Below are 56,005 nucleotides of genomic sequence, written 5' to 3'. Positions count from 1 at the left end.
CGTGCCTGCGGAACCCGGCCGGGGTCCGCGAGAAATGCAGCGGGCTCTCCACGACGCGGATCGTGCCCTCGGTCGGGTGCTCCCGCTCGGTGATCAGCCCGGCTTCCTGGACGTACGGGTCGGCCGGCAGGTCGGCGATGTCGACCACGACCGCGTACGGAACGTCGTGGGCGGTCAGGTACTCCTCCCACTCCGCGGTGGTGCGGCTGGCGGAGTTGGCCAGCACCTTCTCCACCCCCGCGGTGAAAATCTCCCGGTCGATCACCGGGGAGTCCCAGGCCGGATCGGCCGCGGCGTCGTCGAGGCCGGCGCCGATCAGCAGCGTCCGCACGGCGTCGTTGGTGTAGGGCACCGCGGCGATCGCGCCGCCGTCGGCCGTGCGCATGGCCGCGTGCGTGTCGCTGAGCGAAAGCGGGTTGCCGACGTCCCCGGCGGCCGGGACGAAGACGTCGCCAGCCAGGTGCTCGACCAGGTTGACCGCGATCATCGCGTCGGCCATCGCCAGTTCGACCTGCTGGCCCTTGCCGGTGCGCTGCTGGTCGAAGAGCGCGGCGAGCACGCCGTTCAGCAGGTACAGCGCGGCGGTCTTGTCGGCGATGAAGGTCGGGACGAACTGCAGTGTGCCGCCCGCCCGGTCCTGGAGGCTGACCAAACCGGACGTGGCCTGGATGACCTCGTCGTAGGCGGGCCGGTTGGCACGCGACGAGCCGGGCGCGAAGCCCTGCGCGTGGGCGTAGACCAGGCGGGGGAACCGTTCGCGCAACTGCTCGTAGCCGAGGCCGAGCCGGTCGAGCGCGGCGGCGCGCATGTTGGTGACGAGGACGTCGGCGTCGGCGAGCAGGGCGAAGAGGTCCTCGCGGCCGGCGGGGTCCTTGAGGTCGAGTTCGATACTGCGCTTGTTCTGGTTGACCTGCATGTACAGCGGGGCCATCCCGGGCGTGCGGCCGGTGTTGGCCGGTGAATGCCGGGCGACGTCGCGCAGCGGTTCGACCCGGATCACCTCGGCGCCGAAGTCGCCGAGGATCTGCGTGGCGTACGGGCCCATCACCGCGGACGACAGGTCGAGCACCTTAACCCCGGAAAGCGGTCCGGTGGCATCCATCTTCGCGGTCCTCCCGTTGACGATCTTTGGCTTCGTCACTGACGCTAAGCGCTTGCTCACCGGAAGGGAATGACCGACTGCATCAGATCGGTATGACCACCGTGATAACACCGTGGGTACGCTGCTCACCGTGGAGATTCACCACCTGCGGTACTTCCTCGCGGTCGCGCGCGAGCTGAACTTCACCCGTGCGGCGCGGGCGCTGAACATGTCCGTGCCGCCGCTCAGCCAGCGCATTCGCGACCTCGAACGCGAGCTGGGGGAACCGCTGTTCGACCGCTCCACTCACCACACCCGGCTGTCGGAGGCGGGCGAAGCACTGCTGCCGCTCGCCGAATCGGTCGTTTCGGGCTTCGACGCCATTCCGGTCCGCATGCGCACCCGCGACCAGCGCGCCGACGTCCGGCTCGCCATCCCCGACGTGCTCAATCCCGCGCACCGCCGCCAGCTCAGCGAATCGATCCGGGCACTGGAGGGCTCCTACCGGTTCACCCTGCGGCAGATGCCGTCGCTCGGGATGGAATCGGCGCTGCTCAGCAACTCGCTCGACCTCGCCGTGTCGCATCTGGGCACTTCCGACGACCGGCTGTCCACGATCGTCCTTTACCGCGAGCCGCTCGGTGCCGTGGTGGACGCGTCACGGTTCCCCGGCCGGACCTCGCTCACCCTCGCTGACCTGCGCGGATTCCAGTACCTGCAGGGTCCTCGGCACTGGGATCTCGGCTCGCGGCGCGCGGAACAGCTGGCCGCCAAGGGCGTGCTGGTCGATCCGGAAGCACAGTTCTCCGACGTCAGCGGGCTGTTGATCTTCCTGCGCAGCACCAAAAGCTTCACCCTCGCGCCGGTCGAATCCGCCACCGCGCTGGCGCTGGACCCGAACGAATGCGCGGTCCTGCCGATCGACGACCTCGTCGCCACGCTCACCACGTTCCTCATCCGGCGCACCGCCGACACCCGGTTGGACCCGGTGGTCGAGGTGCTGCGGCACGCCCGCGTGTCGTGACCTGGCCGAGCGTCCCGCACTCCCAGAGCAACATCTACGACGCGCCGCACCGGCTGTCGAAGTCCATGCACACGTGCCGCGACGTTCGGCAAACCCGGCGCCGACCTCGATCCCGAAACAGACGAGGACGTGCGGATCTTGACCGCCGTAGTGCACGGGATCCGGGTCGAACTGCTGAAGATCCTGCACGCGGAAGCCGCCGCGAGATCACCGAACGGGAGCGGGAACTGTTCGGCCAGACCCGACGGCACCTCCCGCACGGACCCGCCAGGCGAACGAACTGGTCGAGACCATGACCACCGGCTGGAGCAGGTGCGCACCGCGCCGAAGGTCGCGGTCCGGCTGGTCTGGCAGGTCGCCACCGACCTTCCGCCCGGCACGAAGGCGGCCCGTGATCTCCGGCCGAAGGATCCGGTCCGGCTGACCGCCGCCGATCGGGAATCCCCGCACCAGTTCTTCCGCGACCGGACCGAGGAGGCCAAAGCCGATGACACCGCCACTGGGCGGGAACAGCAACTGGCCAAGGTCTTCGACTACACCGCGTGGCACCGGTTCGCGGTGAAGGTCGACCGGGCCAACGGCGAGGTCCGGCAGCTGCTGACCCGGAAGATGCCCGGCGGCGAGCGGGCCCTCGCGCTTCACGTGGGACGGACACCGACTGCTCTCGACAGACGCGGAATAACCGCTGCCCGCCCACCCCTCACGGACGGCTCCACCTGCGGATTCACCCAGGTGCGGCGACTTTACATTTCAGTGGCTCTTGTCAATCGTGGTGTACATGTCTTACCTTTGTGTAAAGCCAGCCAACGCAGGAGGGCGCGATGAGCGAGATGACCGGCACGGTGCCGCTGGGGTCGACCGAACGCTGGACCGACAAAAAGCGGTACCTGTGGCTGATCGGACTGGTCGTGCCGTCGCTCGCGTTCCTCGCGATCGGCCTGCACGCCGCGACCGGATGGGGCGTCTGGTTCTGGATCGGGCCGATCGTGATCCTGGCGATCGTGCCCGCGATCGACCTGGTGGCCGGCCTCGACCGGAGCAATCCGCCGGACGACGTGATCGAACGGCTCGAACAGGACCGCTACTACCGGTGGATCACCTACCTGTTCCTGCCGATCCAGTACGTCGGGTTCGTCTTCGCGTTCTGGCTCATCGCCCGCGGCGAACTGTCCGTGGTGGACAAGGTCGGGCTCGCGATCTCGATCGGCTGCATCGGCGGGATCGGCATCAACACCGCGCACGAACTGGGCCACAAGAAGGAAAGCCACGAGCGCTGGCTGTCGAAGATCGCGCTGGCGCAAAGCTTCTACGGGCATTTTTACATCGAGCACAACCGCGGCCACCACGTGCGTGTCGCGACTCCGGAGGACCCGGCGTCGAGCCGCGTCGGCGAAAGCTTTTACCGGTTCTGGCCGCGCACTGTGTTCGGTTCGCTGAAGTCCGCGTGGGGACTGGAGCGCAAGCGTTACGCCCGCCGCGACAAGCATCCGTTCCGGATCGGCAATGACGTGCTCAACGCCTGGCTGATGTCCGCGGTGCTGTGGGTGGCGATGGTGGCCTGGCTCGGCTTCGGGATCCTGCCGTACCTGGTGATCCAGGCGGTGATCGGGTTCTCGCTGCTGGAAGTCGTGAACTACATGGAGCACTACGGGATGCTGCGGCAGAAGGTCGGGCCGCCGGAGCGCCGTCGCTACGAGCGCGTGGATCCCAGTCACAGCTGGAATTCCAACAACATCGCGACGAACGTCCTGCTGTATCACCTGCAGCGGCACAGCGATCACCACGCCAACCCGACGCGCCGCTACCAGACCCTGCGCGATTTCGCCGAATCTCCGGTGCTGCCGACCGGGTACGCCGGGATGATCGTGCTCGCGTTGTTCCCGCCGCTGTGGCGGCGCGTGATGGACCAGCGGGTGCTCAACCACTTCGACGGCGACCTCAGCCGGGCGAACATCCAGCCGTCGAAGCGGGATAAAGTCCTTGCCCGGTATGGAACTTCCGCTACCGAAACCGCTGCCGTGCCGGATGACGTGCGCGGGGACGCCAGCGAGGGCGGGATGTGCCCCGGTTGCGGATACGTGTACGACGAGCAGCGCGGCGACCCGCGAGAAGGCTTCCCGGCCGGCACGCCGTGGGCGTCCATTCCGGACAGCTGGTGCTGTCCGGACTGCGGAGTAAGGGAAAAGGTCGACTTCGTTGCTCCCGGAAGGATGAGTGTGTGATGCGGATCGAAGCGGATTTGAACAAGTGTGACGGCCTGGGCATGTGCGAAGCGATGGCTCCGGACTTCTTCGAGGTGGGCGACGAGGGCACGGTCGTCGTGCTCGACGGGAACCCCGGTGAGGAGCACCGGACCGACCTCGCCGCGGCGGTCGACGCCTGCCCGGTGCTCGCGTTGAAGCTGGTGTCATGACGCTCGCGGTGGTCGGCGCGTCGCTGGCGGGACTGCGAGCGGTCGAATCGGCGCGGCGAACCGGATACGACGGCCGGATCGTGCTGATCGGCGCGGAGGACCATCTGCCCTACGACCGGCCGCCGCTGTCGAAAGCCTTTCTCGCGGCGGACGGACCGGTTGCGGTGGAACCGTTTCTCAGCGCGGACGACCTGCGCGAACTCGGCGTCGAACTCCGGCTGGGCACTCCCGCGACCGGGCTCGACCCGATCGCCAGGGAGATCCGCACCGGCGACACGACCGTCCCCTACGACTCGGCCGTCATCGCCACCGGAGCCGCCGCCCGAGTTCTCCCCGGCACCGAAGAGATCTCCGGCATTCACTCGCTGCGCACCGCGGACGACGCGGTCGCCATCCGGTCCGCATTGGACAGTGGCGCTAGGACAGTCGTGATCGGCGCTGGGTTCATCGGCTCGGAAGTCGCTTCAGCCGCGCGCAAACGCGGCCTTCCGGTATCCATTGTGGAATCATTGGACACGCCTCTGGTGCGCGCGATCGGTCCCGAAGTCGGCGAGGTCTGCGCGGACCTGCATCGCGCGGCAGGCACCGATCTCCGGCTGGGCACCAGGGTCACCGGTTTTACGGAGAAAGACGGCGCGGTGACCGGCGTCCAGCTGTCCACCGGCGAAGTCCTCCCAGCCGACCTCGTCGTCGCCGGAATCGGCGCGGCCCCCGCCACCGGATGGCTGCGCGACAGCGGACTCCTGCTGCACGAGCGTGACGGCGGCGTCATCTGCGACGGCACCCTCGCCGCCGCACACGGCGTTTACGCGGCCGGAGACGTCGCGCACGTGGCGAACGCGCTGTTCGACGGCGGGCTGATGCGGCTGGAACACTGGACGAACGCGGCCGAGCAGGGTGCGGCCGCGGCTCGGCACGCGCTGGACCCCGCGAGCGCGCGGGTGTTCAGCGCCGTGCCGTATTTCTGGTCCGATTGGTACTCGCACCGCATCCAGTTCGTCGGGACGCCGCGCGCGGACGAGGTCGTCGTCGCGGTCCCGGCCGAGCACGGCTTCACCGCGCTGTACCGGCGCGGCGACCGGCTCGTCGGCGCGTTCACCGTTGACCGGCCGCGCGACATCATGAAGTACCGCAAGCGGATCGCCGCACGGGCGCCGTGGTCCGAGGCGGTCGCCTTCGCACTGGAAACGGCCGCCTAGAATGACTGCCATGAGCGTGCTTCCGGTGCCCGCGGGCGGCCAGTACCGGCAGCCCATCATCACCGCCGCCATCGAACTCACCGCGAAATCCGGCTGGTCAGCGGTCACCATGGCGCGGCTGGCCGACCTGGTCGGGGTGAGCAGGCAGACCGTCTACAACGAGATCGGCTCGAAAACCGCGCTCGCCGAGGCGATGATCTCGCACGAGCTGCGCCGGTTCCTCGCCGTCGTGAGCACGGCGTTCGACCGGCATCCCGACGACCTGGTCGAGGCGATCTACGACGCCGTCCGCGCGGTGCTCGAACTGGCCGACGACAACATCCTGCTGCGCGCCATCGCCTCCGCGACGCACGGCACCGACAACGAATTCCTGCCGCTGCTGACCACCCGCGCCGGCACTTTGCTGACCGAAGCGAAAGCCGTCCTGCGCGGCCGGGTCCGCGGCTACGCGCCGCCACTCGACGACGGCCAGCTCACCGTGGTCATGGACCTCGTCGTGCGCACCGTGCTCAGCCACGTCATGCAGCCGTCGGGCACACCAGCCGAGACCGCCGACGGCCTGGCCTGGGTCGCCACTCGCGTGCTCGGCACCGCCCCGTCGGCATCGATGCGCACCCGCTCATAAACAAGATGCGCGGCTCTGGGCGCGCGTGTCAGCGTGGCGCGCGTGAACCGTGAACGACTTTCCGCACTCGCCCACACCCAGCACCCCATCGCGGCCCCGATCAGCGACGACGAGGTGCGGCACCTGCTCGACCGCAGCATCCCGCACGAAGACGCTGTTGTCCTAGACCTGGGCTGCGGCGGTGCCGAATGGCTCATCCGCGCCCTCGCCGCGTACCCGAAACTTCGCGCAGTCGGCGTCGACACCTCGGAATTCGCCCTCTCCCGCGCCCGCTCCGCCGCAACCGAACGAGGCGTCGCCGACCGGCTGACCCTCCACCAGCAATCCGCCACCGAATTCCCCGCCGCAGCCGAGTTCGACACCGTCCTGTGCATCGGCTCAACCCACGCCTTCGGCGGTTTGCCAGCCACCCTCGCCGCGCTGCGAGCTCACGTCCGCCCCAGCGGCCGCGCCCTGGTCGGCGACGCCTACTGGGAAGCCGAGCCAACCCCCGCCGCGCTTGAGATCTTCGGCGACCTGCCAGACCTGCCGGAACTCCTCGACCAGGTGACTTCCGCCGGCTGGACGCCGACCCACGGCCACACGAGCACCCGCGGCGAACTGGACGCCTACGAATGGTCGTGGACCGGCAGCCTCACCGAATGGGCCCTGGACCACCCGGAAGACCCCGGCCAAGCCGAAGCCCTCGCCGCCGCGGCCACCCACCGCGACGAGTGGCTCCGCGGCTACCGGAACTCATTCGGCTTCGCGTGCGTCGTGCTGCACTCTTGACAAAACTTCTTGTCAATGCGACGTTCGGGCCTGGCCCCACCCGAGAAAGGGCAGTCCGATGACCGACCTCGTCCCGTTCCTGATGTTCCAGAAGCGCGACGCCGCCGAGGCGATGGCCTTCTACACCTCGCTGTTCCCCGGCGACTCCGTGCTGTCCGAGGAGCGCTACGGCGCCGACGGCCCCGGTCCGGAGGGAACGATCGTGATGGCCGAGTTCACCGTGGCCGGTCAGCGGGTGCGGTGCAGCGACAGCTTCGTCCAGCACGCCTTCGACTTCACGCCGTCCACCTCGCTGTTCGTCACCGTCGATTCGACCGACGAACTCAAGCGGATCTACGAGGCCCTCGGCGAGGGCGGCGGGACGCTGATGCCGCTCGACGATTACGGCTTCGGCCCGTTCGCCTGGGTGAACGACCGATGGGGCGTGTCGTGGCAGTTGAGCGCGAAGGGCTGAGGCACTGAACCACGCGATGGACCCGCGGAGAAGCGAGCCGGTCGCCGCCGCCAGTGCGTGCGTCCGCGAGTTGTTCGCGGACGCACGGGTCGTGGTCGTCGGCGGCAGCGTGCTGACCGACCGCCGCACGCCGACGTCCGATCTCGACCCCGCGACGCCCCGTGCCGGCATTCGTTCAGCTGGGAAAACTGGCCGGCGGAAGCACTGATACACGACGAAGAGACCTTGCGCGCCTATTGCGCCGACAACCTGACCCGCCCCTGGCCCGGAATCCCCCGGCTCATCGCCGAGGGAGTGCTCGTGGCCGATCAGGACGGCCTCGGCACCCGGTTGCAGGACGAAATGCGGCAACGGCTGGCCGCGGGACCCGCCGCCGCGACGGCAAGCGAACTCGACGCGCAGCGTTACGAACTCACCGACCTGCTCGACGACCTGACTGGAGCCGACGACCCGGCCGAGATCGCCTTCATCGCCGCTCGGGTGCTGACCAAGACCGCGCAGCTGGCCCTGCTGGCCGGACACCACTGGCAGGACAGCGGCAAATGGCTGTGGCGCGAGCTGCATGACCATGACCCCCGCCTCGCTGAGCAGCTGGCCACCGCCCTGCCCGAGGCGGCACGGCTCAATGCGGTCGCCTATGCGGTGCTTGACCGCGCTGGCGGACCGCTGCGGGACGGATACCGGGTCACCGACGCCCGCCGTCCCTAAGCCGGACAGATCAGCAGAATATGCGTACGGTTTCTTTTTGCGATCGCGAATCGATGACGGATCTGCAGCTCGACAGCAATTCCCGATGCTATTGACTGAGTGACAGATACTGCGAAAAGGAATGCGGATGGGTGAGCCCCGGACGGGTTAAGCGAGGGCATTCGGACCCCGCTATGGTGGACATTGGGAGGTTGGCAATCAGCCGGAGGGGGGCCGATACCGCATCCCGGGGCCAGCTGCTTGACCTGCAGTAGTCACGCTGAGGCGGGGCTGCTCGGGGCGAGCGGCTGGCCCTTTTCGCCGCACTGCGGAAACAAGAGCCACGAGAGTGCGGGAACCACGGTTTCCGGGGTCGCACCCCGGACCACGGAAGAATCGCCTCAGCGGAATTCGCTCGCCCTAGCCGGCGCGGTTCCGGTACAGCCACCACACGTCGCGCCCGAATGACCAGCTCAGCGTCGCTGCCGCAATCCCCGCCAAGACCGCCGGTGCGGCTCCCGCCACCGCGGCGGTTAGGGCGATTCCCTGCAAAGCCGCCACTGCCTTCCGTGCCCGGCTGGGGCGCAGCGGGGCGCGAAGCCATGGCCACAGCCGGGCTGCGGCGACGAAGGCGTATCGCATCAGGCCGATTGCCAGTACCCACGGACCGGCCGTGGTGGCGACCAGGACGCTCAGCACCAGGATCAGGAAGGCGTCCGCTTCCATGTCGAATCGGGCGCCCAGCGCGGAGACGGTTCCGGTGCGGCGGGCGACGTAGCCGTCGAGTGCGTCCAGGGCCAGGGCGACCGCGGCGACGGGGACGATCAAGGTCAGCGGCGGATGCCCGCCAAGGCGGTCGGCGACCAGGGCGGTCACGGTGCCGATCAGGGCCGCTCGGGCGAGGGTCACCTGGTCGGCCGGGCCCAGCCGGTACCCCCTGATCCGCCAGGCGCCCTGGGTGAGCAGCACTAACAGGCCGAGGAGGTAGGCCACGCCGACTGTCCAGCCAACCAGGCCGAGGCCGGTCGTCACCGTCAGCAGGGTCAGCAGGGCGAGTTGCGCCAGCAGCGCGGGAGCCTGCTGGACGACGGTTGAACCCAGCTCGGCCGGGGTTCGTGTACAGGTGGAGACAGCCATTTCTCCTCGATCCGGCAGCAACGGAGGACAACCTTGACACGGGCGGCGCAGGCCTTCTGGTTCACTTCGGCCGCGGGCGGGGAGCTCCGATCGGCCGAGGTGGCTGCTCCGCAAGCCGGCGAAGTGCTGGTCCGCACGCGATTTTCGGCGTTGAGCCGCGGCACGGAAAGTCTCGTGCTGCGCGGCGGGGTGCCGGAGAGCCAGCACGGAATCATGCGCGCGCCGTATCAGGAGGGCGACTTTCCGTGGCCGGTCAAGTACGGCTACCTGAACGTCGGCGAGGTCCTTTCCGGACCGCCGGAACTGGCCGGGCGCACGGTGTTCTGTCTCTATCCACATCAGACCGAGTACGTCGTGCCCGCGTCGGCGGTCACGGTGGTGCCGGACGACGTCCCCGCGGGGCGTGCGGTGCTCGCCGGGACTGTCGAGACCGCGGTGAACGCGCTCTGGGACGCGGCACCGCTGATCGGCGACCGGATCGCGGTGGTCGGGGCGGGGATGGTCGGCTGCAGCGTCGCGCGGCTGCTGTCCCGGTTTCCCGGCGTGCACGTCCAGCTCGTCGACCCCGATCCGGATCGCGCGGAGGTCGCGAACGCGTTCGGCATTCGTTACGCCACCCCGGAAACCGCGAGCGGCGGCCTCGATCTCGTGGTGCACGCCAGCGCGACCGACGCCGGGCTCGCGCGTTCGCTGGAACTGCTCGGCCACGAGGGCACAGTGGTCGAGTTGAGCTGGTACGGCGACCGTCAGGTGTCGGTTCCGCTCGGCGAGAACTTCCATTCGCGACGACTCACTGTGCGCGGCAGCCAGGTCGGCACCGTTTCGCCAGCCCGCGCGGCGCGGCGCGGTTACGGCGACCGGATGGCGCTGGCGTTGCGGCTGCTCGCGGACCCGGCGTTCGACGCGCTCGTCACCAGCGAATCCACCTTCGCCGAACTGCCGAACGTCGCGGCACGGCTAGCGGAGGGAACTCTGCACGGACTGGCTCACCGGATCACCTACCCGTAAAGGAGAACGCGTTGTTCAGTGTCACCGTGCGCGATCACATCATGGTCGCCCACAGTTTCCGCGGCGAGGTTTTCGGCCCGGCGCAGCGGTTGCACGGCGCGACGTTCGTGGTCGACGCTACGTTTCGGCGGTCCGAATTGGACTCGGACAACATCGTCGTGGACATCGGGCTCGCCACCCAGCGGCTCGGTGCGGTCCTCGCGGACCTGAACTACCGGAACCTGGACGACGAACCCGATTTCGCCGGGATCAACACGTCGACGGAATACCTCGCCAAGGTGATCGCCGACCGGCTCGCGGACCGGATCCACGCCGGGGAACTCGGCGAGAACGCGCGCGGACTGGCCCAGATCTCGGTGACCCTGCACGAATCCCACGCCGCTTCGGCCGGATACGAGCGTTCCTTGTGACCACAGCGGACTCTTCCGGTTACGCGCCGGAATGGCTGCGGCTCAGAGAACCAGCCGACACCGCGGCCAGGGCGGCCGATCTGGTCGCCTTGCTCCCGGCCGTCCCGGCGGTCATCCGGGACCTCGGCTGCGGCACGGGTGCGATGGGACGCTGGCTGTCCGGCCGGCTTCCGAAACCGCAGCGGTGGATTCTGCACGACCAGGACCAGCGGCTGCTCAAGATCGCCGCCCGCAGTCTTCCGCCGGGGATCAGCGTCGTGACCGAACAAGCCGACGTGACTCGGCTGGGTTTCGGCGGCACTTCTCTCGTAACGGCTTCCGCCTTGCTGGATCTCCTTACTGAGGAAGAGATCCAGCGATTAGTGAAGTCCTGTGTGGACGCGCAAAGCCCAGCGCTGTTCACATTGTCCGTGACCGGATCGGCTCGCCTCACGGCAGCGGACGCAGCAGACGAAGCACTCAACACCGCCTTCAACGACCATCAACGCCGAGACGGAAAGCTGGGCCCAGAAGCCGTCGCCGTCACCGCAGCAGAGTTCCAGCGGTACGGTTGGACCGTCCACACCAGACTGTCACCGTGGCAGCTCGGCCCGGAACACCGCGAACTCATCGACGCCTGGTACCGCGGATTCGTTGCCGCAGCACGAGAAGAACAACCAGACCTGACCGTACCCGAGGATCGGCAGATCACCGAGGTCACCGTGCACCACCAGGATTTACTCGCTCTCCCCTGATTCCCGGCGCGCCCGGGCGCGACGCTTGCCCTCGTGCATCGCCGCGACCCGGGCGACCGGGATCATGTGCCCCTCGGCCACGAGATCCGCCGGGAGTTCCTGCGGTTCCGGCAATTCCTCCGCCCACGGATCGGCACTGCCGAGAAGGCCCACGGCGGTCTTCACGGTGAAGTCCGCTGGTTTGACATTGTCCGCGTCCGCCCAGCGGACCGGGAACGACACCGGCGCACCCGGCCGGATCCGCGGGCTGTAAACCGCCGCCACGGTCGCTCCGCCCGCGCGGGTCGAATCGAGAAACACCTTGCCGTGCCGGTCTTCCCGGATGAACGCCGTGGTCGCCAGCCGCGGATCGATCCGTTCCGCCCGCGCGCCGACCGCCCGGGTCGCCGCCGCGACGTCGGCAAAGGACAGCCCGGGAACCAGCGGCACGAACACGTGCACACCCTTGGACCCGCTGGTCTTCAACGCACCGGCGAGCCCGACGTCGGCCAAAGCCTGCCGCACCAGCCGAGCCGCCGCCACCGCGACGCCGAAGTCCGCGCCCTCGGGCGGGTCGAGATCCATGATCAGATCGGTCTGGCCGATCGGTTCCACCCGGGTCAGCGCCGGATGCAGTTCGACCGCACGCTGATTGCCGAACCACAACAGGGTCCGGCGGTCATTGCACAGGCCGTAGGTGACTGTCCGTTGTGAACTCTCCGCCCACAGTTTCGCCCGCGGCACCCACTCCGGCGTGTACTTCGGCAGGTTCTTCTGCATGAACGCGTCCTGCCCGCGCAGCACGCGCACCACCGACAGCGGACGGTCGCGCAGCACCGGCAGCAACCGGTCCGAAACGGCGTCGAAGTAGTCGACGAGGTCGCGCTTGGTCACCCCGGCGTCGACGAACAGCTCCTGGTCGAGGTTGGTCAGGGAAACCCCTTCGCGCACCTCATCCGGTTTGGCCATAGGTCAACCCTTGTCCACCAGCTCATTCCGGTCAACCGCTGAGACGAGGGGTTTTCCTTTACGCAACCGCCGAGCCGATCGAACCAGCGCTGGTCCGCGGCCGAGCACGGCAGCCGCATCCGCTCGCGGTACACCTGCGGCAGGAACCCGATCGTGACGAAGCGATGGAACCGTCCGAAGAGGAACGAGAACGGCCGCGGCAGGAATTCCAGATTCGCGATGGCGGTGAGGTATTCACGGAGCCGGTCGTCGATGTCCACTTGGGCCAGTCCGTCCGCCCAGTACGCCGCGAAGTCCTCCGGACGCATTTGCAGCGTCGTTCCGAGCACCGCGGCCTCGGCGTACCAGGATTCCGGAGCGGGCCGACCAAGAAACACGCGATGCACGTCCTCGACGCCATGAGCCAGGCAGGCGGCGACCCACAGCTGCAGCTCCCGGTCGAAAGCCCGGTACCGCACCGGACTCGAATCAGTCGAAACCACGTGCGCGTGCACCGAATTCACCGCCCGCCGGTACGCCGCCCGATCCGCGTCGGTGCCGAGCACGGCGACCGCGAGGTAGGTGACGGTGGTGCGGGTGCGTTTCAGCGGATGCTTGAACAGATTCCCCGAATCGACCCGGCTTTCCAGCACGCCGTACCCGACCTCGGGCCGGCCCAGCTGCATGATCACGTTCGCGCCGCCCGCGAGCAGGCTGACGCCGAGCACGCCGTCCTGGAGCATCCGTCCAGGGGAACGTCTCGTTGACGTGTTGTCAAGAGCCCTCAGGCGCGCACGACCCGCACGTCCGAGACCTCCATCAGCCCGTCCAGGTGCACCCGCGCCCGCGTTTGCGCCGGATCGACGACCAGACCGTCGCGCCGGACCAGGTCGAGGACGCGTTCCGCCAGCGGCAGCACCATGTGCCGTCCCCAGCAGCGTTCGTTGCTGTGCCCGAACGGGAAGTAACCGGGATGGGTGTCCGGGTCGAGCGAGGCCCAGCGGCTCGGCCGGAACTCGTCCGGCGCGTCCCACAGTTCGGGGTCGCGGTGGCTGAGCAGCGGCAGCAGCAGGACGTCGTCGCCCGGGCCGATCCGGGCGTCCACCTCGGCGAACTCCGGTGAACGCACGCGCAGGATGTTCCACGACGGCGGCAGCAGGCGCAGCGCCTCGTTGAGCACGTATTCGGTGGGCACGTCGTCCTTCAGCGGCGAACTGAGCCACAAAGCGTTCGTGACCAGCGCGGCGACGGTGAAGCAGACCGGTCCGGCCACGCGCCGGTAGAGGTACATCGCGAAGCGGCGCTGTTCGTAGGTGTCGGCCTCCAGCACCATCCGCGCCAAGGTGGACAGTGCGACCTCGGGCGCGGGCCGTCCCCAGAGCGCGGCTCCGGTGGCGACTGCCGCCCAGGTGATCTTCGGCGTCAACTCCAGCCGACGGTCGACAAGGACCCGGAACCGCCGCTGTTCGCGGCCGAACACCAGGTCGCGCAGGTAGTTATGCGGCACGGCGGGCCACGTTCCGGAGAGATCAGCCTCGCCGAGCGGCTTCTTGAGCGCGGCACGCACGTCCGCGCCGACCGCGCGCATCAACGCCGACGATTCCGGCCGCGTGACCACCCGGCCGCGCACCGGCTTGAAGGTGGGCCGCTCCTCGGCGTTCGGCGGCCGGCTGCGCAGCACCGCGTCCATCAACTCGGCCCCGGCGACGCCGACGGTGTCCGGTTCCAGCCGAAAGAAGGATTTCCCCCGATAACGGTCGAACAGTTCTTGAATCCGCGGCGCGAATACCACCTGACGCACTTTGTTCCGTTCAGCGGGAATGGTCACCGCAGTACTCCTCAAGGGCGCGGGGAGGCCGGTTCCGGAATTCTGGAACCGGCCGATCCCTTTCCGGCGAGAGCGATCAGATCCAGCCGTACCAGGCGTAAGACTTGAGACTCTTGCTCGGAAGGGCCTTGCGCACGAGACGAACAAGCTTCACGGAAATACCTCCGGATTATCCCGAACTCCCGACCGCACTCGCGGCCGTCGCCGACAGTACTTCGAATTCTCCGGCCATGCCGCAAGAGGACCTGAACGGACTACGCCGGGCGGGCTTTTCGAGAATTGCGGGCCGAATTCCTTGGCACCGCCGGGGCGGCGTGGGTATGCTCCGCCGCGCGCTAAAGCTCCGACCGGGCGAACTCGATCAGCGCGCGAGCCGCGGGCCCGGCCGGGCCGTCGGACCGCCACGCCAGCGCCAGCTGCCCGCGCAGCTGCGGCCGCAGCCGCAAGGTGTGCAACTCCTCGGCGTAGTAGCGAGCCAGCGACTCCGGGACCATGGCCACGCCGAGACCGCGCATCGCGAGCTTGGCCAGCACGTTCGGGTCGCTCGCCTCGATCGCCACCCGCGCCCGCAGCCCGGCCGCGGCGAACCCGCGCTCCAGCACGCCCCGCATACCGGTGCCCTTCGGCAGGCAGATCAGCGACCGTTCGGCCAGGTCAGCGAGGGTGAGCGAAGCCCGGTCAGCGAACTCGTCACGCAGCGCGGTGACCGCGACCAGTTCCTCGTCGAGCACGATCTGAGTGGTCAGCCCGGCGGGCACGCCGTCGGCCAGGCCGATCACCGCGACATCCAGCCGTCCTTCCCGCAGCGCGTCGGCCATCAGATCGGAATTCGCTTCGCTGAGCGTGATTTCCACTCCCGGGTAGCGCTCCGCGAACCCGGCCAGGAACTCCGGCAGCGCCACGGGTCCGGCGGAGGTCACCATCCCCATCGCCACCTGGCCGCGCACCAGCCCCTCATGCTCCGCGACCGTCTCGCGCACCGCCGCCACCGCCGCGAGCGCGGCCCGGGCGTGCGGCAACGCGGCCTCGCCGACGCCGGTGAGCCGTACTGTGCGCCCGGACCGGTCGAACAGCGCCTGCCCCAGCTCGCGTTCCAGCCGCCGGATCTGCGCGCTGACCCCGGGCTGCGCGATGTGCATCCGGGCCGCCGCGCGCGTGAAGTTGGCTTCCTCAGCGACCGCGACGAAGTATTCGAGCTGATGCAGTTCCATAACCAATAATTCTAACTGGTGGAACTAGTATCTCTTGGACTTATCGTCAAGCAGCCAGCACGCTCAAGACATGCAGACGTTCACCCCAGACCAGCCTGGCTACCGCGAAGAGATCGCCGGGTTCCAGACCGGCATCGCCTCCACCCCGCACCTGGTCGTCGCCGCCGCCAACGCGGACGACGTCGCCGCCGCAGTCCGGCTCGCGGCCGAGCGCGACCTGCCGGTATCCGTGCAGGCGACCGGACACGGGCTGCGCGCACCGGCCGAGGGCGTGCTGATCTCGACGCGCCGGATGACCGGCGTGACCATCGACCCGGACCGCGCCGTGGCACGCGCCGAAGCTGGAACCACCTGGGGCAGCGTCATCACCGCGGCCGCGGAACACGGACTCGCACCGCTGAGCGGTTCGGCCCCGGGAGTCGGCGTGGTCGGCTACACCCTCGGCGGCGGTTTCGGCCTCCTCGGCCGGCACTTCGGCTTGGCCTCGGACCGCGTCCGCTCCGCCGAGATCGTCCGTCCCGGCGGCACGCGCACGACCGGCCCGGTCGACGCCGGGATCGTGACCGCGCTGGAGTTCGAACTGGTGCCGGTGACCACGCTGTACGGCGGCGGGCTGTACTTCGACACCGCCAAGATCCCGGACGTCCTGCGCACCTGGCGCGACTGGACCCTCGACCTGCCCGACACCGTCGGCACCTCGGTCGCGATGGTGCCCTACCCGGACCTGCCGATGGTGCCGGAGCCGTTGCGGGGCAAGCACATCGCGCACGTCCGGGTGGCCTATCTCGGCACCGGCGGCGACCAGCTCGTCGCGCCCCTGCGCGCGCTCGGCCCACTGCAGGAAACGCTGACCACAATGCCGTTCACCGACTCCGGCAAGATCGCCGCGGAACCGCCGAACCCACACTCCTACCTCGGCGACAACCGCGTGCTGCCCGAGCTCCGGGACGACGTGCTGAGCACGGTGCTCGACCACGCCGGCCCGGCCGCCCCGGTGCCGACCGTGCTGATCATCGACCTGCTCGGCGGTGCGTACCAGCGCTCGTCCGCACCGGATTTCACCGCTGATTCGCGCTACACCGTGCGCGCGCTGTCGATGATCGAGCCGGACGCGGCGACCGTGCGGGCCGCGCACGCCAAGCTGTTCGCTCCGCTGGACCCGATGTCTACTGGACGGTTGCGGAGCTTCGTCTACGGACAGCCGCTGGACTGAGTCAGCGCTCGAGAACGAAGACCGGGATCACGCGCTCGGTCTTCTTCTCGTACTCCGCGAAACCCTCCGAGTGCGCGACCATGCCGGCATACAGCCGGTCGCGCTCGGCGCGGTCGGTTACGAGCTTCGCCTTCGCCGGGAACTTGTCGGTGCCGAGCTCGACCGTGACCGACGGGTTCGCGACGAGGTTGTGATACCAGTCCGGGTTGGTGTCCGCGCCGCCCTTGGACGCGACGATCACGATCCGGTCGCCGTCGGTGGTGTACACCAGCGGGCTGACCCGCTGTTTGCCGCTCTTCGCGCCGGTGTGCGTGAGCAGCACCATGTTCTTGCCCTCGAACATGCCGCCGACCTTGCCCGCGTTCGCGCGGAACTCGTCGATGATCTGCTGGTTCCAGTCCGACATCGGAAAACTCCCTGGTTGATGATGTAACAACAAACCTAGGATCGCGCGAATCGGGCTGTCAACACACGCGCAGGTACTGTCGCGGCATGGCCACCGAATCCGGCCCGACCGTCGAGGACGGCGTCCGTGAACTGCTGCTTCTCATGCCCCGTCTCGTCGGGCGCGCGAAGCGGACGCCGCCGCCTCCGGAGCTCGACGACGTCGCGCTCGCGCCGCGGCACTTGTCCCTGCTGGCCTACTTGTTGTTCGACGGCCCGATGACGGTCAACGAACTCGCCGGACGGCTCGAAATCGCGCCCACCACAGCGAGTCTGATGATCGGCGACCTGTCCCGGCAAGGCGTGCTGGAGCGCGCCGAGGACCCGGACGACCGGCGGCGCACCATCGTGAGCATCCACGCGGACAAGCGGCCCGCGGTGGACGCGTGGCTCGCGCGCGGGGCGAAGGCGTGGCAGGCGGCGTTGTCGCCGTTGAGTCCGGGGGAACGGGCGCTGGTGATCAGGACGTTGAGGGCGTACGAGGAGTACAGCTCGTGAGTGTTGATCGCGGTTCTAACCGTGATCAACACTCACGAGGCGACTAGCCACTGCGCCTGCGGGCCCGCGCACTTGCGAGGCCACGCCGCGTCGTGCTGGTACCACCAGGCCTCGCAGGCCCGCCCGTCCGGCAGCGTGTACCGCGGCGGCCCCGGAGCCCGGCGCAGTCCGGCCGCTTCCAGCGAACGGCCGCTCGCGACGTTGCCGACCTCCGCGCCCGCGCGTGCCCGCGAAAGCCCGAGATGCTCGTGCGCCAGGACCAGACCGGCGGCGAACAGGTCACGGCCGAATCCTTGCCCGCGATACCCCGGCGCGAGATAGCCGCCGGTTTCCGGGCCGCCGTCCTCGCCCGCGTGCACGCTCACGAGACCGGCGCAGCGGCCAGCCACGAGATCGATCGCGACGACGTCCACCGAATGCGGGTCCGGCGTGGTCCAGTCCGGTCCGGTGCCGGGAATGACGCGCAGCGCCTCGCCGCGCATCGGCTCTGCCACCACGGACTCGGCCAGCCAGCCGAGCCAGCGCTGCGCGGCCGGATCGCTGCCGCCGGCGACCGCCGCCGCGTACTCCCACGCGGTGGGGGTGCGGAAGAGGAACCGGCCGAGCGCGAAGGCGTGTCCCCGGCGGTCGCAGGTGCGTTTCGCCATCAGCCGTCCGCGGCGGGTCAGCCGGTTCACCAAAGGTGCATTGCTCACAAACGCCATCGCGCCGGAAATGCTACCCCTAGCCGGTTGCTCATCCGACCGGAAGCAGGCGGAGACGGTCCGCGGCCGATGTGCTCGCCGAAACCCGTCTCCGCCGCGGCTGTAGCCGGGTTGGCAACGAACGGCACTGTATGGTGATCGGGTGACGGCCGTACCGGAAGCAGCCGATGCCGACGGCGGGCGTGCGGCCCAGCCCCGGCACCTCATTGTGTCGGTCTACGGCGTGCATCACCAGGCGGGCGGCGAATGGCTTTCGGTCGCCTCGCTGATCGATCTGCTCGCCGCGGTCGGGGTCGACGAGCCCGCCGTGCGGTCGTCGATTTCCCGGCTCAAGCGGCGCGGGGTGCTCGAAGCGGTGCGCCGCGACGGAGCCGCCGGGTACGAATTGTCCGGTACCGCACTGGATTTGCTGCGCGAAGGCGACGAGCGGATCTTCCGCCGGGACCGCGCGAAGCTCGCCGACGGCTGGCTGCTCGCGGTGTTTTCGGTGCCGGAAGCCGAACGGCACAAGCGGCACGTGCTGCGGACGCAGTTGTCGCGACTCGGATTCGGCACCGCGGCCTCAGGCGTCTGGATCGCGCCGGCGCACCTGTACGAGGCCACTGTCGGCACCCTGGACCGCCTCGGGCTCGCCGAGTACGCCGACCTGTTCCGCGCCGAGCACCTCGCCTTCGGCGACCCGCGCGAGAAGGTGCGCGAGTGGTGGGACCTGGATCAGCTGGACGAGCTGTACACGGCGTTCCTCGAAGAGCACGAACCGGCGCTGCGCCGGTGGCAACGCCGCCGCACGACGCCCGCCGACGAAGCGTTCGCCGACTACCTGCGCGTGCTCACCGGCTGGCGGCGGATGCCGTATCTCGACCCGTGCCTGCCCGCGGAATTGCTGCCCGAGGACTGGTCCGGCATCCGCGCCGCCGAGGTGTTCTTCACACTGCACGACCGGCTGGAGGAAGCCGCGCGCACGCACCTGCAGCAGGTGCTCAGCGGTTGACCACCGCGTAGCCCTGCACTTCCACCAGCGCCTCGACATCCCACAGCCGGTGCACGCCGATGCCCGCCATCGCCGGGTAATCCGCTCCCACCAGCCGCTTCCACACGCGGCCGATCTCGCGCGCGTGGGCCTGGTAGTCGTCCATGTCGACGATGTAGACGGTCAGGCCGCACAGGTCCGAGGGTTCGCCGCCGGCCGCGCGCAACGCGGTGAGCAGATTGCCGAGCGCGCGCTCAAACTGCTCCACGACGCCGTCGCCGACGATCCGGTTGTCCGAGTCCAGCGCGGTCTGCCCGGCGAGGAACACCAGCCTGCCCTGCGCCGCCACCGCGTGCGAGAACCCCGACGGCTTGCCCAGCTCGGGGGGATTGATCCGCTCCATGCCGGGAAGCGTAACCCATCTATCGCATTCTTGACGACCGTACTTCAGGCGACATATCCTGGCTTGCGTGCGGATCTCAGTAGTCGGCGGCGGGCCAGCGGGCCTCTACTTCGCCGTGCTCGCGAAACAACTCGGCCCGGACCACGAGATCACGGTCTGGGAGCGCAACGCGCCGGATGACACGTTCGGCTTCGGCGTCGTCTTCTCCGACGAGACACTCGGCGGCATCGAGCACGCCGACTCGGCCGTGCACGAGGCGATGAGCCGGGAGTTCGCGCGCTGGGACGACATCGACGTGCACTACCGCGACACCGTGTCGACCTCGGGCGGGCACGGCTTCGCCGCGATGAGCCGCAAACGGCTGCTCGCGATCTTGCAGCAGCGGTGCCGCGAAATGGGCATTGATGTCCGATTTCGCAGTGTCGCGCCGGAGCCAGCCGAACTGGCTGCTTCCTCGGACCTCGTGGTCGCGGCGGACGGCGTGAACTCCGCGGTGCGCACGGCGTTCGCCGATTCGTTCCGGCCGAGCGTCGAGACCCGCCAGTGCCGCTACATTTGGCTCGGCACCGATCTCGTGTTCGACGCGTTCAAGTTCTACGTGCTCGAAACGCCGCACGGCATCATGCAGGTCCACGGCTATCCGTACGGCCGGGACGGCAGCACGTTCATCCTGGAGATGCACGAGGACGTGTGGCAGCGGGCATTCGGGCCGATCGCCGCCAGCGGACTCGGTCCGGGCGAGAGCGACGAGAAGTCGATCGAGCTGATCCGCGAACTGTGCGGTGACATTTTCGACGGACATCAGTTGCTGGCCAACAACTCCAAGTGGGCCACCTTCGGCACAGTCCGCTGCGACAACTGGGTCCACGACAATGTCGTGCTGCTCGGCGACGCGGCGCACACTGCGCATTTCTCGATCGGATCGGGCACGAAGCTCGCCATGGAGGACGCGCTCGCGCTCGCCGCGTGTCTGCACGAACAGCCGAGCGTTCCGGAAGCCCTTGCGGCGTATGAAAAAGAACGACGTCCGGTGGTCGCGTCCACGCAGCGTGCGGCGCAGGCGAGCCTGGAGTGGTTCGAGAATCTGGCGCAGTACACGCATCAGGAACCGGAGCAGTTCGCGTTCAACCTGCTTACCCGCAGCCGTCGCGTCACCTACGACAACCTGAAGCTGCGGGACAAGGAATTCGCCGCCTCGCTGGATCAGTGGTTCGCCGATTCGCTCGGCACTTCCCTCGCGCCGCCGATGTTCCAGCCGGTGCGGATCGGTTCGCTGGAATTGCCGAACCGGATCGTCGTGTCGCCGATGGACATGTACTCCGCGGTCGACGGCGTTCCCGGCGAGTTCCACTTGGTGCACTTGGGAAGCAAGGCACTCGGCGGGGCCGGCATGGTCATGACCGAGATGATCTGCGTGTCCGCCGAAGGCCGGATCACGCCGGGATGCCCCGGGCTGTACAGCTCCGGGCAGGAAGCCGCGTGGAAGCGGATCGTCGAATTCGTGCACCGCGAAACCCCGGCGAAGATCGGGTTGCAGCTGGGGCATTCCGGCCGCAAGGGCTCCACGAAACTGATGTGGGAAGGCATTGACGACCCGCTGCCGGAGGGCAACTGGGAGGTCTGCGCGCCGTCCGCGCTGCCGTACTCGCCGAACAACCAGACGCCGCGCGAGCTGTCCGTCGACGAGCTGAGCGAGATCCGGGACCAGTTCGTGTCGGCCGCGGAAGCCGCCGCGCGCGCTGGGTTCGACCTCCTGGAGCTGCACTGCGCGCACGGCTATCTGCTGTCGTCTTTCCTGTCCCCGCTGACCAACCATCGCACCGATTCCTACGGCGGCTCTCCGGAAAACCGGCTGCGGTTCCCCTTGGAAGTCTTCGACGCGGTCCGCGCGGTGTGGCCAGCCGATCGTCCGCTCACCGTCCGGATCTCCGCCACCGACTGGTTCGAGGGCGGCAACGACGCCGACGAAGCCGTCGCCATCGCGCAGGCGTTCGCCGAGCACGGCGCGGCCGCGATCGACGTGTCGACCGGCCAGGTGGTCAGCGAGGAGAAGCCGAAGTTCGGCCGCAGCTACCAAACGCCGTACGCCGACCGGATCCGCAATGAGGTCGGCCGCCGCTATGGCACCGCAGTGATCGCCGTCGGCGCGATTTCCTCCTACGACGACGTGAACTCGCTCATCCTGGCGGGTCGAGCCGACCTGTGCGCACTCGGCCGCACCCACCTGTTCAATCCACAATGGACTCTGCACGCGGCGGCCGCGCAGGAGTACCCGGTGGCGTGGCCGAAACAGTGGGCAGCGGGCAAACGGCCGCCGCAGACCGGCCGCAGCGACGGTCCAGAGCCGCGACTCGACCTGGTCCGCACCGGCGGCCACCAGACCGCCCACGCCCGCTGGCGACCGGAGGACGCCCGATGAACGCTTTCGCTTTCACTCCGGAACAGACCGCCTACGCCGCTTCCGTCCGGAAAATCGCCGCCGAACAGCTAGTCGACCTGGCCGCCGCCGGTGCCGAAGGCGCGGTAAACCGCCCGCTGCTCAAGGCCATGGGCTCCCACGGTTTGCTCGCCCGGCTGTTTCCCGGGGTCGAAAGCGGACAGCCGACCAGGCAAGCCGCCGCGACCGATCTGTGCCTGCTGCGCGAAGCCCTCGCCACCCAAAGCACCGAAGCCGAGACCGCTTTGGCGTTGCAAGGCTTGGGCAGCTACCCGGTGCTTCAGTCCGGTTTGGACGAACAAGTGCAGCGCTGGCTCCCCGCCGTCGCAGCCGGTGACGCCGTCGCCGCCTTCGCGCTGACCGAACCAGATGCGGGATCCGACGCCGCGGCCCTGCGACTCGCCGCCGAACCAGACGGTGCCGGCTGGCGGCTCACCGGCACGAAAATGTGGATCTCGAACGCCCCGGAAGCCGACTTCTACACAGTCTTCGCCCGCACGACTCCCGACGCCGGTTCACGCGGCGTCAGCGCCTTCGTCGTCCCCGGCGACCGCGCCGGACTCAGCGGCGAACACCTGGATTTGGTGAGCCCGCACCCCATCGGCACGGTGGTATTCGACGGCGTCCGGGTGAATCGCGACGAACTGCTCGGCGAGGAGAACCGCGGTTTCGCCGTAGCCATGCGGACTTTGGACCTGTTCCGCCCGAGCGTTGGCGCTTTCGCGGTCGGCATGGCACAAGCCGCCCTCGACGCGACCGTGGAGTACACGGCTTCGCGCGAAGCCTTCGGCGGCCCGTTGATAAAGCAGCAGACCGTGGCACACACGCTGGCCGAAATGGCGACGCGGACCGAAGCTGGCCGTCTGCTGGTGTACGCCGCGGCCGCCGCTTACGACGCGGGCGAGCAGAACCTGGCCGGCCGCGCGGCAATGGCGAAGTTGTTCGCGACCGAGACCGCGCAATACGTGGTGGATCAAGCGGTGCAATTGCACGGCGCACGAGCACTGCGGCGGGGCCATTTGCTGGAGCACCTCTACCGAGAGGTGCGAGCGCCGCGCATTTACGAAGGCGCGTCCGAGATCCAGCGGACGATCATCGCGCGGTCGCTGCAGCCGCGCGGATGAGTCCGTCATTCGGTGTACCCCTCGCGCCGAATACATCCGCGTTATTCAGCCAGGACTAAACCCGCGCGCGGCGGTTCGGCTTCCGGTCGAGCCACAGCTGCGCCGCGATCAGCGCGACCGTCCAGCTCACCCACGCCCCGAGCGCCGCGATCGACTGCGTCAGCGCGATCTCGCTGCCGCCGAACGTGGTGGCGAGCTGCGGTCCGAGGAAAATCGCCGCGATCGGGCCGATCAGCCGGTTGAGAATGATCGACATCGTCAGCGCGAAACTGCGGACCATCCAGCGCCGGTGATCGCCGAACCGGCGTTCGCGAGCGGCACGGTAGCCCGCCCACGTCGTACCGAGCCACAGCACCGCGAGCAGCACGTCGCTGGCCCGGGTCACCGGCCCGTACGGGGTGGCCGCGCCGATCGTCAGCGCCAGCAGCCCGGAGGGCAGCACGCCGGCGAACACGTACGCGCGGCCGGAATAGCGGTGCAGCACCGGGTGCTTCCGCCGGATCCACGGCCAGACCTGCAGCAACGCGGTCACCATCGCGATCGACCCGAACACCACGTGCCCCACCAGGAACAGGTAGTGCGCGGGGAAGGTCGACGGCACCCGCGAGCGCGCCGGGTCGAACGCGAGATACGGCGGCAGCGAATACGCCAGGAACGCGACCACCACCAGTCCCAGCGGCCCCAACGGTGCCCTCCACGGACGCCGCCACCAGTGCTTTCCCGGCTCGACCCGTTTCGTTCGCTCCGCTGCGGGCTGCACCCGCGGTGGTCGAAGATCCGTCCCCGCCGTCATGTCGGCCTCTCTCCTGCGTTCGGTCTCGGCTGGCACTTCCGAACGTAGGACGGGGGCTTCCGGCGAACCATGGTGCCGACTGGCGTCACCGCGGTGGGGACAGCCTTACCCTCGGCCAGGTGACCCCGCGGGCCGTCCGTGCAGGACCTTGGCCATTGCCGCAGAGGTCCAGACCAGGCATACTTCTCCTACTTTGTTGCCCGCCACAACAAAGCACTCCCTCGCTCTAGGTCCCTCCCCGAAAACGAGGTGCCCACGCATGCCCAGTTTCCTCAGCCGTCTCCCCACCGCACTGGCCGCGGCCGCGCTGCTGGCACTCGGCCTCCAGGCCGCTCCGGCCGTTCTGTCCCCGCCCACGGCGGCAGCCGCCGACAGTTTCACCGACGATTTCAACGGCCCCGCCGGAGCCGCCGCCGACGCGTCGAAATGGACCTACGAAACCGGCGACAACAACGGCAACAACCACGAACGCCAGTGGTACACCGCGGGAGCCGCGAACGGCGCTCTCGACGGCCAGGGCCACCTGGTGATCACCGCGAAACGCGAAAACTCCGGCCACACCTGCTGGTACGGCACCTGCCAGTACACCTCCGCCCGGCTCACCACCGCCGGGAAGTTCAGCCAGGCCTACGGGCACGCCGAAACCCGGATGAAGATCCCGCGCGGCCAGGGCATGTGGCCCGCGTTCTGGATGCTCGGCGGCGGAAACTGGCCCAACGACGGCGAAATCGACGTCATGGAGAACATCGGCCGCGAGCCGAACACTGTGCACGGCACGATCCACGGCCCCGGCTATTCCGGAGCCGGCGGCATCGGCGCGGCGTACAACGGGCCGGTCTTCGCCGACGCTTTCCACACTTACGCGGTCGATTGGTCGCCGAACAAGATCGTCTGGTCGGTCGACGGCAACGCTTACCAGACCCGCACCCCCGCCGATCTGAACGGCAACCGCTGGGTTTTCGACCATCCCTTCTACCTGATCCTGAACCTCGCGGTCGGCGGCGACTGGCCGGGCGATCCGGACGGCAACACGCAGTTCCCGCAGCAACTGGTCGTCGACTACGTGCACGTGAGCACGAGCGGCACTGGCGGGTCAAGCGGCCGGATCATCGGCATCGGCGGCAAATGCGTCGACGTGCCGTGGGCCAATCCGGCGAACTTCACCCAGCTGCAGATCACCGACTGCAACGGCAACGCCGCGCAGGCCTGGACCATCGGCCGCGACGGGACCATTCGCGCGCTCGGCAAGTGCATGGACGTCAAGTACTCCGGCACCGCCGACGGCACCCCGGTCCAGATGTATGACTGCAACAACAGCGACGCACAGCAGTGGGTCGTGACCGCCGCGCACGACATCGTCAACCCGCACGCGAACAAATGCCTCGACGCCGCCGGGGTCAGTTCGGCCAACGGGACGAAACTGCAGCTGTGGACATGCACCGGGAACGTCAACCAGAAATGGTCGGTGAACCAGTAGCCGTCCACTATGGACACTGTGGACGAATGAAGCACGGCGGGCCGTAACCTCCCCCCGGTGGCCACGGCCCGCCGCGGACACCGCGCGGGCCGGGCGGGAACCAAGATCTGCCGCCCGGCCGTAGGCCGCCCTCCGCGCGTCGGCTGGGGGTCCCGACGCCCGGGGCGGCACGCTCGCGCGGCCCACTGCCGAAGGTAGCCAGACCGCGTGCGCCGTGGCGTCTCCCGGGCACCAGGGAGGGCCGAACGGCCATTCTCGCTGCCTTCCCGGACAAACCGGCCGGTTTCGGCTGAACCGCTCAGCGGGTCTCGGCCAGCCCGGACAACTCCGCGTAGGCCTCGACCAGCTGTGCTTCGGCGTCGTCGAGGTAGATGGCGAGCATCTCCGCCGTACGGATCCCGTCGCCGGTCGCGAGCACGTCCAGGATTTCGTGGTTCCGCGGCAGATACCGCTCATGGAAACGGCGCGGGTCGGCCATCACGTGAAACACCAGCCGCAGCTCCGCGGCGAGCGCCTGCATCAACTCGACGATGCGCTCGCTGCCAGTGAGCGCCGCCAGTTCCGCGTGGAAACGGATGTTCGCGGTGCCCAGGTCCTGCCACTGCGCCTGCTTCGCCGCACGATCGCCGTCCGAGACCGTGCTGGCGATCTTCTCGTACGCGGCCGGCTTCTCGGTCACGTCGCGGACCGCCGCGCATTCGATGATCTTGCGGACGCGGTAGATGTCGCGCACGTCTTCGACGCTCGGCACCCGCACGAACACGCCACGGTTCAGCTCGTGCACCAACAGCCGTTCGTGAGTCAGCAGCCGGAAAGCTTCACGGAGCGTGTTGCGCGAGACCCCGAGCGCGCTGCCGATGTCCTGCTCCGAAAGCCGTACCCCGGGCAGGAAGTACCCCTCTGAAACGCGCGTGCGCAGCACGCCCGCGACTCGTTCCGCCGTGCTCGTCCGGCCGAGCAGGCCGCGATCCGCTTCCAGGCCCATCGGCTCTCCGTCGGTGACCACGTCGCCCAGCGTAGCCAGCGGACGATGAACAATAAAATGAGAGACTTGTGGAATTGTTGAACGATCCGTACGGTAGCGGCCATGTGACTCGTGCCACCATGAGTTCGTCTCCCTTGTGAGGTGCCCCATGAACGTCAACGTCGCCGACGGCACCGCGAACGCGGCCCGCCCGTTCGGCTGGTATCGCTCGCTCGGCCACAAGGGCCGCCGCGCCTTCCTCGGCGCGTTCGGCGGCTACGGCCTCGATTCGTTCGACTACCAGACCCTTCCCTTCGGCCTGGCCGCGATCACCGCCTACTTCGGCATCACGTCCGGCGAAGCGGGCCTGCTCAGCACCGTCACGCTGGTCGTGTCCGCGATCGGCGGCGTCGGAGCCGGCGTGCTCGCCGACCGCATCGGCCGCGTCCGCACGCTGCAGCTGACCATCGCGATGTACACGATCTTCACGGTGCTCTGCGGATTCGCGCCCAACTTCGAGACGCTGCTGATCTTCCGCGGCCTGCAGGGGCTCGGCTTCGGCGGCGAGTGGGCGGTGGGCGCCGCGCTGGTCGCCGAGTACTGCTCGGCCAAGTACCGCGGCCGCACGGTGGCGTTCGTGCAGAGCGCGTGGGCGGTCGGCTGGGGCCTGCTGGTGATCGTCTACACGGTGTTGTTCAGCGTGCTCGACCAGGACATCGCCTGGCGCGTGCTGTTCTGGGTCGGGGTGATTCCGGCGCTGCTCGTGCTGTGGGTGCGGCGCAGTGTCGAGGACGCACCGGAGGCGGCCGCGCGACGGGTGTCCGCGAAGGTCAAAGGCTCACTCGCCGGGATTTTCCGGCCGAAGCTCCTGCGTACCACCGTGTTCGCCGCACTCCTCGCCACCGGCGTCCAGGGCGGTTACTACACGCTGTTCACCTGGATGCCGAAGTACCTGCAGAGCAGCCGCGGCCTGTCCGTGGTCAACACCGGCGGCTACTTCGCGCTGCTGATCCCGGGCGCGTTCATCGGTTACGTCTGCGGCGGCTATCTCACCGACCTGCTCGGCCGGAAGAAGACGTTCCTGCTGTTCTCCGTCGTTTCCGCACTGCTGATCGTGCTGTTCGTGCAGCTGCCCTACGGCGCGAACGGCCTGATGCTGCTGATCAGTTTCCCGCTCGGCTTCTCGACTTCGGCGATCTTCAGCGGCTTCGGAGCGTACCTCGCCGAGCTGTACCCGACCGAGCTGCGCGCCACCGGACAGGGCTTCACCTACAACTTCGGCCGCGCGGTCGGTGCCGCTTTCCCCGCCGTGGTGGGCTTTCTCGGCGCGGGCGGCGCGATCGTGCTCGGCGCGGTCGGCTACGCGATCGCCGCGGTGGCGCTGCTCGGCCTGCCGGAGACGCGAGGCAAGGAACTGGTGGAGTTATGACCACTTCTTACGATCCTTCGACGCTCACTCCGGCCGAGGCCCGCGCGCTCTTCCGGGCCGGCACCGAACGCCCGACCACCGGCTGGTCCGCTGGCTACGCCCAGACGAACCTGATCGCCGTCCCCGCGGACTGGGCCGGCGACGTCCGCGAGTTCTGCTCCCGCAACCCGCGGCCGTGCCCGGTGCTCGACGTCAGCGAACCCGGCGATCCGACCACGCGGCTCGCTCCCGGCGCGGATCTGCGCACCGATCTGCCGCGCTACCGCGTCTGGCACAACGGTGCCCTGACCAGCGAAAACACCGACGCCACCGGGGTGTGGCGCAGTGACATGGTCGCGTTCTCCATCGGCTGCAGCTTCAGTTTCGAGACGTTGCTGCGCGCCGCGGGCATCCCGCTGCGGCACGGGGAACAGGGCCGCAACGTCTCGATGTACGTGACGGACCGGCAGTGCGAACCGGCTGGCCGGCTGAGCGGCCCGATGGTGGTGTCGATGCGGCAAATCCCGGAAACCCTGGTCGAGGACGCGGTAGGCATCACCGCCGCGATGCCCGCGGTGCACGGCGCTCCGGTGCACGTCGGAGACCCGGCCGAACTGGGCATCGCCGACCTCGCCCGGCCGGATTTCGGCGATCCGGTCGACGCCGAACCCGGTGACGTGCCGGTGTTCTGGGCCTGCGGCGTCACCCCGCAGGCGGCGCTGATCGCGTCGCGTCCGCCGTTCGCCGTCACGCACGCCCCCGGATACATGTTCTTGACCGACCAATCCGATCGCGATTACCAGGTGGGATGACATGGACCTCAACAGCGACCTCGGCGAAGGCTTCGGTGCCTGGACCATGGGCGACGACGAAGCCATGCTCGACATCGTGACCAGCGCGAACGTGGCGTGCGGCTTTCACGCGGGCGACGCGAACGTGATGCGCCGCGTGTGCGAACGCGCGGCCGAACGCGGCGTCACCATCGGCGCGCACGTCGGCTACCGCGACCTGGCCGGCTTCGGCCGTCGCGCGCTCGACATCGCGCCGGAAGACCTCGCAGACGAAGTGCTGTACCAAATCGGCGCTCTCGACGCCTTCGCGCGCGCGGCGCACAGCTGCGTGCGTTACGTGAAGGCGCACGGCGCGCTGTACAACACCGCAGCTGTCGATCCGGAGCAGGCAGCTGCGCTTGTCGAAGGCGTACGGCGTTACCACACCGATCTGGCATTGCTGTGTCCTCCAGACTCCGAAATGCTGCGCGCGGCTCAAGCGGCGGGCGTGCCTGCGTACGCAGAAGCGTTCGCCGACCGCGCGTACACGCCTGAAGGACGCTTGGTGTCGCGCAAGCTTCCGGGCGCGGTGCTGCACGACGCGGACGAAGTCGCCGCGCGAGCGCTCACCATGGCGACCACCGGCGAGGTCGTCGACGCTGACGGCGGCAAGCTCACGCTGCGGGCGGATTCCCTGTGCGTGCACGGAGATACGCCCGGCGCGGTCGAGCTGGCCCGGCGGATTCGCGAGCTGCTCGCCGAATCCGGCGTGGTGCTGAGGTCGTTCGTGTGAGCCAGATGAGCGCGGTGTTGCGCTACGGCCGTTCCGCGTTGCTGGTGGAGGTCGACGACGTACTCGGGTTCCAGGCGGCCTGCGAAGCCGCCCAGCCCGAAGGCGTCGTCGAACTCGTGCCCGCCGCACGCACCCTGCTGGTCCGGTTCGATCGGGCCCGCACCGATTCGGCCACGCTAGCTCGTTCGCTTGCTTCACTGTCCACAGTGGATGTCTCCGAGCGCTCAGCGGACACCGTCACCCTGCCGGTGCGCTATGACGGCGCTGACCTGACGGACGTCGCCGAGGCTGCCGGACTGTCGGTTTCCGAGATCGTGCAACGGCATTCGGCAGCCACCTACGTCGCGGCGTTCTGCGGTTTCGCGCCTGGTTTCGCCTACCTGACCGGCCTTGACCCGGCGTTGCACCTGCCGCGCCGCAGCACGCCGCGCACGCGCGTGCCCGCGGGCGCGGTCGCGATCGCCGGCGAGTACAGCGCGGTCTACCCGCATCCGTCGCCCGGCGGCTGGAACCTGCTGGGCCACAGCGACGCCGAGGTGTGGGATGTCGGCCGCGAGCAGCCGAACCTGCTGGTCCCGGGCACCCGAGTGCGGTTCGAGGCGATTCGGTGACCGGGAAGATCGAGATCCTCGCGCCCGGCCCGTTCGCGACCGTGCAAGACCTCGGACGGCCCGGGTACGCGGCAGTCGGCGTCGGCCGGTCCGGCGCGGCCGACCGGGGTTCGCTGAAGCTGGCGAACCGGCTCGTCGGCAATCCGGAAACGCACGCGGCGCTGGAGGTCACCCTCGGCGGCCTGCGGCTGCGGGTTTCGGAGCACACCGTCGTCGCGGTGACCGGCGCCCAGCTGCCGATCCGCGCTGGCGGACGGGCCGCCGCCGTCGGTGCGCCGATCATCCTGCGCCCTGGAGACGAACTCGAACTCGGCGTCGCGTCGCTCGGTCTGCGCAGCTACCTCGCGGTACGCGGCGGCCTGGACGTACCGCCGGTGCTCGGCGCGCGAGCCACCGACACCCTGGGCAAACTCGGCCCGCCCGTCCTCGCCGCGGGAATGTCACTGCCGATCGGTTCGGTGGTACAGAGCAACCCTTGGGTCGATCTCGCCCCGCTGCGCCGGCTTGCGGAAGAACCCGTGCTGCGCCTGGATCCCGGGCCGCGGCTGGACTGGTTCACCCCGTCCGCACTGTCCACTTTGCTCGCTGGCACCTACGCCGTGACCCACGACCTCGACCGCGTCGGCGTCCGCCTTGACGGCCCCGCGCTGACCCGCGCCCGCGTCGGCGAACTGGCCCCGGAAGCCGCTGTGCCGGGCGCGCTCCAGGTACCGCCTTCCGGAGTGCCGATCCTGTTCTTGGCGGACCATCCGGTGACCGGCGGCTATCCCGTCGCCGCTGTCGTGGACGAGGACGACCTGGATCTCGCCGCCCAGCTCCGGCCCGGGCAACGGGTCCGGTTCACCTCCCCGACACCCGCACCGTCAGGTTGAGCCGCCCGGTCAGGCCAAGATCCGGATCCGCCGTGCCCGGCAGGGTTTTCGGCACCCCGTGAAACGCCAGCCGCGCCGGGCCGCCGAACACGAACAGGTCGCCCGAGCGCAGCTCGACGTCGGTGTAGGGCCGGTTGCGATGCTCGGTGTTGCCGAAGCGGAACACGCAGGTGTCGCCGAGGCTCAGCGAGACCACCGGCTCCGTCGAGTGCTCGTCTTTGTCCTGGTGCATGCCCATTTTCGCGGTGGCGTCGTAGTAGTTCACGAGCGCCACGTCGGGCTGATAGTCCTCAGCTGGCCGGTCGTAGGCGTCGGCGAGCGCGCGGCGGCCGAGGTCGGCCAGCCAGTCCGGGAACGGCTCCACCGGCGAACCGTCCTCGCGCAGCCGGTCGTAGCGGTACGGCCGCCACTGCCAGCCCAAACAGACCGTGCGCACCGACATCACTCCGCCGCCCGGCAGCCGGGTCGCCCGGTAGCCGCGCCAGCCACGACAGGCCGTGACGAGGTCGCGTTGTTCTTGACCGGTGAGCCAATCCGGGACGTGCACCGCGCCCGGGGCGATTTCCCGGCGCGGACGAGGCAGCAGCTCCATCACGCCGCCTCGCGGCCGGTGGCCGCAGGAGTCACCCGGACGGGCGCTCCTGCGGCGGGTTCCCCTCGCCACTTGCCGCCAAGCTTCGGAGAATTCCACACCGCCGCGGGTCCCGCCAGGTCTTGGCCAGCTACAACTCGGACTCGCCACCCAGGGTGTTTGCCGGTCACCACTCGTCACCCGAACTCGACGACAGTTACCCCGGCCCGGGCAGGCACCGGATCACTCATCGCAGCGAGCGCGGCTGGCACCCCGTCCAGCCCGATCCGTGTGCCGATCAACCCGGCCAGATCGATGCCGGACCGCTCGACCACGCCGAGCAGTTCGGGGTACTCATATGCCTGCAGGCCATGGATCCCGACGATTTCCAGCTCGCCGCCGACCACGCGATGCATCGGAATCGGGGGCACTCCCTGACTGGGCGGCATCAATCCAGCCTGCACGTGCCGGCCGCGCTTGCGCAAGCTGCCCACCGAAGCCGCACAGGTGGCCGGGGAGCCGAGGCAGTCCAGCGACACGTGCGTACCGCCGTCAGTGCGCTCACGAACGTACGCGGCCAACTCTTCGGGCCCGTCAAACGCACTGGCGTCGACGCTCAACACTGCGCCAGACCGCTCGGCCGCGGCGCGCGCCTGCGGCGAGACGTCAACCGCAACCACCTTCGCACCGGCAGCAGTCGCTAGGAGGACCGCGGAGATGCCTACGCCGCCACAGCCGTACACAGACACCCACTGCCCCGCGCGTACGCCGCCCTGGCGCAACACTGCGCGAAAAGCCGTCCCGAAGCGGCAACCGAGCGCAGCAGCTTCCGCCGACGACATCGAGTCCGGCAACGCGACCAGGTTCGTCTGNTTCGTCTGCGCGTGCTCGATGGCGACCTTCTCGGCGAACGAACCCCAGTGAGTCGCGCCAGGCTGGAACTCGTCGTCGCAGATCTGCTGGTCGCCCTTGGCACACTGGGCACAGACGCCGCACGCACACACGAACGGGACGGTGACCCGGTCACCCTTCGTCCAGCCCACGACGCCCGCGCCGACCTCGACGATCCGCCCCGCGAGCTCGTGCCCGGCCACGTGCGGCAGCCGGACCGCCTCGTCGTGCCCCTGCCAGGTATGCCAATCACTGCGGCACACGCCGGTCGCTTCGACCGCGATGACGACCCCGCCGTCGGGGGTCGCCGGATCCGGTACTTCCCGCACTTCGGGAAGCACGCCGAACTCTTCGATCACGACCGCACGCATGGGTCCGATCGTAGAAGCCGCCTTGCGGGCCACTGGCTTCAGCTCACCCGGGCTTGCGTGCCCCCAATGTGGCATTGGGAGGCATCTCACACACCGAACACCACACGGGGGTTTCTCCACGCGCGGGTCTCGCTCGATGCGCAGGTTCACCGGCCGATAGCTGCGGTCCGGCGCGCGTGCCTGGGCGAACGCGGCGGACGACGGTGCGCAAGCGTCGGGATACGCCTGCGCGCTTCGCCGTCCGCCGCGGCCGGGCGCGCTCAGGAGAGCGGCTGGCCCGGCTGATGGAACTGGCCGCGCGGACGCGGCGGACCGAGCAGCCTGCGCAGCGACCCGTCCGGGACGCCGAGGATCTGCTCAAGATTTCGCAGTGCCCGCAAGGATTCCGGGCGTTCCGGGCGGCAGCGGCCGGATTGCCAATGGCTCAAGGTCGCGAGACTGACCGTGGTTCCCCTTACCCGCAGCCGATATCTGATGCGTTCAAGGCCGAGCCCGCGGGCCCGGATGGCCGCGCGCAGCGCTTCGGCGAACGGGCCGGTTTCGAGCAATTGCCCGAGATCCCGTCCCGCGGTACTCCCCCGGTCGATCGTCGGTGTTCGCTGACCGGTCATCGCACACGCTCCGAACCACGTCGCTGGGAAACCTCGGAGCGTAGGCCGGACAACGCATGATCGGAAGGGCTTTCACCCTTGTGCGGAGAGTGCGCGGGCAATCGCGGCGAACGGTTCGACGTAGCCGGAATTGACCGTGACACAGGAAATCCCCCACCGCTCCCGCCAGCGGAGAAGCATTTCCCCAGCGGCGTCAGGGTTTTCCGGCACCACCGTGACAGCTTTCTCCTCGACCAGTTGTGGCACGTCAACCCCGGTGTAGCGGGCCAGCTGCGGAGAAGGCCTGTCCCCGATCGCGGTGAGGTTCACCGCCAATTCGACGTCCCGGCTTCCCGCGAACGAGCGAAAAGTGTCCACAATAGAGTCAGCCTGTTCCTCGGTCGTGCGCGGCCCCCAGGAAAACGTCACGACGTCGGCGGTGCGCGCGGCGAGCGCGAGCATTTTGGGCCCGGAACCCGCGAGCAATAGCCGGGGCCGCTCGGGGCGCTGCGAAAGCACCTCGATGGTGTCCGCCAACCGGGCGACGCGCTCCCCCGGCGAAGGAAAATCGCGGCCCAGCGTCGCGGCGTGCTTGCCCGCTCCGGGATGGCCGACGCCCAGCCCCAGCAGGAAACGGCCGCCAGTCGCCTGATGCAGTGAATCGGCCTGCCACGCGAGGTTCCGGGCCGCACGGAACGGATCGGCCAGCACGAAGGTGCCGACGGTGAGCTTGCTCGTGACCGCGGCGGCGGCCGGAACGAGCGTCAACGGGTCGAGCCCGCCGACCGGGTCGGTCGCGAACATCGTGTCGAGACCCAGCTCCTCGATCCGGCGGGCCTGCGCGGTCCAGGACTCCAGATCCGGGGCGTACCCGGCGACGATGCCGAAGCGGAACGGCTTGGTAGTGGTCATGCCGACCATCGTCGGCGGCCGGGCGGACACGCACATCCGCCCAGCGGCGACACTCGCGCGTACGCTCCTCAGCGCAGCCCCTCGTGAGCCCTCAGCGCAGGGTGACCGACAACGCCTGCGCGATCTCCTTGCCGATGGCGTGCGTGGCAGCGTCCGGCGGCTGGCCGACCTTCACCACCATCGGCCCGCCGAACGGCTGCCGCTCGACGACCTCGATGCGCTCGCCGAGCCCGATCGCGTGCTCGGTGAGGTAGCGCAGCAGGTCCGGATCGGTGTCCCACACGCGGACGATCTCGCCGACCGCACCGGGCGGCAGGTCGTCCAGGATGCGCATCGGAAGCTCCTCGACGCTGCCGTCCGGAGCCGGGATCGGGTCGCCGTGCGGGTCGCGCACCGGATTGCCGAGCTTGGCCGCGATCCGGTCGACAAGCCGATCGGAGACGGCGTGCTCCAGCGCGTCGGCCTCGGCATGGACCTCGTCCCAGGTGTAGCCGAGTTCGGAGACCAGGTACGTCTCGATCAGCCGGTGCCTGCGCAGCACCGACCGCGCGAGCTGCCGCCCCTCCGACGTCAGCTCGATGCCGCGGTAGGGCACGTGCGCGACCAGACCGAGCTGCGAAAGCTTCGTGACCATCCCCGACGCCGACGACGGACTCACCTCAAGCCGCCCGGCCAGCGACGCGTTGGTGACCGCCTCGCCCCGTTCGACCAGCCCGTAGATCACCCGCACGTAGTCCTCGACCGACGACGACCTCCGGACGGAACCATCTTCCATGCCGCATACGATACGGGGCCCAGCCTGCCGGGGTCGCCCGGTCAGGGACGCTGGCGGCGGGCCGGGATGGTCTTGTCGCGGAGCACCGGCCGGTGGGGCTGTTCGGTGGTCCGCGAGGTCCGGCGTTGTTGTCCGGATGCTGCTGCTGAGTCTTCGCAGCTGTCCGGTCAGTGAGAGCGTTGCGCGGCCGCGGCATGACCGATGTCGCCTGTCCCCGCCGTCGCAATCGCGCGGCTCCTCGCAGCTGTCCCGCCGCGTGTCCCTCCGGTCAGCCCGTCGCGTGCCGCCCTGGCCCAAGACCGACCCGGCCGTCCGGTCAGCCGGAGCGTTGCGCAGCCGCCGGTACCCGGCCATGACTTACGCCGCCGTCGCAATCGCGCGGCTCCTCGCAGCTGGCCCGCCGCGTGTCCCTCCGGTCAGCCGGGTCGCGTGCCGCCCTGGACCAAGACCGACCCGGCCGTCCGGTCACGGCCGCCAGCGATAGCGGATCCAGCCCGGGACCGGCTCCGCGCCGAGTTGCGCGTAGAACGCCTCCGCCTTGGCGTTGCCAGCCTGCATGTCCCACTCGACGCGCCCTGTCGTGCGGGCCCGGAGCGCGTCGAGCAGTTCCCTGCCCAGCCCGTGCCTGCGGTGCTCCGGACGGATGAACAGATCGTCGAGCCAGATGCCGGGACGACCTTCCCACGTGGAGAAATTCCAGCTGCAGAAGGCGAACCCGGCAACGACGTCCGGACGTCCCGGCGGCGTGCACATCAGCACCCACGCCTTTGGTTCCGGACCGAACAGGTGACTGCTCATCTCGGCGCGGTCGAGTTTGAGGTCGTGCTTGTCCTCGTAGACCGCGTGTTCCTCGATGAGGCCGCAGATCTCCTCGACATCCTCGAAGACGGCTTCGCGAACGGGCATCAGGCACCCCTTTTTTGTCGGTGGTGGCGGCTACGGTGCAGGTATCAGAGCAGGGCAATGGGAATCCGGCGCGGCGGAGCCGGTGTGAAGCGGTACGAGACGGAAGGAGTTGGTGACGGTTGATCGGTGAATCGACAAGTGAATAGGCGGATGAGCAGGCCGGGGAGCTGTCGAGCGGTGGCGAGCATGCACGCCAACCGGCGAGCGGCGGCGGACGCACAAACCGATCGCCGAGCGGTGGGGAGTGCGCGGGCAAGCTGACGGATGCTGGCGAACACACGCACCAACCTGCGAGCGGCGAAGAGCCCACGACCAAGCCGACCAGCGGTTCTCGCACGCGGAGCGTGCGCCGAGGGCGCAAGCCGACCGGCGGTGCCGAGCGCGCAAGCCGCCCAGCGATTCTCGCGCGCGGAGCGTGCGTCGAGCGCGCAAGCCGACCGGCGGTTCTCGCACACGGAGCGTGCGCCGAGCCGACCAGCGGGCGAACGCGCAAGCCGTCCAGCGGGCGAACCAGCCCACCCGCCGACCGCAACACCGACGTCCTCATCACGCGGCCTCGTAGAGGAGCTCTCCACCCACCGCGGTGCCGAGCACACGAACGTCCTCCACAGTGGACAGTGGGTCCGCGGACAGCACCACGAAGTCCGCGAGCTTGCCTGGCTCCAGGGTGCCGAGGTAGCTCTCCGCGAAGGTCGCGTAGGCCGAGCCGTACGTGTAGGCGCGCAGGGCCTCCGCCGGGGTCAGCGCTTCCTCTGCCGCGAACGGTTCGCCGGTGGACGTGCGGCGGTGGACCATGTCGGCGAGGCCCAGCAGCGGGGCACCGTCGACGACGGGGCGGTCTGAGCTGGCGGGCAGGACGCATCCGGCATCGAGGACGCTGCGGAGGCGGTAGCACCACGGCACCCGCGCTTCGCCGAGGGCCGCGCGCATGCCGTCGCCCAGTTCGTTCACGAACCGGCCTTGCGGGGACGCGATCAGACCCAGTGCGGCCAGACGGGTCAACTCCGTCGGCGGGAGTACGGCGCAGTGTTCGATGCGGTGGCGGTGATCGGCGCGCGGGTTGGCGGCCAGGGCGGCTTCGTAGGCGTCCAGGACGACCGTGATGGCTCGGTCGCCGATGGCGTGGGTCGCGATCTGCCAGCCGGCGTCGTGGGCTTGGCGGATGGTGCGCGCCAGTTCGTCCTCGGGTACCTGGAAGTAGCCGCGGTTGTCCGGTTCGCCATCGAACGGTTCGTGCATCGCGCAGGTGCGGCCGACCAGCGAGCCGTCGGCGAAGAGTTTCATGGGCCCGATCCGCAGCCACTCGTCGCCGAGGCCGGTGCGCAGGCCTAGGTCCAGGCCGAAGCCGGCACCGTCGGGCAGGTCGTGCAGGACGCTCGCGGCGACCATGACCGTGCTGCGGACTCGCAGGACGCCGCGTTCGCGCGCGAGCTGGTACGCGGCCAGCTCCGCCGGTGTCTCGCCGACCAGGCCGCCGCCGATTCCGGCTTCCTGGACGCTCGTGATGCCCTCGGACAGGTACTGCCGGCTCGCCCGGTCGAGGCCTCGGACCACCGATTCGAGCGGCGTCGGGTAGGTCAGCGGGCGCAACAGCAACTGTGCCTGCTCGCGCAGCAAACCGGTCGGCGAGCCGTCGGCGGACTGGACTACGTCGCCGCCGACAGGGACGTTCGCGAGGTCCAGCCGGTCCAGCACCGCGGTGTTGACCAGCGTCATGTGGCCGGACGTGTGCTTGAGCCGCACGAGCATGCCGGGGGCTGCGCGGTCGAGACCATGCCGGTCGGGGTGCTCGCCGCCGGCGAGTTTGTTCTGGTCGTAGCCGCTGCCGACGACCCAGCTCCCGGCGGGCAGCCCGGCCGCGCGCCGCGCCACCGCGTCGTAGACCTCGTCGACGCTGCGGCAGTCGCTGAGCGGCACGTCGTCCAGGCCCATGCCGAACCAGGCCATGTGGTTGTGCGCGTCGTGGAACCCGGGCGCGACGAAACCCCCGCCGAGGTCCACCCGGCGGCGGGCGGACAGTTCGCGCGCGTCGTCGCCCAGTGCCGCGATCCGGCCGTGCAGCACCGCCAGCGCGGTGTCGCCGGTGACCAGCCTGGCGTTCTCGTACACCGCGTCAACCTGCATGCCTCCGACACTATCGATCGATCGATCGAACGTCTAGGCTCCCCTCCATGAGCACCGTTGACCTGGCCGTCGAGGGCGGCATCGCGCAGATCCGGCTGAACCGGCCCGAGCGGCTCAACGCCGTCGCGCCCGTGCTGGTGGACGACTTCCTCACCGCGCTGGAGGAGGTCGCGCACAGCGAAGCCCGCGTCGTCCTGCTCTCCGGCAACGGCCGCGCCTTCTGCGCCGGGCACGACCTGAAGGAGCCCACCCCCGAGGGTGACTCCCGGGCGAGGCTGGAGCGGCTCCAGGACGTCACGCGCCGGCTGCGTGCGCTGCGTCAGCCGGTGATCGCCGCCGTGCACGGGTACGCGATCGGCGCGGGCGCGGAGTTCGCGCTGGGCTGCGACCTGATCCTGGCCGCCGAGGACGCGGTGTTCGCGTTCCCCGAGGTGTCGCTGGGGCTGAGCGTCACCGGTGCCGCGTCGAGGCTGCTCCCGCTGCTGGTCGGGCCGGTCAAGGCGAAGGAACTGCTGCTGCTCGGCGACCGGTTCGACGGCCGTCGCGCGCACGACCTCGGCCTCGTCAACGCCGCCGTACCAGCGGACGAGCTGATGCCGCTCGCGCTCGGCTGGGCCGAGAAGATCGCCCATCACCCGCCGGAGGCCGCCGCGATGGCGAAGCGGGCGCTGGACGCTGGGATCGACCACGCCTTCGATTCGGCGCTGGAACTCGAGGTCACCCACGCCCTGATCACCGAGCACTCGGCCGCCGTCCGCGAGTCGACCGAAGCGTTCCGGAGCCGGGCGTGACTCCGCTGCGGAACGTCGACACGCTGGTCGCGCTGGTCACGCGCGCCGCGCAGCTCTGGCCGAAACGCACTGCGTGGATCTTCGACAGCACCGGCGTCCGGTTCACCTTCGCCGAGGTCGACGACCGCAGCGGACGCCTCGCGAAAGCGCTCCAGGACCAAGGCATTCAGGCAGGCGATCGGGTCGCGGTGATGCTTCGCAATGACCCGGAATTCCCGCTCCTGTGGCTCGCGCTCGCCAAACTCGGCGCCGTTCTGGTTCCGGTGAACATCAACTACCGTGAATTCGACGGCGCGCACGTCCTGCGCCACTCCGGCGCGCGCTTGGCGGTAGCCGCCGAAGAGTTCGTGGAACTGCTGGAGAAAATCGCGCCGGAAACGGCTGTGGAACGCGTCCTCACGCCGGACGCATTGAAGGCGGAAACGCGCTGCGAACCGGACTCGGTGGTGGCCGAGCAGCCGGTCAACATCCAGTACACCTCCGGCACCACCGGCGCGCCGAAGGGCTGCGTGCTGCCGCACCGATACTGGACCACGCTCGCGATCGGACTCGCCAGCGACTTCCCCGCCGTCAGCGAAGACGATATTCTGCTTACCGCGCAACCGTTCCACTATATCGATCCACAGTGGAACGTCGCACTCGCGCTGGCCGCCGGGGCTGCGCTCGTCGTGCTGGACCGCTTCCACCCGTCCACGTTCTGGGCAAAGGTCCGCGAGCACGAGGTCACCTGGTTCTACTGCCTCGGCCTGATGCCGACGCTGCTGCTGCGCCAGCCGCCGCATCCAGACGACCGGAACCACCGCGTCCGCGCGATCAGCGCCTCGGCGATCCCGCCGGACCTGCACGCTCAGCTGGAAGAACGCTGGGGCGTGCCGTGGTACGAGGCGTTCGGGATGACCGAGACCGGCGGGGACATCCGGGTTTCCGAGTCCGATCACGACGCCGCGGTGGGCACCGGCTGCATCGGACGGCCGACCCGCGATCGCGAAGCGATGATCGCCGGAGAGGACGGGAACCCGTTGCCTCGCGGTGAAACCGGCGAACTGCTGATCCGCGGCATCGGGCTGATGCACGGCTACCACGAGGACCCCGAAGCGACCGCGCGCGCTTTCGCGGGCGGCTGGTTCCACACCGGCGACCTCGCCCGGATGGACGACGAAGGCCGGGTCTACTACCTCGGCCGCACCAAGGACATGATCCGGCGCAGCGGCGAGAACATCTCCGCCGACGAGGTGGAGCGCGCGCTGCTCCAACATCCGAAAGTGCAGCTCGCGGCCGTGCTCGCGGTTCCGGACGAGCTGCGCGGCGAGGAAGTGAAGGCGTACGTCGTGTGCGGCGAGAACCGGCCGTCGCCCGAAGAGCTGGCGGAGTTCTGCGCGCAGCAACTGGCGTACTTCAAGGTGCCGAGGTTCTGGGCCTTCGCAGACGACCTGCCGCGCACGCCGTCCGAACGCGTCGCGAAGGGCGAACTGCGGAAGGCCGCCGACCTCCGCGCCGGTTCCTGGGACCGCAGCACCGGGGAGTGGCGATGAGCAGCGCCGAACGCGTCCGATCCGCAGCCGTGAAACTGTTCGCCACCAAGGGTTTCCACGGCACAGGCATCCGGGACCTGGCCCAGGAAGCCGAACTTTCTTCGGCGACGCTCTACCACTACATGGGCACCAAGGAAGATCTTCTTGTCGAGATCATGACGACCTCGCTGCACCGCCTGATCGACGCGGTGGCTAAGGCCACCGCGGGCAGCGACGATCCGGTGGTCCGGATGCGCACGCTGGTCGCGCTGCACGTCCTCGCGCACGCCGCCCAGCCGGGCGAAACCCGGGTGGTGGACAACGAAGTCGACGCACTTTCGGCTCCGGCGCGTGCCCGGGTCGTCGCACTGCGGGACGAATACGAGCAGTTCTGGGCGAAGGCGATCGAGGACGGCGCCGCGGCGAACGTGTTCCACACCGCACAACCGGCCGTGACGCGGCTCGCATTGCTGGAAATGTGCAGCGGCGTGGCCAGGTGGTATTCCCCGACGGGCCCGCTCAAGCTCGAAGACCTGGCCACGCACTACGCGGAGCTGGCATTGCGGGCCCTCGGACATCCGGTCGCGGTGCGTGCGCACGACCTCCGGCAATGCCTCGAAGTGGTCGCCCAGGTGTGGGACTTGCCTGTCCAAGAGGGCTTTTAGGGCCATACGCCTTGCTCAGACGGCGAACGTGGGGGACGCTCGAAGGGTGACTGAGCAAACGATCCAACTCGAACTGGACGACTCGGGTCTCTCCCCTGGCCTGCCCGCGCCTTCAAACCCGCGCGATCAGGTCCAGGACGTGCCGTATCGACCAGTCGAGTTTCGTGACGACGACCTGCCCAGCGCGCTTGAGCGCTGTGCAGTATGGCTGCGCCAAGCGCAGGAGTGGCTGGGAGAACCGCTCGACGTCCTCGCGATCCACCTAGACTACGACGAGCGACAGGGTTCGCCCTACTACGACGTGAAGCTGCTTTGCAATGAGGAGGACCTAGCCGGGGTCCCCATCGCAATGCGCAACAAGAAGTAGCACTCGTCATCCACGCCGCGAAGGCCCTCTCGGACTCCGAGGGGGCCTTCGCCGCGTTTGGAGATAGGGGCATGACAAACCGCTGCGCACCCCGGCAAGATCGGAGGCGGACGAGGGAGGGTATGCCGGTGACCGAAATCGTGGTGCGCTGGTCCGAACCGCTGCCTGCGGAGGACCGCTACCTGAAGCTGCTGGACGAGTTGGAGCGCGGCCGCTACGACGCGTACCGGCTCGAAATCGACCAGCGCCGCTTCCTGACCGGCCGGGTGCTCGCGAAGACCCTCGCCGCGGAACGGCTCGGGGGTGCGGCGGAGTCCGTGCGCTTCGACGCGACCTGCGACGACTGCGGCAAACCGCACGGCCGTCCGCGCGTGCCGGGTTCGGACCTCGTGCTGTCGATCTCGCATTCGGGCAATCTGATCGGTCTCGCGGTCGCTGACGGCGTGCCGGTAGGCCTTGACGTCGAAACCGCCAGCCGCAAGGCGGACGCCTCGCTCGTGGAGTACGCGCTGAGCCCGGCCGAGCGGGAAGCCGTCGCGGGCCTGTCGGACGAGGAGCGTTCGGCAGCCTTCTTCATCTACTGGACGCGTAAGGAAGCGGTGATGAAGGCCACCGGCAAGGGGCTGAAGATCCCGCTGCAGAGCATCACGTTCTCCCGCTATGACGCCCCGGCCGAGCTGGTCGCGTCCGGTGACGAGGCACTCGACCCGGCGCGAACCCGGCTCGCCGACCTCAAGGCGGCTGACGGGCACCGGGCGGCGGTGGCGGCGTTGACGACAGGCAGCCTGAGCGTGACTGAGGAGCGCTGGCTGCCGTAAAGCTCGTGAGTGGTTGTGCCGGTTCTCACCGGCACAACCACTCACGACGCGCTGTCGTCCAGCCCCATCGCGCCGAGCAGCGTGCGGAACTTCGCGATCGTCTCCTGGTACTCGGTGTCCGGGTCCGACGCGGGCACGATGCCACCGCCCGCGAAGAGCCGCATCGACGTCTCGGCCACCTCGGCGCACCGGATCGCGACGGCCCATTCGCCGTCTCCCGCCGCGTCGACCCAGCCGACCGCGCCCGCGTAGTAACCGCGGTCGAACGGCTCCAGTTCCTGCACCAGGTCGCGCGCGGCGACGGTCGGGGTGCCGCAGACCGCCGGGGTCGGGTGCATCGCGGCGGCGAGGTCGAGGGCGGTCACTGAGCGGTCCGCCAGTTCGCCGGTGATGGACGTCCGCAGGTGCCAGATGGCGGGCGTGGAGACCAGCTCAGGACCGGCCGGGACGTCGAGCCCGCGGCAGAACGGCCGCAGCGACTCGATCACGTAGTCGATCACCAGGTCGTGTTCTTCCCGGTCCTTCGCGGACGCGAGGAGGGCTGCGCCGTTGGCCCGGTCGGTCTCCGGGTCGGCCGAACGCGGCATCGACCCGGCGTGCGGGGTCGTGAACACAGAGTCGCCCGCCCGGGAAAGCAGCAGCTCAGGGGTGGCCCCGACGAGGGTGCGGCCGCCGGGCAGTTCGGCGGCGTAAGTGAAGTGGCGCGGGTTGCCGCGGGCGAGGTTGCGCACGATCCCCTCGACCGGGATCGGCGCGTCGAATTCCAGCTCCAGCGCGCGGGCCAGCACGGCTTTGCGCAGGTCGCGGTCGCGCAGAGCGTTGACGGCCGCCCGCACGTTCTCGCGGTGGCCGTCGGCGGACGGAAGCCGCCGGGTGGCCGCCGGGGCGGGCAGGTCGACGGAGGGCGGCGCGACCGGGGTCTCGGAGCCGGCCTGGGCGCGATGCACGGTCCGGGGCAGCACGAGGTGCCCCGGTGAGGCAGCGCCGGGTCCGGTGTCGAACGGCAGCACGCCGACGGCGAGCGGCACGCCGGAACGGGCCAGCTCAGCGGCTGCCGAACGGGCGAGGCGGCGAGGGTCGGCGTCGGTGACGGTCCCGAGCGCACCGCGGGCGAGCAGGGCACGCCGGGCGGTCGCGAACAGGAAGTCGCCACGCTGGTAGCGGACGGTGGTCTCGGCCGGGGTCGCCGGCTCGGTACTGGTCGTCACTCCACCAGCGTCTCAGGATCCGGGAGCGCCGCGGGGAAAGTGTCGTCGGTGCAACACCTTCGCGCACACCTTCCCCGCGGCCGCCGGATCAGCGTTACTTGAGCGCGTCGATCAGCGCTTCGCGCTGCCGTTCGCCCAGGCCAGCGGCCCGGCGGTCGGGGTCGATCCCCGCCTGCTCGAGCAGCGCGGCGACCTTGACCGCGCCCAGGCCGGGCACCGCCTTGAGAAGCTGCGTGACCTTCGTCTTGCCGACGGTCTTGTTCTCCTTGGCCCGCTTGAGCACCGACTCGATGCTCTCCTTGCCGGACTTGATCGAAGCGAGCAGCTCCGAACGCGCCTTACGAGCCTCTGCCGCCTTGGCGAGGGCCTCGGCGCGCTGCTCCGGAGTCAACGTGGGCAGAGCCAACGTAATGTCCTTTCCTCTCAGGTCTCCGCTTTCGCGGCCGACGGTCTCAGCCGATGCTTGCAGCTGCAAGCGCTGGCCAGCCGTCACTTACCACGGCCCCAGTAAACGCCACGTGCCCGCAGTACGCGCAACCGACACGCACTTATCACCCGTCGACGGGCGCGGCGGACCTGCGCGAGGGGACCCCTCGCGACCTGTGAAAACGGCCTCAGAGGGCTCATTTCCGCCCCCATTACCTCACCCGAACGGGAGTGTATTTCGACGCAGTTAACACAACGCATTTTCTTGTCTCGCAACAGGAATCGCGACAGAAGTGGATCATGAAAGCGCGCGGCCGCCACCCGATGGCGGGAGAGGGCCGACAAGCCGTGACCGAACTTGTTCGTGCCCGATCCGGCGGATCCGCATTAGAGTCGGGCGCACCCCAGTTCACCGGCGAACGAGCACCACGGGAGTCACCCATGTTGAGCACGATGCAGGACGGACAGCTGTCGCTCGCGAAGCTGCTGCGCCACGGCACGAAGGTGCACGCGAAGAGCGAAGTCGTCACCTGGACCGGTTCAGAAGCCCGCCGGGAGACCTATGCGGAGCTCGGCAGGCACGCCGTCCGGCTGGCGAACGCGCTGCGCGGTCTCGGCGTCACCGGCGACCAGCGGGTCGGCACGTTCATGTGGAACAACGCCGAGCACCTCGCCGCCTACCTCGCGGTGCCCGCCATGGGCGCGGTGCTGCACACGCTGAACATCCGGCTGTTCCCCGAACAGCTGGTCTTCGTGGCGAACCACGCGGAGGACCACGTCGTCATCGTCGACGGCACGCTCGTGCCGCTGCTGGCGAGCAACCTGCCGGGGATGAAGACGGTCAAGCACGTGATCGTGGCCAACGGCGACGCGTCCGCGCTGACCGCGCCTGAGGGCATCACCGTGCACTCCTACGACGAGCTGCTGGCCAAGCAGTCCGACGAGTTCGACTGGCCGGAGATCGACGAGCGGGCCGCCGCCGCGATGTGTTACACCTCCGGCACCACTGGCGACCCGAAGGGCGTCGTCTACTCGCACCGGTCGATCTGGCTGCACTCGATGCAGGTCTGCATGACCGACAGCATGCGGCTCGCCCAGGAAGACCTGGCGCTGGCGATCGTGCCGATGTTCCACGCGATGTCGTGGGGCCTGCCGTACGCGGCGATGATGGTCGGAGCCTCGCTGCTGATGCCGGACCGGTTCCTGCAGCCGGCTCCGATCGCGGCGCTGCTGGCCGCGGAGAAGCCGACCTTCGCCGCCGCGGTGCCGACGATCTGGCAGGGCCTGCTCGCACACCTGGACGCGAACCCGCAGGACATCAGCCACGTGCGCGAGGTGGTCGTCGGCGGATCGGCCGCGCCGCCGTCGCTGATGCACGCCTTCGAGGAGCGCTACGACGTGCCGATCCTGCACGCGTGGGGCATGACCGAGACGTCGCCGCTGGGCAGCGTCGCGCGTCCGCCCGCCAGCGCGACCGGAGAGGAGCGCTGGGCCTACCGCTACACCCAGGGCCGGTTCCCGGCGTCCGTGGCGGCCCGGCTGATCGACGACGACGGCGAGGAACTGCCGTGGGACAACGAGGCGGTCGGCGAGCTGGAGGTGTCCGGTCCGTGGATCGCGGGGAGTTACTACGGAGGATCGGACGGTGCTCCCACGCCTGACCCGGAGAAGTTCCACGACGGCTGGCTGCGCACGGGTGACGTCGGCAAGATCAGCCCGGACGGCTTCCTGACGCTGACCGACCGCGCCAAGGACGTGATCAAGTCCGGCGGCGAATGGATCTCGTCGGTGGACCTGGAGAACGCCGTGATGGGCCATCCGGCGGTAGCCGAGGCGGCGGTCGTCGGCATCCCGGACGAGAAATGGGACGAACGCCCGCTGGTCGCCGTCGTGGTGCGGGAGGGCCAGCAGGTCACCGCTGAAGAACTGCGCGAGTACCTGTCGGGCAAGGTCGCGAAGTGGCAGCTGCCGGAGAACTGGACGTTCGTGGAGGAGGTGCCCAAGACGAGTGTCGGCAAGTTCGACAAGAAGCGGCTGCGCGCGTCCTACTCCGAGGGAAAGCTCGACATCTCACACCTCTGAGCGGTAAATCTCCGGCGAGTTGTCGGCCTGGGAAGGGCTTCGTACGGAAATCTGGTGCACGCAAGGAGCCCTTCCCAGCACGTCGGAGGAGAACTGGGGATGCAGCAGCGGAGCAGGAGGTCGTTCCTGTCGTTGGCGGGAACGGCGGCGGTGGGCGCGGTCGCGGCCGCGTGCGGGTCGAACACCGGGCGTCCCGGGGATCCGCCGCCGTCCACGGCGATGTCGGCGGGAGCCTCGACCCCGTCGCAGGCCCCGAAGGTCACGCTGCAGCAGTGGTACCACGCCTACGGCGAAGACGGCGTGCAGCAAGCCGTCAAGAACTACGCGGCCAGCTACCCGGCCGCGAAGGTCAACGTGGTGTGGAACCCCGGCGACTACGACTCGAAGATCGTCACCGCGCTGCAGAACAGCCCGGTGCCGGACGTGTTCGAGGCGCAGGTGAAGATCGACTGGGTCCGGCAGAACCAGGTGGTGCCGCTCGACGACATCATCGGGCCGGTCAAGAACGACTTCAGCCCTGCCGTGCTCGCCGCGCAGACCGTGGAGGGCAAGGTCTACGGCATTCCGCAGGCCACCGACACCCAGGTCCTCTTCTACCGCAAGAGCATGCTGCAGGCCGCCGGTGTGCAGCCGCCGCAGACCGTGGACGAGCTGATCGACGCCGCGAGCAAGCTGTCGAAGGACGGCGTGAAGGGGTTCTTCGCGGGCAATGACGGCGGCGTCGGCACGCTCACCGGACCGCTGCTGTGGTCGGCCGGGCTGGACTACCTGAAGAACAACAACCGCGAGGTCGGCTTCGACGATCCGCGCGCGGCCGCCGCGTTCGGCAAGCTGCACACGTTGAACACCAACGGTTCCCTGCTGCTCGGTGCGCCCGCCGACTGGTCGGATCCTGGCGCGTTCGTCGACGGGCTCTGCGCGATGCAGTGGACCGGGCTTTGGAACGTCCCGAAGATCCGCGACGCGCTCAACGACGACTTCGGCGTGCTGCCGTTCCCGAAGCTGGACGACAGCGGCAAGCCGTCGGTCCCGGTCGGCGCGTACGGCGCGATGGTCAACGCGAAGAGCGCGCACGTCAACGAGGCCAAGGCGTTCGTGAAGTGGCTGTGGATCGACCAGACCGACAGCCAGCTGGAGTTCGCCACCCGCTACGGCTTCCACGTGCCCGCCCGGCAGAGCCTGATCGACAAGGCGCAGACGCTGCAAAGCGGTCCGGCCGCGGACGTGGTGAAGTTCGTCAAGGAGAACAGCCACCTCGTCGGCGGTCCAGTGTGGACGCAGACGTCGAACACCGCGCTGTCGGACGCGGTCGCGAAGATCGCCAAGGAGGGCGCGGACCCGGTGGCGCAGACGAAGGCCGCGGTCACCGTCGCGCAGTCCGAGCTGAAACGCCTGTTCGGATGAGACTGTCCCGGAAAACCCGGGACACGCTGGCGTTCTGGGGGTTCGTGGGCCCGTTCGTGCTCGGCCTGGCGATCTTCGCCTACGTGCCGATCGGGTGGAGCCTGTACCTGTCGTTCTTCGACGCGCGCAACACAGTCACCCCCAGCGTCTTCGTCGGACTGGACAACTACGCGCACATGCTCTCCGACGGCCCGTTCGTCGCGAGCCTCGGCACGTTCAGCGTGTTCGCCCTGTTCATCGTGCCGCTGACGTTCGTGCTGTCGCTGGCCTTGGCGGTCGGCGTGAACCAGCTTCGGTTCGCGAAGGCGTTCTTCCGTTCGGTGTTCTTCCTGCCCTTCGCGTGCTCGTACGTGGTGGCGTCGCTGATCTGGAAGACGTCGCTGTTCTCCGGCGTCCGCTACGGTCTCGCGAACACCGTGCTCGGCGTCTTCGGCATCGACCCGGTGGCGTGGACCGGCACCGTGCACCCGCCGCTGTACTGGGTCGTGCTGGTGACCGCCCGGCTGTGGCTACAGCTCGGCTTTTACATGATCCTGTTCCTCGCCGCGCTGCAGCGGATTCCGCGGCATCTGTACGAAGCGGCGTGGCTCGACGGCGCGAAGCCGGGTTGGCAGGTTTTCCGGCACATCACGCTGCCGCAGCTGCGCGCGACGTCGGTGGCCGTGCTGCTGCTGAATCTGATCAACGCCTATCAGGCGTTCGACGAGTTCTACAACATCATGGGTGATTCCCGCGGTTACCCGCCGTTCGCGCGGCCGCCGCTGGTGTACCTCTACTACACCTCCCTCGGCTCCGGCGGCCAGGATCTTGGCCGCGGCAGCGCGGGCGCGATCATCCTGGCGCTGCTGATCGCCGCGGTGACTCTCCTCCAGGGCAAGCTTTTCCGGTTCGATCGGAGCGCGACATGATCCGCGCGGTGCTTCGCTGGACAGCGCTTGCCGTGTCCGCGATCCTCTTCCTGCTGCCGTTCTACCTGTTGCTGCGCAACGGTCTCGCCTCGCGCGCGGAGCTCACCGCGCCCGGTTGGACGCTGTGGCCGAAGCAGATCCACTGGGAGAACTTCACGAAGCTGTTCGACCAGCAGGACGTGCCGTTCGCGCGCAGCATCGTGAACTCGGTCGTCGTCGCGGTGCTGCAAACCGTGGGCCTGCTGGTGGTGTGCTCGCTCGCTGGCTACGGCCTGGCGCGGGTGCCCTACCGCTACTCGAAGCCGGTGTTCTACGCGGTGCTGGCGACGCTGATGATCCCGACGTCGGTGACGTTCGTGCCGAGTTTCGTGGTGGTGTCGACGCTCGGCTGGCTCTCGGATTTCCGCGGCCTGGTCATCCCCGGCCTGTTCAGCGCGTTCAGCGTTTTCCTGTTCCGGCAGTACTTCCTGGACTTCCCGAAGGAACTGGAAGACGCCGGCCGCGTTGACGGCCTGTCCCGCTGGGGCGTCTTCCGCAAGATCGTGGTGCCGAACTCGCGGGGCTTCTTCGCCGCGATCGCGGTGATCACCGTGATCGGCAGCTGGAACGCGTTCCTGTGGCCGCTGATCATCGCGCAGTCGCCGGACTCGTGGACGGTGCAGGTCGCCCTGTCCGGGCTGCTGACCGCGCAGAACCCGCAGCTGAACCTGCTGTTCCTGGCCGCGTTGCTGTCGATCGTGCCGATCGCGGCGCTCTTCGCGTTCCTCCAGCGATATCTGGTACGCGGGGTCACCGAATCCGGGTTGAAAGGCTGAAAACCGTCACATCGACCGGCGACCGCGCGTAGCGTTTCGCCGTTAGCCGCCGACGACTCACCGTCGCCACAGTCGTAGCAGGAGTGCAGCCATGACGGACCCTTATCAGCAGCAGCCTTATCCCGGCCAGGACCCGGCGCAGGGGCATCCTTCCGGGCCGGTGCCCTCGCCTGGGTATCCGTCCGGGCCCACGCCCACGCCGGGATACGCGCCGGCACCCTATGGAGCGCCGATGTACGGGGCGCCGTATGCGGCTCCGTATCCGGGGGGCGCGCCGTTGAAGACCAGCGGGCTCGCGATCGCCGGGATGGTGGTCGGGATCGTCGCGTTGATCTTCTTCTGGGTTCCGTTCTTTGACGTGGTCGCGGCGATTACCGCGATCGGGCTGTCGTGGGCCGGGATGGTGCAGGGCGGGAAGCCCGGGTGGACCGGGCAGGGGATGGGGATCGCCGGGCTGGTTTGCGGGATCCTGGCGGCTATTCCGGCGGTGATTTTCTTGGTGTGGTTCTTTGTGTCGTTGTCGGCGGTGGGGGCCACTTGCGCGTTTTACTGCTGAGGTCGGGGGCGGCTCGTCGCCTGGCGGCGACATCGCGCCCGGTTGCTTGCGTGGGGCACCCCGAAGCTTGGTTGTGCTGACGGTCCGAGGGTGCTTGTCAAGGCGGGAAAGATGCCTTGGCAAGCACCCTCGGACCGCATGTGGGCTTCGTAGCGGGGTGCGAGGGTGGTGCGGGTGCACCGTTCGCTGGGTACACGCGGCGGTTTCGCGAGTGGGGCTAGCGCCCCGAAGCGGCATTCGATACGTCGCCTGCACCCAATGTCACCTTGGGGCGCATCCCGGTGGGGCGGGCGGGTCCGTGCGGGCCCCTCCCGGCCCGGTAGCTGGTCGTGAGGGGAACCCTCAGGGAATCAGCGGCGGTGAGGGCGTCCCTCACGTACCGCTGGGCACGGCCTGGCCTCCCCTCCGTTCGGCGGTAGTGGCACCCGGGTCGGCGTGACAGAGTCTCCCGCATTGTCACGGCAAATGTGAGATACCTTCGCGTTCTGCTTCGGCGTAGTTCACCGGCCCGTCATGGGCGTCCAGGAGCGTGCGAGGGGCCGGCGAGACGGGGAGCGAAAACATGGCGGAACTGACCAGGCGGGCGTTCACCACCGCGGGTGCGGCTGGGGTGGGGTTGCTGCTGTGCACTCCCACGGCCAACGCGCTGGACCGTGCGTTGAGGCGGACCGCTCAGCGGGCCGTGCGGACTGCTGGGACCACGCTTGACCAGGCCGCTTCCGGGGCAGCCACTGGGTACTCGCGGCTTTCCGCCGGGCCGGGCTGGCCGGTCGCGGTCCGGGCGGACCTCGTTGAGGGCAAGTCCGGGCGCGACGACCGGCGGACCGCGCTCGGGGCGTTCGTGCAGTTCACCGACCTGCATATCACCGACACCGAATCGCCCGCTCGGTTCGAGTATCTGCATCCGTTCATCGGGTCCGCGCACCGGCCGCAGGAAACGCTGGGCACCGTCGCGACCAGTGCGCTCGTCAAGCGGGTCAACAGTTTGCGCGCGGGGCCGTTCACTGGGCGGCAGTTCGACTTCGTCGTGACCACCGGCGACAACACCGACAACCACGAACTGCTTGAGCTCGACTGGTTCCTCACGACGCTCAACGGCGGCGCGATCACGCCCAACTCCGGCGACCCGAACCGCTACGAGGGGGTCCAGGCTTCTGGCAATCCGGAGTTCTGGAACCCGGGCACACGGCTAGCCGATGACTACACCAAGAAGGGCTTTCCGCAGGTCCCCGGGCTGCTCGAAGCCGGGATCGCGGCGTTCACCGCGCCTGGGTTGAACCTGCCCTGGTACTGCACGTTCGGCAATCACGACGACAGCGTCGTCGGCACGCTGCCGGAGGGCATCCCGGGCATCGAGGGCTGGTACACCGGCAAATACAAGGTCGTCGGCAAGGACGAGAGCAGCGCGCGCAAGCTCGGCACCGCCATCCAACAGGGCAAGAGTGTGCCGCTCGGCGAGTTGTTCGGCGGCGGCACCGTTCGCGAGGTCACGCCGGATCCGCGCCGGCGGCCGTTCAGCACGTCGGAGTTCGTCAAGGCGCATCTCGCCGCGAAGAACACCGGGCCGGGGCCGGTCGGGCACGGCTTCACCGACGCCAACTCCGACGGGCGCGACGTCTACTACGCCTTCCGGATCGCTCCCGGCGTCACCGGAATCAGCCTCGACACCACCACGCAGGGCGGGTTCGCGGACGGTTCGATCGGGCTCGCGCAGTTCAACTGGGTCGAAGCGACACTCAAGCGCAACAGCTCGACGTACTACGACTTCTTCGGCCGCAAGGTGACCCATTCCGTCACCGACGAGCTGTTCGTCCTCTTCAGCCACCACACCAGCGGCACCATGGGCAACCTCCTGCCCGACGCGCGCCACCTGCTCGACCCGCGGCTGAACGGCGACACGTTCGTCGCGATGGTGCAGCGCTTCCCGAACGTCGTGGCATGGGTCAACGGGCACACCCACCTCAACAAGATCACCCCGCACGTCGGCAAGACCCCGGCGCAGAGCTTCTGGGAGATCAACACCGCCAGCCACATCGACTTCCCGCAGCACGCGCGGATCATCGAACTGGCCGACAACCACGACGGCACGCTGTCGGTGTTCACCACGCTCATCGAGGCCGACGCCCCGTACGCCGCGGACTACTCCGCCCGGACCCCCGACGCGCTCGCCTCGATGTACCGCGAGTTCTCCTACAACGACATCCACGCGAACCTCAGCCACGTCGGCGAGGCGGGCGACCGCAACACCGAGCTGCTGCTGACCAACCCGCTCAGCTGATTACCCGCGAGGTAATCGACTCCACGCGTCCGGCTGCGGTTGACTGCTCGGCATGACCGACGTCGAAGGCACGCAGCTGTTCCATAAAACGATGCCGTTCAGCGAGCGGCTCGGCATCGAGGTGCTGGAGCACGGCCCGGCCCTGGTCCGCAGCCGGATCGCGTGGGACGAATCCCTGTGCACGCTCGGCGGAGTGCTGCACGGCGGCGCCCTGATGGCGCTGGCCGATTCGACCGGCGCGGTCTGCGCGTTCCTCAATCTTCCCGAAGGCGCGCAGGGCACGACGACGCTGGAGTCCAAGACGAACTTCCTGCGCGGCGTCCGTTCGGGGTATGCCACTGCGTCGTCCACACCATTGCACGCCGGGCGCCGCGTCGTGGTCGTCGAGACCGAAATCCGCGACGACGACGGCAAGCTCGCCGCGAAAATCACCCAGACGCAAGCAGTGTTGTAGCGGCGGCTCTTTACTTACCCGCTCCGGAAGGCGAAAATCTTTGGCTACCACTGGGGTCTGGGGACGGAGCCGGAATGCGGGTTCGCGGGTTGGTCACGTTACTGTCCATCGTCATGCTCACGGCTGGTGCGGCACAGGCCGCCGCGGAACCGCAGCACGCGCGTAACGACGAGTCCATCGACTACCACGAATGGTCGTCCAGCTCGTTCTTCGCGGGCAAGTTCGACGGGCTCGGCTTCGGCTACGGCGGCCTGCGGATCACGCATCCGATCGGCAGCGTCGCGCACACCGAACCGGGGCTCGGCACCACGCNGCACCACGCGCACCTACGACTACGGCACCTGGACGTCGCCGAAGTACCGGCAGGGCTTCGACGCGACGCAGCTGATCGCGTCGTGGAACGCGCGCACCCCGGCCAAGACGTGGCTTGAGGTGCAGGCGCGCGGCCGGACTTCGGCCGGGGCCGAAACCACGTGGTACACGATGGGCCGCTGGGCCAGCGGGGACGCGGACATCCACCGCACCAGCGTCGACGGACAGAGCGACGACAACGCCTCGGTCGACGTCGACACGCTCGCCACGAAGGCAGGCGTCACGCTGCGCTCGTACCAGTTGCGCGTGACGCTCTACCGCGAGCAGGGTTCGCCGACCACGCCGACACTGTCCTCACTCGGCGCGATGACCTCGAACGTCCCCGACCGGTTCGACGTCCAGACCACCAAGCCCGGCCGAGCGCGCGGGATCGAGCTGAAGGTGCCGCCGTTCGCCCAGAACATCCACAAAGGACAGTTCCCGCAGTACGGCGGCGGCGGTGAGGCCTGGTGCAGCCCGACCTCGACCGAGATGGTCGCCGAATACTGGCACCGCAAGCCGACCGCGCAGCAGATGGACTGGATCCCGGCGGACTACCAGGACCGGTCGGTCGTCTACGCCGCGCGCGGCACCTACGACTACGCCTACGACGGCACCGGCAACTGGCCGTTCAACACCGCGTACGCCGCTTCGCTGGGCTTGCGCGGGCACATCACCCGGCTGCACGACCTCAACGAACTCGAAGGCTACATCGCGCACGGCATCCCGGTGATCACCTCGCAGTCGTTCCTGGCCAGCGAACTCGACGGCGCGGGCTACGGCACGGCCGGACACCTGATGGTCGTCGTCGGCTTCACCCAGGCGGGCGACGTGATCGCGAACGACCCGGCGTCCAGCTCCGATGGCCGCGTGCGCACGGTGTACAAGCGGGACCAGTTCGAGAAGATCTGGCAGCGCACGAAGCGGCACACCGAGAGCGGCGCGGTGGCCAGCGGGCCGGGCGGCGTGGTCTACCTGATCACCCCGTAAAACGCGCTGGTTCGCCTCGCCGGTCCGGGGTTGGTGTGCCTCCGGGACCGAACCCCCGGATACCCTGTCGGACCCCCGGAGAACTGCTCCTCGCTTACCTCGGCTATTACCGGGCCGCGCTGCTGCACGAGCTGGACGGCCTGGCTGAGGCCGAACTGCGCATCAGCAGGCTCCCATCGGACGACATCAGGGCGCTCTTCCGGAAAGAGCGCGCGGCGTCCCGCGAGATCGTGGGCCGGGGCGCGGCTTGAGGACATCTCCGGTGGCGGCGGGCGCTTCAAGGGTCCGGGGCGGGTGCCTGCGTTGGGTTGGATTCTGTTTCGTCTGTTGCAGGAGTATGTGGGCAGCTGGATATGGTGAGGGAGGAGTAGGTGGCTCGTGAGCGGCAATCCCAGTGCTAACCGCGACCAACACTCACGAGGCTGGGCTATGGCGATATGCGCATGATCCGTGGTTAGCTGCGGCTGGGAACGCCGTCGCGGGTGAAAGGTTGTGCGCATGCCGTACGAGGTCCAGGGAGTGGTGTCGCGGGCCAAGGGTGAGCCGGTCACGCTCGAAACGGTGGTGGTGCCCGACCCCGGACCGGGTGAGGCGGTCGTCTCGGTGCAGGCGTGCGGGGTGTGCCACACCGACCTGCACTATCGCGAGGGCGGGATCAACGACGAGTTCCCGTTCCTGCTCGGGCACGAGGCCGCGGGACGGGTGGACAAGGTCGGCGCGGGCGTCACCGATCTCGCACCTGGCGACTACGTGATCCTGAACTGGCGCGCGGTCTGCGGCACCTGCCGGGCCTGCAAACGAGGTAAGCCCTGGTACTGCTTCTCGACTTTCAACGCCGAGCAGCCCATGACGCTCACCGACGGCACGAAGCTGTCGCCCGCGCTGGGCGTCGGAGCGTTCCTCGGCAAGACGCTCGTCCACAGTGGACAGTGCACCAAGGTCGACGAGCGGGCCGAACCCGCCGTCGCCGGGCTGCTGGGCTGCGGCGTGATGGCCGGGCTGGGCGCGGCGATCAACACCGGGGCGGTCGGGCGCGGCGATTCGGTCGCGGTGATCGGCTGCGGCGGCGTCGGCGACGCGGCCGTCGCGGGTGCGCGGCTGGCCGGGGCGACCACGATCGTCGCGATCGACACCGACGACCGGAAACTCCAGTGGGCCAAGGACTTCGGGGCCACGCACACGGTCAACAGCCGCGGACTGAGCGAGGAGGACGTGGTCGCCGCGATGCAGGACGCGACGAACTCGTTCGGCCCGGACGTCGTGATCGACGCGGTCGGCCGCCCGGAGACCTGGCGGCAGGCATTCTACGGCCGCGACCTCGCCGGTACCGTCGTGCTGGTCGGCGTGCCCACGCCGGACATGAAGCTCGACGACCTGCCGCTGATCGACTTCTTCTCGCGCGGCGGTTCGCTGAAGTCGTCGTGGTACGGCGACTGCCTGCCGTCGCGGGACTTCCCGATGCTGGTCGACCTGTACCTGCAAGGCAGGCTGCCGCTGGACAAGTTCGTCACGGAGCGGATCGGCGTCGACGGCGTGGAGCAGGCTTTCGAGCGAATGCACCACGGCGACGTGCTGCGCAGCGTGGTGGAATTCTGATCCTTTTCGCCGACGCGGACTATCCGGCCGACCCGTACCCGGGAACCCGGCCGGACTGCTCGTACGTGCACCTCGACGGCGCGGGCCACGCCTTGGACACCGCGCCGCCGGGGTGGCGTTCGCGCACGCCGGTGCTCGCGTACGGGTCGAACGCGTGCCCGTCGAAGATCACCTGGCTGCGCACCCAGCTCGGCCTGACCGGGCCGGTGGTCGCGGCGCGCGTGCAGTGCACCGGGCTCGCCGCGGTGTGGGCCGCCGGGTTGCGGCGACGCGACGGCCAGCGCCCGGCAACGCTCGCCGCGCTGCCGGGCGTGGCGGAGAACCACTTCGTCTGGTTCGCGACGCCAGAACAGCTGGCGGTGCTGGACATCTGCGAGGGCCGCGGGAATCGGTACGACCTGGCGATGCTGGACAACGCCGACATCCGGCTGGACGGCGTGCTGCTTTCCGGAGTGCACGCTTACGTCGGTGCCGCACCAATCCGATTCCCGTTGCTGGTCAACGGGTCTCCGGTGCGCGTTGCCGACGTCGCCCAGGCGGACGCGGCGCTGCTGGCTGGCGAACCAGCGACCGGACACGGCCTCGCCTGCACCGTCCTGCCGCCGCAGCACACCTTCAGCTGACCCGCGGAATCGCGCGCACGGTGAGGAAGCCG

59 protein-coding genes and 1 pseudogene (2 of these 60 running past the window's edge) are annotated in these 56,005 nt (G+C 69.0%); 38 read left to right on the top strand and 22 right to left on the bottom strand.

What is annotated here, in order from left to right:
* A protein-coding gene (locus tag A4R44_RS00570; protein ID WP_067575358.1) for a CaiB/BaiF CoA-transferase family protein crosses the window boundary here: on the bottom strand, positions 1-1,102 show its 5' portion. It extends 65 nt beyond the left edge of the window; 1,102 of the gene's 1,167 nt are visible here — the first part of the coding sequence; the start codon lies at positions 1,100-1,102; its stop codon lies beyond the left edge, outside the window.
* A gap of 130 nt (positions 1,103-1,232) precedes the next feature.
* On the opposite strand from A4R44_RS00570, the gene A4R44_RS00565 reads away from it, so the two are divergent.
* The 9 genes from A4R44_RS00565 (at position 1,233) to A4R44_RS00525 (ending at position 8,275) form a co-directional block, all read left to right on the top strand.
* Positions 1,233-2,105 (top strand): LysR family transcriptional regulator, encoded by an 873-nt coding sequence (locus A4R44_RS00565; RefSeq protein ID WP_067576491.1) that lies wholly within the window; start codon positions 1,233-1,235, stop codon positions 2,103-2,105.
* Between the two features lie 129 nt (positions 2,106-2,234).
* Complete coding sequence (locus A4R44_RS00560) at positions 2,235-2,930, top strand: hypothetical protein (protein WP_067575356.1); 696 nt, start codon at positions 2,235-2,237, stop codon at positions 2,928-2,930.
* The gene (locus tag A4R44_RS00555) at positions 2,927-4,327 is read left to right on the top strand and encodes a fatty acid desaturase (protein ID WP_067575355.1); all 1,401 of its coding nucleotides are present in this window, start codon (positions 2,927-2,929) and stop codon (positions 4,325-4,327) included. Before A4R44_RS00560 ends, A4R44_RS00555 begins: the two co-directional genes overlap by 4 nt.
* On the top strand, positions 4,327-4,518 hold the full coding sequence (locus tag A4R44_RS00550; RefSeq protein WP_067576490.1) for a ferredoxin: 192 nt from the start codon (positions 4,327-4,329) through the stop codon (positions 4,516-4,518). The genes A4R44_RS00555 and A4R44_RS00550 overlap by 1 nt, the downstream gene beginning before the upstream one ends.
* Positions 4,515-5,717, top strand: a complete 1,203-nt coding sequence (locus A4R44_RS00545) for an NAD(P)/FAD-dependent oxidoreductase (protein ID WP_067575353.1) — start codon at positions 4,515-4,517, stop codon at positions 5,715-5,717. The genes A4R44_RS00550 and A4R44_RS00545 overlap by 4 nt, the downstream gene beginning before the upstream one ends.
* 1 nt (position 5,718) lies before the next feature.
* Entirely contained in the window at positions 5,719-6,342 is a 624-nt protein-coding gene (locus tag A4R44_RS00540; RefSeq protein WP_067575351.1) for a TetR family transcriptional regulator, read from the top strand.
* Positions 6,343-6,384: 42 nt separating this feature from the next.
* Complete coding sequence (locus A4R44_RS00535; protein WP_067576489.1) at positions 6,385-7,113, top strand: cyclopropane-fatty-acyl-phospholipid synthase family protein; 729 nt, start codon at positions 6,385-6,387, stop codon at positions 7,111-7,113.
* Positions 7,114-7,171: 58 nt separating this feature from the next.
* Complete coding sequence (locus tag A4R44_RS00530) at positions 7,172-7,567, top strand: VOC family protein (protein WP_037811038.1); 396 nt, start codon at positions 7,172-7,174, stop codon at positions 7,565-7,567.
* A 225-nt stretch (positions 7,568-7,792) separates the two neighbouring features.
* Entirely contained in the window at positions 7,793-8,275 is a 483-nt protein-coding gene (locus tag A4R44_RS00525; protein WP_095213128.1) for a hypothetical protein, read from the top strand.
* Positions 8,276-8,674: 399 nt separating this feature from the next.
* On the opposite strand, the gene A4R44_RS00520 is transcribed toward A4R44_RS00525, so the two are convergent.
* Positions 8,675-9,391 (bottom strand): CDP-alcohol phosphatidyltransferase family protein, encoded by a 717-nt coding sequence (locus A4R44_RS00520; RefSeq protein WP_067575350.1) that lies wholly within the window; start codon positions 9,389-9,391, stop codon positions 8,675-8,677.
* Between the two features lie 33 nt (positions 9,392-9,424).
* Here A4R44_RS00520 and A4R44_RS00515 point away from each other — a divergent pair, with 33 nt between their 5' ends.
* Genes A4R44_RS00515 through A4R44_RS00505 form a run of 3 tightly spaced genes read left to right on the top strand, consistent with a single transcriptional unit; the run spans position 9,425 to position 11,543 of the window.
* Complete coding sequence (locus tag A4R44_RS00515) at positions 9,425-10,399, top strand: zinc-binding alcohol dehydrogenase (RefSeq protein ID WP_067575348.1); 975 nt, start codon at positions 9,425-9,427, stop codon at positions 10,397-10,399.
* Positions 10,400-10,410: 11 nt separating this feature from the next.
* Positions 10,411-10,809, top strand: coding sequence for a 6-carboxytetrahydropterin synthase (locus tag A4R44_RS00510; protein WP_067575346.1), 399 nt, complete (start codon positions 10,411-10,413; stop codon positions 10,807-10,809).
* The gene (locus tag A4R44_RS00505) at positions 10,806-11,543 is read left to right on the top strand and encodes a class I SAM-dependent methyltransferase (RefSeq protein ID WP_067575344.1); all 738 of its coding nucleotides are present in this window, start codon (positions 10,806-10,808) and stop codon (positions 11,541-11,543) included. The genes A4R44_RS00510 and A4R44_RS00505 overlap by 4 nt, the downstream gene beginning before the upstream one ends.
* Here the strand turns inward: A4R44_RS00505 and A4R44_RS00500 are convergent.
* The 5 genes from A4R44_RS00500 to A4R44_RS00485 form a co-directional block, all read right to left on the bottom strand.
* The gene (locus tag A4R44_RS00500) at positions 11,526-12,491 is read right to left on the bottom strand and encodes a DNA polymerase domain-containing protein (RefSeq protein WP_067575342.1); all 966 of its coding nucleotides are present in this window, start codon (positions 12,489-12,491) and stop codon (positions 11,526-11,528) included. The genes A4R44_RS00505 and A4R44_RS00500 overlap by 18 nt on opposite strands.
* On the bottom strand, positions 12,452-13,213 hold the full coding sequence (locus A4R44_RS00495) for an oxygenase MpaB family protein (protein WP_198545129.1): 762 nt from the start codon (positions 13,211-13,213) through the stop codon (positions 12,452-12,454). The genes A4R44_RS00500 and A4R44_RS00495 overlap by 40 nt, the downstream gene beginning before the upstream one ends.
* Positions 13,214-13,254: 41 nt before the next feature.
* Positions 13,255-14,298: a cytochrome P450 gene (locus tag A4R44_RS00490; protein WP_067575340.1), complete on the bottom strand. Its 1,044-nt coding sequence runs from the start codon at positions 14,296-14,298 to the stop codon at positions 13,255-13,257.
* 76 nt (positions 14,299-14,374) lie between these two features.
* Positions 14,375-14,452, bottom strand: coding sequence for a tryptorubin family RiPP precursor (locus A4R44_RS52135; protein WP_350539724.1), 78 nt, complete (start codon positions 14,450-14,452; stop codon positions 14,375-14,377).
* A 181-nt stretch (positions 14,453-14,633) separates the two neighbouring features.
* Positions 14,634-15,509: a LysR family transcriptional regulator gene (locus A4R44_RS00485; RefSeq protein ID WP_067575338.1), complete on the bottom strand. Its 876-nt coding sequence runs from the start codon at positions 15,507-15,509 to the stop codon at positions 14,634-14,636.
* A 70-nt stretch (positions 15,510-15,579) separates the two neighbouring features.
* On the opposite strand from A4R44_RS00485, the gene A4R44_RS00480 reads away from it, so the two are divergent.
* Positions 15,580-16,722, top strand: a complete 1,143-nt coding sequence (locus A4R44_RS00480) for an FAD-binding oxidoreductase (RefSeq protein WP_067575336.1) — start codon at positions 15,580-15,582, stop codon at positions 16,720-16,722.
* Between the two features lies 1 nt (position 16,723).
* Here A4R44_RS00480 and A4R44_RS00475 read toward each other — a convergent pair whose 3' ends face one another.
* On the bottom strand, positions 16,724-17,128 hold the full coding sequence (locus tag A4R44_RS00475) for a nitroreductase family deazaflavin-dependent oxidoreductase (protein WP_067575334.1): 405 nt from the start codon (positions 17,126-17,128) through the stop codon (positions 16,724-16,726).
* An 86-nt stretch (positions 17,129-17,214) separates the two neighbouring features.
* Between A4R44_RS00475 and A4R44_RS00470 the strand changes: the two genes are divergently transcribed.
* Entirely contained in the window at positions 17,215-17,664 is a 450-nt protein-coding gene (locus tag A4R44_RS00470) for a MarR family winged helix-turn-helix transcriptional regulator (RefSeq protein WP_067575332.1), read from the top strand.
* Between the two features lie 32 nt (positions 17,665-17,696).
* On the opposite strand, the gene A4R44_RS00465 is transcribed toward A4R44_RS00470, so the two are convergent.
* On the bottom strand, positions 17,697-18,368 hold the full coding sequence (locus tag A4R44_RS00465) for a GNAT family N-acetyltransferase (RefSeq protein ID WP_067575330.1): 672 nt from the start codon (positions 18,366-18,368) through the stop codon (positions 17,697-17,699).
* A gap of 142 nt (positions 18,369-18,510) precedes the next feature.
* Here A4R44_RS00465 and A4R44_RS00460 point away from each other — a divergent pair, with 142 nt between their 5' ends.
* Positions 18,511-19,359 (top strand): PaaX family transcriptional regulator C-terminal domain-containing protein, encoded by an 849-nt coding sequence (locus A4R44_RS00460; RefSeq protein ID WP_067575328.1) that lies wholly within the window; start codon positions 18,511-18,513, stop codon positions 19,357-19,359.
* On the opposite strand, the gene A4R44_RS00455 is transcribed toward A4R44_RS00460, so the two are convergent.
* Entirely contained in the window at positions 19,349-19,741 is a 393-nt protein-coding gene (locus A4R44_RS00455; RefSeq protein WP_067575326.1) for a RidA family protein, read from the bottom strand. The two genes, A4R44_RS00460 and A4R44_RS00455, sit on opposite strands and share 11 nt — an antisense overlap.
* A gap of 67 nt (positions 19,742-19,808) precedes the next feature.
* On the opposite strand from A4R44_RS00455, the gene A4R44_RS00450 reads away from it, so the two are divergent.
* Positions 19,809-22,160 carry a bifunctional salicylyl-CoA 5-hydroxylase/oxidoreductase gene (locus A4R44_RS00450; protein WP_067575324.1) on the top strand — a complete coding sequence of 784 codons (2,352 nt, stop codon included), beginning with the start codon at positions 19,809-19,811 and terminating at the stop codon, positions 22,158-22,160.
* Positions 22,157-23,302 carry an acyl-CoA dehydrogenase family protein gene (locus tag A4R44_RS00445; RefSeq protein ID WP_067575322.1) on the top strand — a complete coding sequence of 382 codons (1,146 nt, stop codon included), beginning with the start codon at positions 22,157-22,159 and terminating at the stop codon, positions 23,300-23,302. Before A4R44_RS00450 ends, A4R44_RS00445 begins: the two co-directional genes overlap by 4 nt.
* Before the next feature lie 55 nt (positions 23,303-23,357).
* Here A4R44_RS00445 and A4R44_RS00440 read toward each other — a convergent pair whose 3' ends face one another.
* A complete protein-coding gene (locus A4R44_RS00440; protein WP_067575313.1) occupies positions 23,358-23,987 on the bottom strand; it encodes a DUF2306 domain-containing protein in 630 nt (209 codons plus the stop codon).
* Positions 23,988-24,354: 367 nt separating this feature from the next.
* Between A4R44_RS00440 and A4R44_RS00435 the strand changes: the two genes are divergently transcribed.
* Positions 24,355-25,572 carry a glycoside hydrolase family 16 protein gene (locus tag A4R44_RS00435; RefSeq protein ID WP_067575311.1) on the top strand — a complete coding sequence of 406 codons (1,218 nt, stop codon included), beginning with the start codon at positions 24,355-24,357 and terminating at the stop codon, positions 25,570-25,572.
* 298 nt (positions 25,573-25,870) lie between these two features.
* On the opposite strand, the gene A4R44_RS00430 is transcribed toward A4R44_RS00435, so the two are convergent.
* The gene (locus A4R44_RS00430) at positions 25,871-26,557 is read right to left on the bottom strand and encodes a GntR family transcriptional regulator (RefSeq protein WP_067575309.1); all 687 of its coding nucleotides are present in this window, start codon (positions 26,555-26,557) and stop codon (positions 25,871-25,873) included.
* A gap of 148 nt (positions 26,558-26,705) precedes the next feature.
* Between A4R44_RS00430 and A4R44_RS00425 the strand changes: the two genes are divergently transcribed.
* Genes A4R44_RS00425 through A4R44_RS00405 form a run of 5 tightly spaced genes read left to right on the top strand, consistent with a single transcriptional unit; the run spans position 26,706 to position 30,990 of the window.
* Complete coding sequence (locus tag A4R44_RS00425) at positions 26,706-27,965, top strand: MFS transporter (RefSeq protein WP_067575307.1); 1,260 nt, start codon at positions 26,706-26,708, stop codon at positions 27,963-27,965.
* Positions 27,962-28,756 carry a putative hydro-lyase gene (locus tag A4R44_RS00420; protein WP_067575305.1) on the top strand — a complete coding sequence of 265 codons (795 nt, stop codon included), beginning with the start codon at positions 27,962-27,964 and terminating at the stop codon, positions 28,754-28,756. The genes A4R44_RS00425 and A4R44_RS00420 overlap by 4 nt, the downstream gene beginning before the upstream one ends.
* Before the next feature lies 1 nt (position 28,757).
* On the top strand, positions 28,758-29,507 hold the full coding sequence (locus A4R44_RS00415; protein WP_067575303.1) for a LamB/YcsF family protein: 750 nt from the start codon (positions 28,758-28,760) through the stop codon (positions 29,505-29,507).
* A gap of 5 nt (positions 29,508-29,512) precedes the next feature.
* On the top strand, positions 29,513-30,118 hold the full coding sequence (locus A4R44_RS00410; protein ID WP_067576488.1) for an allophanate hydrolase subunit 1: 606 nt from the start codon (positions 29,513-29,515) through the stop codon (positions 30,116-30,118).
* Positions 30,115-30,990 (top strand): biotin-dependent carboxyltransferase family protein, encoded by an 876-nt coding sequence (locus tag A4R44_RS00405; RefSeq protein WP_067575301.1) that lies wholly within the window; start codon positions 30,115-30,117, stop codon positions 30,988-30,990. The genes A4R44_RS00410 and A4R44_RS00405 overlap by 4 nt, the downstream gene beginning before the upstream one ends.
* On the opposite strand, the gene A4R44_RS00400 is transcribed toward A4R44_RS00405, so the two are convergent.
* From A4R44_RS00400 to A4R44_RS00370, 7 genes are all read right to left on the bottom strand, one after another.
* Positions 30,959-31,582: an alpha-ketoglutarate-dependent dioxygenase AlkB gene (locus A4R44_RS00400; protein WP_202507375.1), complete on the bottom strand. Its 624-nt coding sequence runs from the start codon at positions 31,580-31,582 to the stop codon at positions 30,959-30,961. The two genes, A4R44_RS00405 and A4R44_RS00400, sit on opposite strands and share 32 nt — an antisense overlap.
* Before the next feature lie 176 nt (positions 31,583-31,758).
* On the bottom strand, positions 31,759-32,823 hold the full coding sequence (locus A4R44_RS00395; protein ID WP_067575297.1) for a zinc-dependent alcohol dehydrogenase family protein: 1,065 nt from the start codon (positions 32,821-32,823) through the stop codon (positions 31,759-31,761).
* A gap of 260 nt (positions 32,824-33,083) precedes the next feature.
* A complete protein-coding gene (locus A4R44_RS00390) occupies positions 33,084-33,434 on the bottom strand; it encodes a hypothetical protein (protein ID WP_067575295.1) in 351 nt (116 codons plus the stop codon).
* A gap of 72 nt (positions 33,435-33,506) precedes the next feature.
* Entirely contained in the window at positions 33,507-34,325 is an 819-nt protein-coding gene (locus A4R44_RS00385) for an LLM class flavin-dependent oxidoreductase (protein ID WP_067576487.1), read from the bottom strand.
* 91 nt (positions 34,326-34,416) lie between these two features.
* On the bottom strand, positions 34,417-35,100 hold the full coding sequence (locus A4R44_RS00380) for a metal-dependent transcriptional regulator (RefSeq protein ID WP_067575293.1): 684 nt from the start codon (positions 35,098-35,100) through the stop codon (positions 34,417-34,419).
* A gap of 465 nt (positions 35,101-35,565) precedes the next feature.
* Positions 35,566-36,006, bottom strand: a complete 441-nt coding sequence (locus tag A4R44_RS00375) for a GNAT family N-acetyltransferase (RefSeq protein ID WP_067575291.1) — start codon at positions 36,004-36,006, stop codon at positions 35,566-35,568.
* 546 nt (positions 36,007-36,552) lie between these two features.
* On the bottom strand, positions 36,553-38,130 hold the full coding sequence (locus A4R44_RS00370; RefSeq protein WP_067575289.1) for an amidohydrolase: 1,578 nt from the start codon (positions 38,128-38,130) through the stop codon (positions 36,553-36,555).
* Positions 38,131-38,177: 47 nt separating this feature from the next.
* Here A4R44_RS00370 and A4R44_RS00365 point away from each other — a divergent pair, with 47 nt between their 5' ends.
* The 5 genes from A4R44_RS00365 to A4R44_RS00345 all read left to right on the top strand — a co-directional run bounded on the left by A4R44_RS00365 (position 38,178) and on the right by A4R44_RS00345 (position 42,282).
* Entirely contained in the window at positions 38,178-38,921 is a 744-nt protein-coding gene (locus tag A4R44_RS00365; protein WP_067575287.1) for an enoyl-CoA hydratase/isomerase family protein, read from the top strand.
* A complete protein-coding gene (locus A4R44_RS00360) occupies positions 38,918-40,453 on the top strand; it encodes an ATP-dependent acyl-CoA ligase (protein ID WP_067575285.1) in 1,536 nt (511 codons plus the stop codon). Before A4R44_RS00365 ends, A4R44_RS00360 begins: the two co-directional genes overlap by 4 nt.
* On the top strand, positions 40,450-41,097 hold the full coding sequence (locus A4R44_RS00355; protein ID WP_067575283.1) for a TetR/AcrR family transcriptional regulator: 648 nt from the start codon (positions 40,450-40,452) through the stop codon (positions 41,095-41,097). The genes A4R44_RS00360 and A4R44_RS00355 overlap by 4 nt, the downstream gene beginning before the upstream one ends.
* Positions 41,098-41,143: 46 nt before the next feature.
* The gene (locus tag A4R44_RS00350; RefSeq protein ID WP_067575281.1) at positions 41,144-41,464 is read left to right on the top strand and encodes a hypothetical protein; all 321 of its coding nucleotides are present in this window, start codon (positions 41,144-41,146) and stop codon (positions 41,462-41,464) included.
* A 128-nt stretch (positions 41,465-41,592) separates the two neighbouring features.
* The gene (locus A4R44_RS00345) at positions 41,593-42,282 is read left to right on the top strand and encodes a 4'-phosphopantetheinyl transferase superfamily protein (protein WP_067576486.1); all 690 of its coding nucleotides are present in this window, start codon (positions 41,593-41,595) and stop codon (positions 42,280-42,282) included.
* 41 nt (positions 42,283-42,323) lie between these two features.
* Here the strand turns inward: A4R44_RS00345 and A4R44_RS00340 are convergent, their stop codons facing one another.
* Together A4R44_RS00340 and mihF are read right to left on the bottom strand one after the other, a co-directional pair.
* Entirely contained in the window at positions 42,324-43,490 is a 1,167-nt protein-coding gene (locus A4R44_RS00340) for an isochorismate synthase MenF (protein WP_067575279.1), read from the bottom strand.
* A 94-nt stretch (positions 43,491-43,584) separates the two neighbouring features.
* Positions 43,585-43,896: an integration host factor, actinobacterial type gene (mihF, locus tag A4R44_RS00335; protein ID WP_020664542.1), complete on the bottom strand. Its 312-nt coding sequence runs from the start codon at positions 43,894-43,896 to the stop codon at positions 43,585-43,587.
* A 461-nt stretch (positions 43,897-44,357) separates the two neighbouring features.
* Here mihF and A4R44_RS00330 point away from each other — a divergent pair, with 461 nt between their 5' ends.
* The 10 genes and pseudogenes from A4R44_RS00330 to A4R44_RS00280 all read left to right on the top strand — a co-directional run bounded on the left by A4R44_RS00330 (position 44,358) and on the right by A4R44_RS00280 (position 55,973).
* On the top strand, positions 44,358-45,998 hold the full coding sequence (locus A4R44_RS00330; RefSeq protein ID WP_067575277.1) for a long-chain fatty acid--CoA ligase: 1,641 nt from the start codon (positions 44,358-44,360) through the stop codon (positions 45,996-45,998).
* 99 nt (positions 45,999-46,097) lie between these two features.
* Positions 46,098-47,402 (top strand): ABC transporter substrate-binding protein, encoded by a 1,305-nt coding sequence (locus tag A4R44_RS00325; protein WP_067575275.1) that lies wholly within the window; start codon positions 46,098-46,100, stop codon positions 47,400-47,402.
* Positions 47,399-48,310, top strand: a complete 912-nt coding sequence (locus tag A4R44_RS00320; protein ID WP_067575273.1) for a carbohydrate ABC transporter permease — start codon at positions 47,399-47,401, stop codon at positions 48,308-48,310. The genes A4R44_RS00325 and A4R44_RS00320 overlap by 4 nt, the downstream gene beginning before the upstream one ends.
* The gene (locus A4R44_RS00315) at positions 48,307-49,125 is read left to right on the top strand and encodes a carbohydrate ABC transporter permease (protein ID WP_067575271.1); all 819 of its coding nucleotides are present in this window, start codon (positions 48,307-48,309) and stop codon (positions 49,123-49,125) included. The genes A4R44_RS00320 and A4R44_RS00315 overlap by 4 nt, the downstream gene beginning before the upstream one ends.
* A 91-nt stretch (positions 49,126-49,216) precedes the next feature.
* Positions 49,217-49,681 carry a hypothetical protein gene (locus A4R44_RS00310; protein ID WP_067575269.1) on the top strand — a complete coding sequence of 155 codons (465 nt, stop codon included), beginning with the start codon at positions 49,217-49,219 and terminating at the stop codon, positions 49,679-49,681.
* 562 nt (positions 49,682-50,243) lie between these two features.
* Positions 50,244-51,959, top strand: a complete 1,716-nt coding sequence (locus tag A4R44_RS00305; protein WP_067575267.1) for a TIGR03767 family metallophosphoesterase — start codon at positions 50,244-50,246, stop codon at positions 51,957-51,959.
* A 52-nt stretch (positions 51,960-52,011) separates the two neighbouring features.
* Positions 52,012-52,413 (top strand): PaaI family thioesterase, encoded by a 402-nt coding sequence (locus A4R44_RS00300; RefSeq protein WP_067575265.1) that lies wholly within the window; start codon positions 52,012-52,014, stop codon positions 52,411-52,413.
* 74 nt (positions 52,414-52,487) lie between these two features.
* Positions 52,488-53,754, top strand: a pseudogene (locus A4R44_RS00295) (peptidase C39 family protein).
* 498 nt (positions 53,755-54,252) lie between these two features.
* Complete coding sequence (locus A4R44_RS00285; RefSeq protein ID WP_067575261.1) at positions 54,253-55,350, top strand: S-(hydroxymethyl)mycothiol dehydrogenase; 1,098 nt, start codon at positions 54,253-54,255, stop codon at positions 55,348-55,350.
* 65 nt (positions 55,351-55,415) lie between these two features.
* Positions 55,416-55,973, top strand: a complete 558-nt coding sequence (locus A4R44_RS00280; RefSeq protein WP_067575259.1) for a hypothetical protein — start codon at positions 55,416-55,418, stop codon at positions 55,971-55,973.
* Here the strand turns inward: A4R44_RS00280 and A4R44_RS00275 are convergent.
* Positions 55,966-56,005: the final stretch of a class I SAM-dependent methyltransferase gene (locus A4R44_RS00275; protein WP_067575257.1), read on the bottom strand. It continues 668 nt past the right edge of the window; only the last 40 of its 708 coding nucleotides appear in the window; the start codon falls outside the window, past its right edge; its stop codon occupies positions 55,966-55,968. The two genes, A4R44_RS00280 and A4R44_RS00275, sit on opposite strands and share 8 nt — an antisense overlap.

This window comes from Amycolatopsis sp. M39 (assembly GCF_001651785.1).
Classification (GTDB): Bacteria; Actinomycetota; Actinomycetes; order Mycobacteriales; family Pseudonocardiaceae; genus Amycolatopsis; species Amycolatopsis rubida.
Note: the sequence above shows the minus strand (reverse complement) of the source record. Positions and strands in the feature narration are given on the sequence as shown.

Coding starts and splice junctions, on each gene's coding strand:
- A4R44_RS00555 (WP_067575355.1), top strand. CDS start 2,927: ATGAGCGAGATGACCGGCACGGTGCCGCTGGGGTCGACCGAACGCTGG.
- A4R44_RS00550 (WP_067576490.1), top strand. CDS start 4,327: ATGCGGATCGAAGCGGATTTGAACAAGTGTGACGGCCTGGGCATGTGC.
- A4R44_RS00545 (WP_067575353.1), top strand. CDS start 4,515: ATGACGCTCGCGGTGGTCGGCGCGTCGCTGGCGGGACTGCGAGCGGTC.
- A4R44_RS00540 (WP_067575351.1), top strand. CDS start 5,719: ATGACTGCCATGAGCGTGCTTCCGGTGCCCGCGGGCGGCCAGTACCGG.
- A4R44_RS00530 (WP_037811038.1), top strand. CDS start 7,172: ATGACCGACCTCGTCCCGTTCCTGATGTTCCAGAAGCGCGACGCCGCC.
- A4R44_RS00520 (WP_067575350.1), bottom strand. CDS start 9,391: ATGGCTGTCTCCACCTGTACACGAACCCCGGCCGAGCTGGGTTCAACC.
- A4R44_RS00500 (WP_067575342.1), bottom strand. CDS start 12,491: ATGGCCAAACCGGATGAGGTGCGCGAAGGGGTTTCCCTGACCAACCTC.
- A4R44_RS00495 (WP_198545129.1), bottom strand. CDS start 13,213: ATGCTCCAGGACGGCGTGCTCGGCGTCAGCCTGCTCGCGGGCGGCGCG.
- A4R44_RS00485 (WP_067575338.1), bottom strand. CDS start 15,509: ATGGAACTGCATCAGCTCGAATACTTCGTCGCGGTCGCTGAGGAAGCC.
- A4R44_RS00480 (WP_067575336.1), top strand. CDS start 15,580: ATGCAGACGTTCACCCCAGACCAGCCTGGCTACCGCGAAGAGATCGCC.
- A4R44_RS00475 (WP_067575334.1), bottom strand. CDS start 17,128: ATGTCGGACTGGAACCAGCAGATCATCGACGAGTTCCGCGCGAACGCG.
- A4R44_RS00470 (WP_067575332.1), top strand. CDS start 17,215: ATGGCCACCGAATCCGGCCCGACCGTCGAGGACGGCGTCCGTGAACTG.
- A4R44_RS00465 (WP_067575330.1), bottom strand. CDS start 18,368: ATGGCGTTTGTGAGCAATGCACCTTTGGTGAACCGGCTGACCCGCCGC.
- A4R44_RS00455 (WP_067575326.1), bottom strand. CDS start 19,741: ATGGAGCGGATCAATCCCCCCGAGCTGGGCAAGCCGTCGGGGTTCTCG.
- A4R44_RS00445 (WP_067575322.1), top strand. CDS start 22,157: ATGAACGCTTTCGCTTTCACTCCGGAACAGACCGCCTACGCCGCTTCC.
- A4R44_RS00435 (WP_067575311.1), top strand. CDS start 24,355: ATGCCCAGTTTCCTCAGCCGTCTCCCCACCGCACTGGCCGCGGCCGCG.
- A4R44_RS00430 (WP_067575309.1), bottom strand. CDS start 26,557: ATGGGCCTGGAAGCGGATCGCGGCCTGCTCGGCCGGACGAGCACGGCG.
- A4R44_RS00425 (WP_067575307.1), top strand. CDS start 26,706: ATGAACGTCAACGTCGCCGACGGCACCGCGAACGCGGCCCGCCCGTTC.
- A4R44_RS00420 (WP_067575305.1), top strand. CDS start 27,962: ATGACCACTTCTTACGATCCTTCGACGCTCACTCCGGCCGAGGCCCGC.
- A4R44_RS00415 (WP_067575303.1), top strand. CDS start 28,758: ATGGACCTCAACAGCGACCTCGGCGAAGGCTTCGGTGCCTGGACCATG.
- A4R44_RS00410 (WP_067576488.1), top strand. CDS start 29,513: ATGAGCGCGGTGTTGCGCTACGGCCGTTCCGCGTTGCTGGTGGAGGTC.
- A4R44_RS00400 (WP_202507375.1), bottom strand. CDS start 31,582: ATGGAGCTGCTGCCTCGTCCGCGCCGGGAAATCGCCCCGGGCGCGGTG.
- A4R44_RS00390 (WP_067575295.1), bottom strand. CDS start 33,434: ATGACCGGTCAGCGAACACCGACGATCGACCGGGGGAGTACCGCGGGA.
- A4R44_RS00385 (WP_067576487.1), bottom strand. CDS start 34,325: ATGACCACTACCAAGCCGTTCCGCTTCGGCATCGTCGCCGGGTACGCC.
- A4R44_RS00380 (WP_067575293.1), bottom strand. CDS start 35,100: ATGGAAGATGGTTCCGTCCGGAGGTCGTCGTCGGTCGAGGACTACGTG.
- A4R44_RS00375 (WP_067575291.1), bottom strand. CDS start 36,006: ATGCCCGTTCGCGAAGCCGTCTTCGAGGATGTCGAGGAGATCTGCGGC.
- A4R44_RS00370 (WP_067575289.1), bottom strand. CDS start 38,130: ATGCAGGTTGACGCGGTGTACGAGAACGCCAGGCTGGTCACCGGCGAC.
- A4R44_RS00365 (WP_067575287.1), top strand. CDS start 38,178: ATGAGCACCGTTGACCTGGCCGTCGAGGGCGGCATCGCGCAGATCCGG.
- A4R44_RS00355 (WP_067575283.1), top strand. CDS start 40,450: ATGAGCAGCGCCGAACGCGTCCGATCCGCAGCCGTGAAACTGTTCGCC.
- A4R44_RS00330 (WP_067575277.1), top strand. CDS start 44,358: ATGTTGAGCACGATGCAGGACGGACAGCTGTCGCTCGCGAAGCTGCTG.
- A4R44_RS00325 (WP_067575275.1), top strand. CDS start 46,098: ATGCAGCAGCGGAGCAGGAGGTCGTTCCTGTCGTTGGCGGGAACGGCG.
- A4R44_RS00320 (WP_067575273.1), top strand. CDS start 47,399: ATGAGACTGTCCCGGAAAACCCGGGACACGCTGGCGTTCTGGGGGTTC.
- A4R44_RS00315 (WP_067575271.1), top strand. CDS start 48,307: ATGATCCGCGCGGTGCTTCGCTGGACAGCGCTTGCCGTGTCCGCGATC.
- A4R44_RS00310 (WP_067575269.1), top strand. CDS start 49,217: ATGACGGACCCTTATCAGCAGCAGCCTTATCCCGGCCAGGACCCGGCG.
- A4R44_RS00305 (WP_067575267.1), top strand. CDS start 50,244: ATGGCGGAACTGACCAGGCGGGCGTTCACCACCGCGGGTGCGGCTGGG.
- A4R44_RS00300 (WP_067575265.1), top strand. CDS start 52,012: ATGACCGACGTCGAAGGCACGCAGCTGTTCCATAAAACGATGCCGTTC.
- A4R44_RS00285 (WP_067575261.1), top strand. CDS start 54,253: ATGCCGTACGAGGTCCAGGGAGTGGTGTCGCGGGCCAAGGGTGAGCCG.